Source organism: Microbacterium sp. SCPM-O-B-15248 (M128) (assembly GCF_058214835.1).
The window spans coordinates 113,621-169,437 of sequence record NZ_JBYQLI010000003.1 but is presented as its reverse complement, the minus strand read 5'-3'; the positions used below and the strand labels follow the sequence as shown (position 1 = coordinate 169,437).

The 55,817-nt window shown below is 70.2% G+C and carries 54 protein-coding genes and 2 tRNA genes (2 of these 56 running past the window's edge); 26 read left to right on the top strand and 30 right to left on the bottom strand.

Going from position 1 to position 55,817, the window contains the following annotated elements; translation table 11 throughout:
- Positions 1-219, top strand: partial view of an ABC transporter ATP-binding protein gene (locus AC3E6M_RS06130; RefSeq protein ID WP_490529364.1) — the final stretch only. It extends 579 nt beyond the left edge of the window; only the last 219 of its 798 coding nucleotides appear in the window; its start codon lies off the left edge, out of view; the stop codon is at positions 217-219.
- Positions 219-1,505, top strand: coding sequence for an ABC transporter permease (locus tag AC3E6M_RS06125; RefSeq protein WP_490529363.1), 1,287 nt, complete (start codon positions 219-221; stop codon positions 1,503-1,505). Before AC3E6M_RS06130 ends, AC3E6M_RS06125 begins: the two co-directional genes overlap by 1 nt.
- Before the next feature lie 109 nt (positions 1,506-1,614).
- Here AC3E6M_RS06125 and AC3E6M_RS06120 read toward each other — a convergent pair whose 3' ends face one another.
- On the bottom strand, positions 1,615-2,940 hold the full coding sequence (locus AC3E6M_RS06120; protein WP_138173677.1) for an ROK family protein: 1,326 nt from the start codon (positions 2,938-2,940) through the stop codon (positions 1,615-1,617).
- Between the two features lie 46 nt (positions 2,941-2,986).
- Positions 2,987-4,432: an MFS transporter gene (locus AC3E6M_RS06115; protein WP_138173679.1), complete on the bottom strand. Its 1,446-nt coding sequence runs from the start codon at positions 4,430-4,432 to the stop codon at positions 2,987-2,989.
- Positions 4,433-4,619: 187 nt separating this feature from the next.
- Here AC3E6M_RS06115 and AC3E6M_RS06110 point away from each other — a divergent pair, with 187 nt between their 5' ends.
- The 5 genes from AC3E6M_RS06110 to AC3E6M_RS06090 are packed head-to-tail and all read left to right on the top strand — an operon-like array spanning position 4,620 to position 9,834.
- Complete coding sequence (locus tag AC3E6M_RS06110; RefSeq protein ID WP_490529362.1) at positions 4,620-6,176, top strand: GMC oxidoreductase; 1,557 nt, start codon at positions 4,620-4,622, stop codon at positions 6,174-6,176.
- Positions 6,177-6,187: 11 nt separating this feature from the next.
- On the top strand, positions 6,188-6,589 hold the full coding sequence (locus AC3E6M_RS06105; RefSeq protein WP_230006865.1) for a C-glycoside deglycosidase beta subunit domain-containing protein: 402 nt from the start codon (positions 6,188-6,190) through the stop codon (positions 6,587-6,589).
- Positions 6,586-7,473 (top strand): sugar phosphate isomerase/epimerase family protein, encoded by an 888-nt coding sequence (locus tag AC3E6M_RS06100; RefSeq protein ID WP_490529361.1) that lies wholly within the window; start codon positions 6,586-6,588, stop codon positions 7,471-7,473. The genes AC3E6M_RS06105 and AC3E6M_RS06100 overlap by 4 nt, the downstream gene beginning before the upstream one ends.
- A complete protein-coding gene (locus AC3E6M_RS06095) occupies positions 7,466-8,569 on the top strand; it encodes a Gfo/Idh/MocA family protein (RefSeq protein ID WP_490529360.1) in 1,104 nt (367 codons plus the stop codon). The genes AC3E6M_RS06100 and AC3E6M_RS06095 overlap by 8 nt, the downstream gene beginning before the upstream one ends.
- A gap of 44 nt (positions 8,570-8,613) precedes the next feature.
- A complete protein-coding gene (locus AC3E6M_RS06090; protein WP_490529359.1) occupies positions 8,614-9,834 on the top strand; it encodes an FAD-dependent oxidoreductase in 1,221 nt (406 codons plus the stop codon).
- A gap of 78 nt (positions 9,835-9,912) precedes the next feature.
- Here the strand turns inward: AC3E6M_RS06090 and AC3E6M_RS06085 are convergent, their stop codons facing one another.
- Entirely contained in the window at positions 9,913-10,569 is a 657-nt protein-coding gene (locus AC3E6M_RS06085) for an FMN-dependent NADH-azoreductase (protein WP_138173686.1), read from the bottom strand.
- 78 nt (positions 10,570-10,647) lie between these two features.
- On the opposite strand from AC3E6M_RS06085, the gene AC3E6M_RS06080 reads away from it, so the two are divergent.
- From AC3E6M_RS06080 to AC3E6M_RS06070, 3 genes are all read left to right on the top strand, one after another.
- Positions 10,648-11,001 (top strand): winged helix-turn-helix transcriptional regulator, encoded by a 354-nt coding sequence (locus AC3E6M_RS06080; protein WP_138173688.1) that lies wholly within the window; start codon positions 10,648-10,650, stop codon positions 10,999-11,001.
- A 236-nt stretch (positions 11,002-11,237) separates the two neighbouring features.
- Positions 11,238-11,981 (top strand): ABC transporter ATP-binding protein, encoded by a 744-nt coding sequence (locus tag AC3E6M_RS06075; RefSeq protein ID WP_490529633.1) that lies wholly within the window; start codon positions 11,238-11,240, stop codon positions 11,979-11,981.
- On the top strand, positions 11,963-13,549 hold the full coding sequence (locus tag AC3E6M_RS06070) for a hypothetical protein (protein WP_490529358.1): 1,587 nt from the start codon (positions 11,963-11,965) through the stop codon (positions 13,547-13,549). The genes AC3E6M_RS06075 and AC3E6M_RS06070 overlap by 19 nt, the downstream gene beginning before the upstream one ends.
- 67 nt (positions 13,550-13,616) lie before the next feature.
- Here the strand turns inward: AC3E6M_RS06070 and AC3E6M_RS06065 are convergent.
- The 4 genes from AC3E6M_RS06065 to galU form a co-directional block, all read right to left on the bottom strand.
- A tRNA-Ala gene (locus AC3E6M_RS06065) sits at positions 13,617-13,692 on the bottom strand.
- A gap of 80 nt (positions 13,693-13,772) precedes the next feature.
- Positions 13,773-14,831, bottom strand: a complete 1,059-nt coding sequence (locus AC3E6M_RS06060; protein ID WP_138173692.1) for a large exoprotein — start codon at positions 14,829-14,831, stop codon at positions 13,773-13,775.
- Between the two features lie 189 nt (positions 14,832-15,020).
- Positions 15,021-15,644: a GNAT family N-acetyltransferase gene (locus AC3E6M_RS06055; protein WP_490529357.1), complete on the bottom strand. Its 624-nt coding sequence runs from the start codon at positions 15,642-15,644 to the stop codon at positions 15,021-15,023.
- 14 nt (positions 15,645-15,658) lie between these two features.
- On the bottom strand, positions 15,659-16,549 hold the full coding sequence (galU, locus tag AC3E6M_RS06050; protein WP_138173697.1) for a UTP--glucose-1-phosphate uridylyltransferase GalU: 891 nt from the start codon (positions 16,547-16,549) through the stop codon (positions 15,659-15,661).
- Between the two features lie 81 nt (positions 16,550-16,630).
- On the opposite strand from galU, the gene AC3E6M_RS06045 reads away from it, so the two are divergent.
- Genes AC3E6M_RS06045 through mscL form a run of 3 tightly spaced genes read left to right on the top strand, consistent with a single transcriptional unit; the run spans position 16,631 to position 17,975 of the window.
- Positions 16,631-17,227, top strand: coding sequence for a 5-formyltetrahydrofolate cyclo-ligase (locus AC3E6M_RS06045; protein ID WP_138173699.1), 597 nt, complete (start codon positions 16,631-16,633; stop codon positions 17,225-17,227).
- An 18-nt stretch (positions 17,228-17,245) separates the two neighbouring features.
- Positions 17,246-17,524: an FmdB family zinc ribbon protein gene (locus AC3E6M_RS06040; RefSeq protein ID WP_138173701.1), complete on the top strand. Its 279-nt coding sequence runs from the start codon at positions 17,246-17,248 to the stop codon at positions 17,522-17,524.
- A 34-nt stretch (positions 17,525-17,558) separates the two neighbouring features.
- A complete protein-coding gene (gene mscL, locus AC3E6M_RS06035; RefSeq protein ID WP_138173703.1) occupies positions 17,559-17,975 on the top strand; it encodes a large conductance mechanosensitive channel protein MscL in 417 nt (138 codons plus the stop codon).
- 141 nt (positions 17,976-18,116) lie between these two features.
- On the opposite strand, the gene AC3E6M_RS06030 is transcribed toward mscL, so the two are convergent.
- Both AC3E6M_RS06030 and AC3E6M_RS06025 read right to left on the bottom strand, forming a co-directional pair.
- On the bottom strand, positions 18,117-18,341 hold the full coding sequence (locus tag AC3E6M_RS06030; RefSeq protein ID WP_138173705.1) for a hypothetical protein: 225 nt from the start codon (positions 18,339-18,341) through the stop codon (positions 18,117-18,119).
- Complete coding sequence (locus AC3E6M_RS06025) at positions 18,338-22,105, bottom strand: AAA family ATPase (RefSeq protein WP_490529356.1); 3,768 nt, start codon at positions 22,103-22,105, stop codon at positions 18,338-18,340. Before AC3E6M_RS06025 ends, AC3E6M_RS06030 begins: the two co-directional genes overlap by 4 nt.
- Positions 22,106-22,245: 140 nt before the next feature.
- Here AC3E6M_RS06025 and AC3E6M_RS06020 point away from each other — a divergent pair, with 140 nt between their 5' ends.
- The gene (locus AC3E6M_RS06020; RefSeq protein ID WP_490529355.1) at positions 22,246-22,779 is read left to right on the top strand and encodes a methylated-DNA--[protein]-cysteine S-methyltransferase; all 534 of its coding nucleotides are present in this window, start codon (positions 22,246-22,248) and stop codon (positions 22,777-22,779) included.
- Between the two features lie 90 nt (positions 22,780-22,869).
- Here the strand turns inward: AC3E6M_RS06020 and AC3E6M_RS06015 are convergent, their stop codons facing one another.
- Together AC3E6M_RS06015 and AC3E6M_RS06010 are read right to left on the bottom strand one after the other, a co-directional pair.
- Positions 22,870-24,486, bottom strand: coding sequence for a solute symporter family protein (locus AC3E6M_RS06015; protein ID WP_171024225.1), 1,617 nt, complete (start codon positions 24,484-24,486; stop codon positions 22,870-22,872).
- Complete coding sequence (locus AC3E6M_RS06010) at positions 24,483-24,833, bottom strand: DUF485 domain-containing protein (RefSeq protein ID WP_490529354.1); 351 nt, start codon at positions 24,831-24,833, stop codon at positions 24,483-24,485. The genes AC3E6M_RS06015 and AC3E6M_RS06010 overlap by 4 nt, the downstream gene beginning before the upstream one ends.
- 138 nt (positions 24,834-24,971) lie before the next feature.
- Between AC3E6M_RS06010 and AC3E6M_RS06005 the strand changes: the two genes are divergently transcribed.
- Positions 24,972-25,823 (top strand): helix-turn-helix transcriptional regulator, encoded by an 852-nt coding sequence (locus AC3E6M_RS06005; RefSeq protein ID WP_490529353.1) that lies wholly within the window; start codon positions 24,972-24,974, stop codon positions 25,821-25,823.
- A gap of 123 nt (positions 25,824-25,946) precedes the next feature.
- Complete coding sequence (locus AC3E6M_RS06000) at positions 25,947-26,231, top strand: Fe-S cluster assembly protein HesB (protein WP_138173711.1); 285 nt, start codon at positions 25,947-25,949, stop codon at positions 26,229-26,231.
- Positions 26,232-26,296: 65 nt separating this feature from the next.
- On the opposite strand, the gene AC3E6M_RS05995 is transcribed toward AC3E6M_RS06000, so the two are convergent.
- The 3 genes from AC3E6M_RS05995 to AC3E6M_RS05985 form a co-directional block, all read right to left on the bottom strand.
- A complete protein-coding gene (locus tag AC3E6M_RS05995; RefSeq protein WP_490529351.1) occupies positions 26,297-27,163 on the bottom strand; it encodes a DUF8686 domain-containing protein in 867 nt (288 codons plus the stop codon).
- Positions 27,164-27,198: 35 nt separating this feature from the next.
- Positions 27,199-27,274 (bottom strand) — tRNA-Arg (locus AC3E6M_RS05990).
- A 16-nt stretch (positions 27,275-27,290) separates the two neighbouring features.
- Positions 27,291-28,025, bottom strand: a complete 735-nt coding sequence (locus AC3E6M_RS05985) for an NRDE family protein (RefSeq protein WP_490529347.1) — start codon at positions 28,023-28,025, stop codon at positions 27,291-27,293.
- A gap of 160 nt (positions 28,026-28,185) precedes the next feature.
- On the opposite strand from AC3E6M_RS05985, the gene coaBC reads away from it, so the two are divergent.
- On the top strand, positions 28,186-29,388 hold the full coding sequence (coaBC, locus tag AC3E6M_RS05980; protein WP_490529345.1) for a bifunctional phosphopantothenoylcysteine decarboxylase/phosphopantothenate--cysteine ligase CoaBC: 1,203 nt from the start codon (positions 28,186-28,188) through the stop codon (positions 29,386-29,388).
- Positions 29,389-29,403: 15 nt separating this feature from the next.
- Here the strand turns inward: coaBC and AC3E6M_RS05975 are convergent, their stop codons facing one another.
- The 8 genes from AC3E6M_RS05975 to AC3E6M_RS05940 form a co-directional block, all read right to left on the bottom strand.
- Complete coding sequence (locus tag AC3E6M_RS05975; RefSeq protein ID WP_490529344.1) at positions 29,404-30,351, bottom strand: DUF2510 domain-containing protein; 948 nt, start codon at positions 30,349-30,351, stop codon at positions 29,404-29,406.
- A gap of 67 nt (positions 30,352-30,418) precedes the next feature.
- Positions 30,419-33,853 carry an error-prone DNA polymerase gene (locus AC3E6M_RS05970; protein ID WP_490529343.1) on the bottom strand — a complete coding sequence of 1,145 codons (3,435 nt, stop codon included), beginning with the start codon at positions 33,851-33,853 and terminating at the stop codon, positions 30,419-30,421.
- A gap of 87 nt (positions 33,854-33,940) precedes the next feature.
- Positions 33,941-35,485, bottom strand: a complete 1,545-nt coding sequence (locus AC3E6M_RS05965) for a DNA polymerase Y family protein (RefSeq protein ID WP_490529340.1) — start codon at positions 35,483-35,485, stop codon at positions 33,941-33,943.
- Positions 35,485-36,201, bottom strand: a complete 717-nt coding sequence (gene imuA' / locus AC3E6M_RS05960; protein WP_490529632.1) for a DnaE2-dependent mutagenesis accessory factor ImuA' — start codon at positions 36,199-36,201, stop codon at positions 35,485-35,487. Before imuA' ends, AC3E6M_RS05965 begins: the two co-directional genes overlap by 1 nt.
- A 96-nt stretch (positions 36,202-36,297) precedes the next feature.
- A complete protein-coding gene (locus AC3E6M_RS05955; RefSeq protein WP_490529339.1) occupies positions 36,298-36,459 on the bottom strand; it encodes a hypothetical protein in 162 nt (53 codons plus the stop codon).
- Positions 36,460-36,566: 107 nt separating this feature from the next.
- Entirely contained in the window at positions 36,567-37,064 is a 498-nt protein-coding gene (locus AC3E6M_RS05950; protein WP_138172652.1) for an HNH endonuclease, read from the bottom strand.
- A 340-nt stretch (positions 37,065-37,404) separates the two neighbouring features.
- The gene (locus AC3E6M_RS05945; RefSeq protein ID WP_490529338.1) at positions 37,405-38,199 is read right to left on the bottom strand and encodes a M23 family metallopeptidase; all 795 of its coding nucleotides are present in this window, start codon (positions 38,197-38,199) and stop codon (positions 37,405-37,407) included.
- A gap of 378 nt (positions 38,200-38,577) precedes the next feature.
- Complete coding sequence (locus tag AC3E6M_RS05940) at positions 38,578-39,276, bottom strand: iron-dependent transcriptional repressor DtxR (protein ID WP_138172653.1); 699 nt, start codon at positions 39,274-39,276, stop codon at positions 38,578-38,580.
- Between the two features lie 94 nt (positions 39,277-39,370).
- On the opposite strand from AC3E6M_RS05940, the gene serC reads away from it, so the two are divergent.
- On the top strand, positions 39,371-40,492 hold the full coding sequence (gene serC, locus AC3E6M_RS05935) for a phosphoserine transaminase (protein ID WP_490529337.1): 1,122 nt from the start codon (positions 39,371-39,373) through the stop codon (positions 40,490-40,492).
- Between the two features lie 93 nt (positions 40,493-40,585).
- On the opposite strand, the gene AC3E6M_RS05930 is transcribed toward serC, so the two are convergent.
- A complete protein-coding gene (locus tag AC3E6M_RS05930; protein ID WP_490529336.1) occupies positions 40,586-41,194 on the bottom strand; it encodes a DUF3027 domain-containing protein in 609 nt (202 codons plus the stop codon).
- Positions 41,178-41,561 carry a cold-shock protein gene (locus AC3E6M_RS05925; protein WP_138172656.1) on the bottom strand — a complete coding sequence of 128 codons (384 nt, stop codon included), beginning with the start codon at positions 41,559-41,561 and terminating at the stop codon, positions 41,178-41,180. Before AC3E6M_RS05925 ends, AC3E6M_RS05930 begins: the two co-directional genes overlap by 17 nt.
- A 106-nt stretch (positions 41,562-41,667) precedes the next feature.
- Here AC3E6M_RS05925 and AC3E6M_RS05920 point away from each other — a divergent pair, with 106 nt between their 5' ends.
- From AC3E6M_RS05920 to AC3E6M_RS05900, 5 genes are all read left to right on the top strand, one after another.
- On the top strand, positions 41,668-41,934 hold the full coding sequence (locus AC3E6M_RS05920; protein ID WP_138172657.1) for a multidrug ABC transporter ATPase: 267 nt from the start codon (positions 41,668-41,670) through the stop codon (positions 41,932-41,934).
- A 1-nt stretch (position 41,935) separates the two neighbouring features.
- Entirely contained in the window at positions 41,936-43,660 is a 1,725-nt protein-coding gene (locus AC3E6M_RS05915; protein ID WP_490529335.1) for a helicase-associated domain-containing protein, read from the top strand.
- Between the two features lie 54 nt (positions 43,661-43,714).
- Positions 43,715-45,364: a DNA repair helicase XPB gene (locus AC3E6M_RS05910; RefSeq protein WP_138172659.1), complete on the top strand. Its 1,650-nt coding sequence runs from the start codon at positions 43,715-43,717 to the stop codon at positions 45,362-45,364.
- Between the two features lie 69 nt (positions 45,365-45,433).
- Positions 45,434-46,126, top strand: coding sequence for a response regulator transcription factor (locus AC3E6M_RS05905; RefSeq protein ID WP_138172660.1), 693 nt, complete (start codon positions 45,434-45,436; stop codon positions 46,124-46,126).
- Positions 46,127-46,259: 133 nt separating this feature from the next.
- Positions 46,260-47,936 carry a sensor histidine kinase gene (locus tag AC3E6M_RS05900; protein WP_490529631.1) on the top strand — a complete coding sequence of 559 codons (1,677 nt, stop codon included), beginning with the start codon at positions 46,260-46,262 and terminating at the stop codon, positions 47,934-47,936.
- 284 nt (positions 47,937-48,220) lie between these two features.
- Here AC3E6M_RS05900 and groL read toward each other — a convergent pair whose 3' ends face one another.
- The 5 genes from groL to AC3E6M_RS05875 all read right to left on the bottom strand — a co-directional run bounded on the left by groL (position 48,221) and on the right by AC3E6M_RS05875 (position 52,223).
- On the bottom strand, positions 48,221-49,840 hold the full coding sequence (gene groL, locus AC3E6M_RS05895) for a chaperonin GroEL (protein ID WP_490529334.1): 1,620 nt from the start codon (positions 49,838-49,840) through the stop codon (positions 48,221-48,223).
- Positions 49,841-50,011: 171 nt separating this feature from the next.
- Complete coding sequence (locus AC3E6M_RS05890; RefSeq protein WP_138172662.1) at positions 50,012-50,215, bottom strand: cold-shock protein; 204 nt, start codon at positions 50,213-50,215, stop codon at positions 50,012-50,014.
- 132 nt (positions 50,216-50,347) lie between these two features.
- Positions 50,348-50,932, bottom strand: coding sequence for a LytR C-terminal domain-containing protein (locus AC3E6M_RS05885; RefSeq protein WP_138172663.1), 585 nt, complete (start codon positions 50,930-50,932; stop codon positions 50,348-50,350).
- Between the two features lie 34 nt (positions 50,933-50,966).
- A complete protein-coding gene (locus tag AC3E6M_RS05880) occupies positions 50,967-51,221 on the bottom strand; it encodes a DUF3263 domain-containing protein (RefSeq protein WP_138172664.1) in 255 nt (84 codons plus the stop codon).
- Positions 51,222-51,230: 9 nt separating this feature from the next.
- Entirely contained in the window at positions 51,231-52,223 is a 993-nt protein-coding gene (locus AC3E6M_RS05875; RefSeq protein ID WP_490529332.1) for a DUF2332 family protein, read from the bottom strand.
- A 73-nt stretch (positions 52,224-52,296) separates the two neighbouring features.
- Here AC3E6M_RS05875 and msrB point away from each other — a divergent pair, with 73 nt between their 5' ends.
- Positions 52,297-52,704: a peptide-methionine (R)-S-oxide reductase MsrB gene (gene msrB, locus AC3E6M_RS05870; protein WP_138172667.1), complete on the top strand. Its 408-nt coding sequence runs from the start codon at positions 52,297-52,299 to the stop codon at positions 52,702-52,704.
- Positions 52,701-53,270: a nitroreductase family protein gene (locus AC3E6M_RS05865; protein ID WP_252370876.1), complete on the top strand. Its 570-nt coding sequence runs from the start codon at positions 52,701-52,703 to the stop codon at positions 53,268-53,270. Before msrB ends, AC3E6M_RS05865 begins: the two co-directional genes overlap by 4 nt.
- Positions 53,271-53,329: 59 nt before the next feature.
- Here the strand turns inward: AC3E6M_RS05865 and AC3E6M_RS05860 are convergent, their stop codons facing one another.
- Positions 53,330-54,274: a DMT family transporter gene (locus AC3E6M_RS05860; RefSeq protein ID WP_490529330.1), complete on the bottom strand. Its 945-nt coding sequence runs from the start codon at positions 54,272-54,274 to the stop codon at positions 53,330-53,332.
- 83 nt (positions 54,275-54,357) lie between these two features.
- Between AC3E6M_RS05860 and AC3E6M_RS05855 the strand changes: the two genes are divergently transcribed.
- Positions 54,358-55,817, top strand: the 5' portion of a protein-coding gene (locus tag AC3E6M_RS05855) for an amylosucrase (protein ID WP_490529329.1). 448 nt of this gene lie beyond the right edge of the window; the window shows 1,460 of its 1,908 coding nt (coding positions 1-1,460); it begins with the start codon at positions 54,358-54,360; its stop codon lies beyond the right edge, outside the window.

The following is a 55,817-nucleotide window of genomic DNA, read 5'->3' as shown; positions in this document are numbered from 1 at the left end:
CGCACCGGTGCCGCGCAGGTGATCATCACGCACGACCCGATGATCGCCCGCCGCGCCCGCCGGCATTTCCGTCTGGATCGCGGCATCCTGACCCCGGTCGACGATCCGACGTTCGAACCGCGCACTCGTCGCGAGGTGCGCGAGATGGCACCGGGCTCCGATGCGGACGGCGCGTGGGCTGCTCCCGATCCGGCCACCGCCGTCGAGGAGACGCGCTGATGCGCGCGCTGTCGAGCCTCGTGGGCTCGCTGGTCGAAGCGTGGCAAGAAGTGCGGGTCCACCGCACGCGGGTACTGCTGTCCCTCATCGGCGTGGCGGTCGCCGTCTGTTCGCTCACGACCGTCGTCGCCCTGGGTGCGATCGTGCAGCAGGCGAATCAAGAGATGAGCGAGCGCTCCAGCGGTCGTCCCGCGAGCCTCAGCGTCTCGGCGTTCGGCACCGACGGCGAGATCGACCCGGCACGGATGGATACCGCGTGGGCCGAGGTCGTGAAGCGCTACGGCATCTCGTACGCCACGCGTGCCCAGCAGACGACGCAGCTGGTGCCCTTCGCCAGTGGGACGGTCCAGGTCGGCACGCAGGCGGTGGACCAGCCGTACGGCGAGATGCACCGCGTGCGGATGCTCGAGGGCGAGTGGTTCACCGCGGCGGATGCCGAGCAGCTCGCGCCGCGGCTCATCGTCAACGAGGTGTTCTGGGACCGCATGGGGCGGCCGGCGCTGTCGACCCATCCGGTCGTGGCACTGGGCGGGCAGGCCGTGCCCGGTGCCGCCTCGGGGATCGCCCCCGGCGGCACCCGGGCGGTCGTCGTGGGCGTCACCCCGTCCTCGACGTGGGAGACCGAGCCGTCGATGTTCATGCTCGCCGCACAGGCTCAGGCCGTTCAGGATGCCGCGATCGGCCGGAGCGGCACCGCCGCCGCGGCCGACTCCCCCTACGGCGGTGCGCCGCAGTCCCAGTACGAGATGTGGGTTCCGCCCGAGCTGGCCGAGCAGCTGACGACCCTCGTCACGCGCGACCTCACCGCCGCGCTCGGCGACGGAGCGCAAGTGAACGTCAACCGGCAGGACTGGGCGGCGTGGGGCGACGATCCGTTCCTGGTGACGAAGATGGTGGTGATCGGGATCGCTGTGCTCGTGCTGATGCTCGGTGCCCTGGGCCTGGTCAACATCGCCCTGGTCACGGTGAAGCAGCGGGTCCGCGAGATCGGCATCCGACGCAGCTTCGGAGCGACGGCGAGCCGGGTGTTCTTCGCCGTGATGATGGAGAGCGTCGTCGCGACGGTCGTCGCGGGCGCCGCCGGGGTGATGGCATCCATCCTCATCGTCCAGTCGCCGTGGCTGCGCGAGCTCATCGGCCAGGGCATGGTGAGCGACTTCCCCCCGTTCCCCGTCGATGCCGCCCTCACCGGCCTTGCCGCGGCCACGGCCGTCGGCGCGCTCGCGGGACTCCTGCCGGCGCTGGTCGCGGTGCGGGTGAAGGTGATCGACGCGATCCGGTACTGAGGGCGGACCGTCCGGCCGGAACCGGAGGCCGGCGACGTGGGCGACCGCAGTCGGCACAGCGGCGTCGGCCGACGCGCGGATCGCGCCACCGCTCAGACGAAGGCGGTGCTCAGACGAAGGCGTCGGCGGCGCGCTGGATCTCCGTCGCCCGCCCGAAGGGCGTCCCGCCCTCGACCCAGCGCAACAGTGCAGAGGATGAGAAGAGGTTCTCGGCCGCCATCAGCGCGGCACCGATCACGCCCTCCTGATGATCCAGTGAGGCGGAGCGGATCTCGAGGCTCCGCAGGACCGGCTCGGTGCACCGTTCGGCCACGATCGCACGCACGCGATCCACGAGCACATCACCGGCCCGCAAGACCCCGCCGCCGAGCACGACGATGCCCGGGTTCGTGAAGTTGACGAGGTTGGCCACCACGTCCGCCACGTGGTCTGCGCTGCGTGTGGTCAGCGCGGTGGCCACCGGATCCCCGGCCGTGACGGCCTCGCCGATGTCACCGAGCACGAGGTGTCCCCGTCGCGCATAGCGCTCCGCGAGGAAGGGGCTCTCGGCCCGACGCTCAGCGGCATCCAGAAGGAGCGCCCACCCTCCCGCGACGGCCTCGAGGCATCCCGTCCTGCCGCATCGGCAGGCGCGGGAGCGATCGCTCACGTGGATGTGGCCGATGTCGCCCGCCGCGCCCGTCTGACCGTGGATCAGGCGGCCGTGCGCGATCTGCCCCGCGCCGATGCCGGTACCGACCTTGATGAACAGCAGGTCACGCCCGCGAACGTCGTCGCCGCGGGTCCACTCGCCCAATGCCATGAGGTTGACGTCGTTGTCGACCCAGACGGGGGCGTCGAAGTGTTCGCGGAGCCAGTGGCGCGGCGCGAATCCGTCCCACCCCGGCATGATCGGCGGCAACGTCACGGTTCCCGTGGCGAACTCGACCGGCCCGGGGAGCCCCAGCGCAATGCCCCACGGACGCGTCACGCGGTGGCGACGGAGGAGGGCGTCGATGTGCGCGCGAACGCGATCCAACGTGGCGTGCGGACCGGCGTCGATCGCCCAGTCCTCGTGGGAGCTGTCCAGCAACCGTCCGTTCAGATCAGCGAGACCGACGGTGAACTCGGACGCACCCAGCAGCGCCGCGGCCACGACACCGGACCGGGCGCGGAAACGCACGATCCGCGCCTGCCGTCCCCCTCCAGAGGGAGCGAGCTCCCCCTCTTCGAGAAGACCGAGGTCGATCGCCTGGTCGACGCGCTGGGTGACGATCTTGCGGCTGAGACCCGTGGCATCCAGGAGTTCGGGTCGCGTCCGCGCGGTGCCCTCACGGATCGCACTGACCACGCTCACCAGGGGCGCGACGGCGATCTCGGGGCCCCCTGGCGGGCGCTGGCGCGGCAGACCCGGGCCACCCGCCCCGGTCGCGGAGAACGGCACCGTGATGCTCACTCGCGCGCTCCCTCGACTCGGTGACGGGTGGCCATGATCTCACGACTCAGCGTGCGGAGGTCTCTTCCCGGCGGAGGCGGATGTCCTCCTTGATCTGGGGCAGTCGCTTCTCGAGGCCGTACGTCGCGATGGCGATGACCTGCAGGGCCGCGATGACGGCGGGCAGCAGCAAGTAGATCCACATGATGCCGTTGACGACCTCGGGGGTGGGGTTCGCCGGGTCGTACGCGATAGCGGCGAGACCCCACGCGAGGGCCGCACCGCCGAGCGCGGCGCCGATCTTGGTGCTCATGCTGTACCCGGCGAAGAGCAGGCCTTCGTCGCGACGGCCACTGCGCCACTCCTGCTGTTCCACCGTGTCGGCCGTCAACGCGGGCGCGGCGACGAAACCGAAGCCGCCGAAGACGTTCAGAACGAAGAACACGATCGAGAACACCCAGACGTTGTCCTGCACGAAGAACAGCACGGTCGTCATGGCGATCGCGATGAGCAGACCCACGAGGATGCCACGCCGCTGACCGAGCAGACGGAGGAAGGGTGCCGTCAGCAACGAGCCCACGACGGCCGACAGCGAGAAGGCGAGGAGGATGATGGGGATCGCCCCGGGGTTCCCCAACACGTAGATGGCGTAGTAGATCGTGCCGCCGGTGATGACACCCAGACGGGTGAACGCCAGGACCGAGAACACGAAGACCGAGATCCACGGGCCGTTGCCCGCGAGCGCCTTGAGGGAGCGGCCGAGGTTGCCTCGGGCCCGAAGAACGGGCGTGAGCGGTACCCGCTCTTTCACCGAGGCCACGACGACCCAGAACAGCAGCATTCCGACGATCGCGTAGAGACCCACCGTGATCCCGAAACCCACGGGCGATGTGGGCGAGCCGCCGAACGCGATGATCAGGGGCTGCGTGAAGCTGGACACGATGATGATCCCGATGCCCACGCCGAACGAACGCCATCCGGCGAGCTTCATGCGGGCGCCGGAGTCGCGTGTGGTCATGGCCATCAGCGCCCCGTAGGGCACATTCACCACCGAGTAGGCGAGTCCGACCAGCAGGAAGGTCACGGCAGCCCACGCGATGGTGGGCACATCGTCGCCCCCGCCCGGGGTGAGGAAGGTGAGGAATGTCAGCGCCGCCAGTGCCGGGGCGCCGAAGATCAGGTAGGGACGCGCCCGACCCCAGCGGGTCGTGGTGCGGTCGAGCAGGATGCCGACCATCGGATCGAAGAACGCGTCCAGCACTCGCGCGACCAAGAGGATGACACCGGCGATGCCGGCGCTGATCAGGGCGACGTCCGTGTAGAAGAAGAGCAGGTAGCTGGAGATCGTGGTCCAGGTGAGGTTGGACGCGATGTCGCCCAACGCGAACGCGGCCTTCTCACGCGTGCGCACGGCCCGCGGGTTGTCGGGATCGCTCCGGTCCGTCACGGATCGGGGAATGCTCGTGCGCACAGCGGCGGTCGAAGCCAGCGTGGGGCCTTGCCTATCACTCATCGTCGAGTCCTTCGGTCAAATGGTCATCGTAGACGTGAGCATCTTGTGATCCCTAAGAACACAAGTCAACGCTCTCTGGGCTGATGGAGCGCATTAGCGACGCCTATGCGGGAATTTCCACCCCGGGCGTTACTTTTGTACTTGCCGCGCTTAAGTGGCCGTCACGTCTCGAACCCATGGAGGTTTCATGTCGTCCCTCTCGGATGCCGCGCCCGAACGCCGTCTCCCCGACTCCGCGGATGTCGTCATCGTCGGCAGCGGTCCCGCGGGGGCCGCCTACGCGCGGATCCTCAGCGAGACCTCCCCGGCCGCCCGGATCGTCATGATCGAGGTCGGTCCGATCGTCAGCGACCCTCCCGGATCCCATGTGAAGAACATCGCCGACAACGCCGAACGGGCCCGCGCACAGCGGGCCTCGGAGGGCCCGCGACCCCAGGACGACGCCGCGTCCACGAACACGATGGACGGCTACGCCAGCGACGCGGCGCGGCTGTGGCGACCGGGCACGTACCTCCTGGCATCCGGATACCGACAGCCGGGCGAGGACGGTCTGCCCGCCGCGGCCTTCTCGAGCAACGTCGGTGGCATGGCGGCGCACTGGACCGGCGCGTGCCCGCGCCCCGGGCAGAGCGAGCGCATCGACTTCCTCCCCGATCTCGACGAGCTGCTGGACGAGGGCGAGCGGCTGCTCGGTGTCAGCGCGACCGCGCTCGCCGGCGCTCCGCTCGCCGACGAGGTGCAGGCGCGCCTCGCCCGCGGTTTCGACGCCGATCGTCCCGCCGACCGTCACGTGCAGCCGATGCCGCTGGCGGTCCACCGCGCCGCCGAGGGGAACCTGGTGTGGTCGGGCGCGGATGTCGTCTTCGGCGAAGAGACCCGGGCGAACCCCCTCTTCACTCTTGTTCCGGAGGCTCTCGGCCGACGGGTGATCGTCGAGGACGGCGTCGTCCGCGGTATCGACGTCGAGGACCGCCGCTCCGGCGAGATCCACCGCCTCTCCTCCCCCGTGGTCGTGGTCGCGGCCGACAGCCTGCGGACGCCTCAGCTCCTCTTCGCCTCGGGAGTCACTCCTCCCGCGCTGGGGCGGTATCTCAACGACCAGCCGCAGATCGTGCACGCCGTGCGCCTGCGGGATGTCGAGGACGCCCCCACCGGATCGGCCGGGGACAGCGCCATCACCGCTCAAAGCGGAGTGTCGTGGGTACCGTTCACCGACGACTACCCCTACCACGGTCAGGTGATGCAGCTGGACGCCTCACCCGTTCCACTGGAGGGCGATGTCATCCCCGGCTCGATCGTCGGATTGGGGTGGTTCTGCGCCAAGGACCTGCAAGAGAGCGATCGCGTCGAGTTCTCCCCCGACGATGTCGACGAGTACGGCATGCCCGCGATGCGCATCCACTACACGCTCACCGAGCGTGATCACCGCACTCTCGCCGACGCCGCCGAGGCGATCATCGCCGCGGGCGAGCTCTTGGGCGACCCCGTCGGAGGCGACCCGATCACGTTCCCCCCGGGCGCGTCACTGCACTACCAGGGCACGGTCCGGATGGGCGCGGTCGACGACGGGACGAGCGTGTGCGACCCCCACAGCGAAGTGTGGGGAACCCGGGGGCTCTTCGTCGCCGGCAACGGCGTCATCCCCACCGCGACCGCCTGCAACCCCACGCTCACCGGGGTCGCGCTGGCCGTCGCCGGCGCACGGCGCATCGCGTTCACCCTCGACGCGCTCACCTCGAAGTAAAGGACCCGACCATGCTCGAAAGAGATCTCATCCAATCCATCGGCGTGCGCAACGTCACCGAGAACGGCGTCACGACCGGCTTCCAGTTCCGGCTCCGGATGCCGAACTACCGCGGCGTCTGGGGCAGCCTCATCGACGGAGTCGACGTGAGCGTCGGCAGCCTGTCGTGGGACCGCGAGGTGCCGCGATGGACCCTGCAGGGCCGAGACTTCACCATCGCCGAGCTGCGGATGTCGACCGATGTCCGCTGGCAGCTCGACGAGGCGGCGATCATCACCGTCCCTCATTCCGGAGGTCTCGCCGTCGGCGTGCACACCCTCGCCGTGGACATCGCGCTCCACGCCCCCTACATCCCGGCAGAGTTCCAGCCCTCGCTCTTCCACGCAGAACGAAAGGTCACGGTCGTCTCATGAGCACGCTCGAGTACGGTGTCTCCCTCTACAGCTACACCGGCGACATGAACACGGTGCTGACCCTCGAGGACGCGTTCGCCGAGATCGCCGATCTCGGTGCGACAGGCATCGAGATCCTCGGTGAGGGGAACATCTCGCACTACCCGACGCCCGAGACCGCGTGGATAGACCGCTGGCACGCTCTGTGTGCGCAGTACGGCCTCGAGCCGACGAACTACGGCTCGTGGATCGACTCCCGGATGTGGCGCCACCGCGACCTCACCGTCGACGAGGGGACCGACATGCTCGCGCGCGATCTGCGCCTGGCATCCACGCTCGGGTTCACCTCGGTGCGCCCCAAGATCGGCGTCGTGGCGATGGATCTGACCCCGCACCCGATCTGGACCGGGGTCATCGAGCGCAATCTCGACCTCGCCGCAGAGCTCGACATCGTCATCTGCCCCGAGATCCACGCGCCGACCCCGATCCGCCACCCCGTCGTGGAGGAGTACGTGCGGTTCATCCAGCACACCGGGAGCGCGCACTTCCGCCTGCTGATCGACACGGGGATCTTCCAACGCGCCGTCTCGACCGCCCATCAGGACGGACTGAGCGACGAGGCGCAAGAAGAGGGATGGCGCAAACCCCTCGCCCTGCCGATGAGCGACCTCGTGGAGGTTCTGCCCTACACGCACTTCATCCAGACGAAGTTCTTCGACATCGACGATGCGCTCGTAGACCAGCAGATCCCGTGGGAGGAGATCCTCCGAACCCTCATCGAGAACGGCTGGAGCGGATACCTTTCCAGCGAGTACGAGGGCGAACGCAGCCCCTACCGGTCGATCGAGCAGGTGAGACGCCAGCACGCGCTCCTGCGCCGCGCCGAAGCTCGGATCCGTGGCTGAGGACAGAGCGGTGCGCGTCGGGATCATCGGCGGCGGCTTCATGGCCGCGGTGCACAGCCGTGCGGCACGGGCCGCCGGGGCCGATCTCGTAGCCGTGGCGTCCTCCTCCCCCGAACGCGGACGCGCCGCCGCGACAGCGCTGGGTGCCCGCCGGCCGGTCGACGACGCGGATGCGCTCATCGCCGATCCCGAAATCGACGTCGTCCACATCTGCACGCCGAACGACTCGCACGAGAGGCTCGCCCTCCGTGCTCTGGATGCCGGGAAGCACGTCGTGTGCGAGAAGCCCCTCGCGCTCTCCGGCCCCGCCGCCGCCGGCCTGGCGGCCCGCGCCGCATCTGCGGGCCGCGTGGCCACCGTGCCCTTCGTGTACCGCTTCCACCCGATGGTCCGCGAAGCGCGGGCGCTCACGGCATCCGGATCGATCGGACGCGTGCTGCACGTCGACGGTCGCTACCTCCAGGACTGGCTCCTGGGAGCCGACGACGTCGACTGGCGCGTCGACGCGAGTGCGGGTGGACGCTCGCGGGCCTTCGCCGACATCGGATCACACGTGGTCGATCTGCTCGAGTTCGTCACGGGCGACCGCATCGTGGCGCTGACCGCGATCACCTCGGTGGCCCACGCCGCCCGAGGTGGGCGCCCCGTCGCGACCGAGGACATGGTGCACGTGCTCGTGCGTCTGGCATCCGGATGCCACGGGTCGCTGACCGTATCGCAGGTCGCGGCGGGACGGAAGAACGCCCTGCGCCTGGAACTGTACGGCAGCGACGCGAGCATCGGCTTCGATCAGGAGCACCCCGACCGGCTCCTGCTCGGCCGACGCGCGCACACGGCCGTCGTCTCGCGCGACCCGGCTGCGCTGAGCGCGGATGCGGCCCGCCTCTCGATCGTGCCGGCCGGGCACCCCATGGGCTATCAAGATGCCTTCACGGCATTCGTCCGCGACACGTACGACGGAGTGATCACCGGCTCCCTGCGCCCCGAGGTGCCGACCTTCGCGGACGGAGCTCGCGCCGCGCTCCTGACCGACCTCGTGCTCGATTCCGCCGCCGCGGGCGAGTGGGTCGACGTCCCGTCCGCCGTGCCCGCCTGATCCCCTTTCTCTCTCGCCGTCAACGAAGACAGGAGAACACCGCAATGTCATCCACCTCCGAAGGCCGTTCGCCGGTCGTCGTCATCGGATCCGGGCCAGCCGGAATGGCGACGGCCCTCGCCCTGCACAAGGTCGGGCACACGCCCATCGTGCTGGAGCGGTATCGCGAGGCGCGCCCCGCGGGCAACATCTTGAACCTGTGGCCGCCGCCCATCAAGGCGCTGCGTGAGATGGGCGTCGACATCACCGACCTCGGGGCTCCCTGCCACACCACGTTCCGGGGTGTCCACGGCAACGTCCGGGCGGACGTCCGAATCCCCGACGATGTCGTGCGCGACTACGGCGGCGGCTTCATCGGCCTGCTGCGGCCCGAGCTCTACCGCCGCATGCTCGCGGCCATGCCCGCCGACGTGATCCGGTTCGGCACGACGGTCGTCTCGCTCGAAGACCGCGGGGACGACGTGCGCGTGACTCTCGGGGACGGCGAGGTCATCGATGCCGGCGTCGTCGTGGGTGCCGACGGCATCGACTCCATGGTGCGCACGCACCTGTGGGGCGCGAGCGACAAGCGCGAGCACCGGCTGCAGATCGTCGGCGGCTACACGTTCGCCGACGTGCCCGGCGCCGAGCGCAACGAGGTCGTGCTCCGCCACGACCGGACGGTCCAGGGAACCTATTCGTCGATCCGAGACGGCGGACGCGACGGGTTCCAGTGGTGGGTGCTGCAAGCGTGGGACCCGAAGGCCCCTGCGCCGGCCGACCTCCGCGCGCACGCGCTCGGACTCGCGCGGCGCTTCCCCGGACCGCTCGCCGGCCTCGTCGAGGCGACCGCCGACGACGCGTGCCAGCGGTGGATGATCCGCGATCGCAAGCCGATCCCCCGCTGGTCGCTCGGCCGCATCACTCTCGCGGGTGATGCCGCCCACGCGACGTCGCCCTACGCGGCATACGGCGCCGGGATGTCGATCGGCGACGGCTACACGATCGGTCAAGAACTCGCCGGCCTCGACCTCACCGACACCGCCGGCGTGCACGCGGCGCTTTCTCGCTACGACGACCGCCGTGTCGCGCACACCACCGCCCAGGTGCAGCAGGCGTACGTTCTCGGACAGGTGTTCCACCACGCCCCGGCACCGCTCCGCCCGCTTCGGGACTTCGTGCTCGACCACACGCCGCTGCTGCAGAAGCAGGTGGGCGAGCGCACTCCCGGCGAGATCGTCGCGCAGCTGGCCGAGATGGGCGACGGCCTGCGCGGCCGGGCGTGAGACCCGCCCGCGGCGCGGCGTCTTCGCTCGGGACCCGGCGCGGTGGTGTCCTCACGCGCGCCGGGTCCACGATCGGTTTCAGACCGCCGAGCTCCCCCGCATGGCCGCGACCTCGCGGCCGTAGATCACGGCCTCGCCTTCGGCCTTGAGCTTGAGCGCCGCAGCGGCATCCGAGAACGCATCCAGCGCCGGGTTCACACCGACGAGCGTGAACGGACGCTCGACGACGCGCAGGTCCAGCCCCCAGACGTCTTCGAGCACCCGACGGAGCCACCCGGTGGAGTGATCCCAGCCCTCCTTCGGCGTCCCGGGCGCGTAGTTGCCACCGAGCACCGTGACCAGCGTCGCGGGCTTTCCGCGCAGCGCCGTGCCCTGCGGGTCGATGCGAGGGTCGGTGTACGCCAGATCGAACCACGTCTTGAAGTGCTGAGAGACGCCGTAGTTGTACAGCGGAACCGCGAACAGCAGCGCGTCGGCGACGGTGAGTTCGTCGGCGAACGTCGTCGCGAGCGCCTGGGCCTCGCGCTGACGGTCGGTGCGCTCACCCTCCCCCACGAAGTTCGCCGTGACGGCATCCGCCCACGCGGTGGCGGGCACCGGCTCGACCGCGAGGTCGCGCCGAGTGACGGTGGAGTCGGGGTGGGCGGCGACCCACTCCTGCTCGACGAGGTCGGCGAGCGACCGGCTGGCGCTCGAGGCGGGGAGGATGCTGGCATCCAGGCGGAACAGGGACATGCGGCTCCAATCAGGAAACGAGAGTCGCTCTGTAAATAAGAGCGACTAGCGCGACTGTAGCACGCGTACCATGGAGTGATGCCCGAGACGAATCCGGATGCCGAGCATGGCGCCTGCGACGCCGCGGTGACGCTCGCCTTCTCGGTGCTCGGCAAACGCTGGAACGGCATGATCCTGTCGTCGCTCGGCGCCGGCGCCACGACCTTCGTCGGACTCCGGAGGGCGGTGACCGGCATCAGCGACGCCGTCCTCTCGGACCGCCTGGCCGAACTGGCCGGGGCGGGGCTCGCGGTCCGCACGGTGGACGCCGGGCCGCCCGTATCGGTGTCCTACGAACTCACGGATGCCGGGCACCGACTCTTGCCCCTCCTGGATCAGCTCGGAGCGTGGGCGAGCGAGAACCTCGTGCCACCGGTACCATCGCGCCCCTGAGTCCGCCCTACCGGACCGAATGCCGCGGTTCCCCTCCGTCTTTCGGGGTGCGCTGTCGGTGCGCTGACGAATCGGCCGGGTCCTGTCCCGAGAACGCAATATCCGATCCGGGGCTGGGATCACCCTCGATCGCTGGATAGGTTCGAAAAGTGACCGACAATTCGCGCGAGGTACCACCGACGTCCGTGTTGCCCGAAGCCGTCGCCCCACCGACAGCGGCCGATTCGCTGCCCGCGATGCAGCTGGACGGTCTCGTCAAACGCTTCGGCGAGAAGACGGCCGTGGCCGGCCTCGATCTGACCGTCCCTGCGGGATCGTTCTACGGTCTCGTCGGGCCGAACGGCGCGGGCAAGACGACGACCCTGTCGATGGCGACCGGGCTCCTGCGTCCGGATGCCGGCACGGCGCAGATCCACGGGGTCGACGTGTGGGCCCACCCGGTCGAGGCGAAGAAGCTCATCGGCAACCTCGCCGACGGGGTACGCCTGTTCGATCGGCTCACGGGCGAGCAGCTCGTCACGTACACCGGCATGATGTTCGGACTCCCGCGCGACGAGGTCGCCGCACGAACCGGAGATCTCCTGCGCATCATGGATCTCGGCGAGGCCGCAGGAACGCCCGTCGTCGACTACTCCGCGGGGATGACGAAGAAGGTCGCCCTCGCGTGCGCTCTCGTCCACGCGCCGCGCCTCCTCGTCCTCGACGAGCCGTTCGAGTCGGTCGACCCGGTCTCCGCCGCCAACATCGAGGACATCCTCCGCGGCTACACCGCCTCGGGCGGCACGGTCATCGTCTCGAGCCATTCGATGGACCTGGTCCAGCGCATGTGCGACCACGTCGCGATCATCGCGCAGGGCCGCCTTCTGGCATCCGGGACCGTCGACGAGGTGCGCGGCCCCCAGACGCTGCAGGACCGGTTCGTGGATCTCGTCGGCGGCCGGCACCACTCGGAGGGGCCGCAGTGGTTGCGACAGTCCTGAAGATCCGGTTCCGCGTCCTGGGCAACGCCCTCGCGCGGAGCCCGATGCAGCTCGTCGGCTTCATCTTCGGTCTCCTCGGTGCGGTGTGGATGCTGGTGCTGGCCGGGGTGGCGCTGTTCTTCGTCGGCGCGCTCGACTTCGACATCGCGCGCGCCGCCGTGACCGCGGCGGGCGCCGTCTTGACCCTCGGATGGGTCGTGGGGCCGGTGTTCGCCGCCGGCATCGACACGACCCTCGATCCGGCCAAGCTCGCGCCATTCCCGATGACGACGCGCCAGATGATGATCGCCATCACCGCCGGTGGACTCACGGGTGTCCCCGGTATCGCCACGACGCTCGGAGCGCTCGCGACGTTCCTCGTGTGGGCTCGCGAACCCGTCGCCGCGATCGCCGCGGTCGTGTGCGTGCCCCTCGGCGTGCTCATCTGCGTCGTCGCCTCGCGCGCCGTCGCAGCACTCGCCGGCGGATTCGGCGGCGGGCGACGCACACGCGAGGTCATCGGACTCGTCGGCTTCACGCTGCTGATCTTCGCCAGCCCGTTGTTCATCGGGATCACGAACGGCGTGATCGCCATGAGTGGCCAGGGCGCGCAGCTGCAGACCATCACCACCGCCATCTCGTGGACCCCGATCGGCGCAGTGTGGGCGGTGCCGGGCGACCTCGCCACCGGATCGTGGCTCCCCGCGCTCGCGAAGTTCGCCATCGCCGTCGCCACGTTCGCGGCGCTGTGGGTGCTGTGGCAGCGGAGCCTCGCGGCCTCGGTCGTCGCTCCCCCGGCCCGCTCCCGCGCTCGCCGCAGCGCCGGCTCGCTCGGCTGGTTCGGTCGGATGCCGTCCACCCCCGCCGGCGCAACGTGGGCGCGCTCGCTGACCTCGTGGACGCGTGACATGCGCTATCTGCGGCAGTTGATCCTGCTCCCGTTCGCCCCGGTGATCGTGCTCATCTACTCGGGCGGCGACACCACCGGGCCGTTCTTCGCGCTCTCGGGTCTGCTGGCGGCCTTCTTCGCCGGGACGCTCCCCTACACCGACGTCTCGTACGACGGCACCGCCTTCGCGACCGTGATGCAGACCGGCATCCGGGGGCGCGCCGATCGCCTGGGCAGGATGGTCGGCGCCGCGAGCATCGGCATCCCGCTGGTCGTGCTCGCCGACGCCGTGACGATCGCGATCGCCGGACGCTGGGATCTGTTCCCCGCCGTCCTCGGGGCCTCGCTGGGCGTCGTGCTGGTGGGCTACGGCGTGAGCGCGGTCAGCTCGGCCATCCTCGTCATCCCGACGCCCGCGCCGGGCGACTCACCGTTCAAGCGGGTTCCGGGGACGTCCTTCGTGATGACACTGTTGTTCTTCCTGTGCTGGATCCTCGCCGCGATCATCGCCGTGCCTGCCGTCATCCCGGCAGCCATGGCCGCGTTCGGCGGATCGAGCGTGGCCGGATGGCTTGCGCTGGCGATCGGCCCGCTGTGGGGCGTTCTCGTCTTCACGGCCGGGGTGCTCGTGGGTGGCCGGCGCTTCGACGCCGGCGCGCCCGCGCTACTGGCACAGCTGCGCTCGTTCAAGGGAGCGTGACCCGGGCGATCGGCGGCCGGGAACGACGAAGCGGCGCACCCCGTGTGGGTGCGCCGCTTCGTTGTAATGGTGGACCTGAGGGGATTCGAACCCCTGACCTCCTCGATGCGAACGAGGCGCGCTACCAACTGCGCCACAGGCCCGGAAACCTCGACAACACTATCACGCAACGTTCGCCGCTCCTGACCTGGGCGGACACCCGGGCGTGCCGTGCGGACGAGCGTTACTGCCCCGACGCGCGGCGCTCGAGCAGACGGCGCACGTGGTCTTCGATCTCGGTGTCGTCGACGTAGCCCATCGCGGCGTAGGGCGACGGTGCGGGACGGGATGCCGCCGGGCGCGCGGTCTCGATCGGCGTGGGAGCCTCGGTGGCTGCGATGTCGCGGGCGACCTGTTCGCGTGCCGCGGCGCGCAACGCCTCGCGGGCCAGCTGCTCGTCGACGACTGCGGCGGCGCGGGAACCGGCCGAGGCGACCAGCGGGCGCGGGAGCTCGCGCGGAGTCCAGGTCGGTCGAGGCGCGGGGGCCGCAGCCACGAAGTCCTGCACCTCGGCGGCCGGGCGGACGGCATCCGCCTCGATCGGACGCGCGACGGCGCGAGCCGCGACGCGCGACAGGCGCTGCAGCACGGTGAGAGAGAGAAGGACGGCCACGCCCCCGATCGCAAGCAGCACGGGCGCGGCACCGAAGAACACCTGGATGCCACCCGCTACGGCCGCCACCAGACCGAGGGCCGCGAACGACGTCGTCGCCAGACGGAACCGACGCCGCGCACGCGCACGGCGCAGTTCGGGCCGAGCCACGGCGACCGCACGTTCGGCGTGCGCGCGTTCGACAGCGGCGGCCCGTTCGGCGCGCGCCTTCTCCAGCGCCGCGGCCCTCTCGGCCTTGGCCACCTCGACGGCGGCAGCACGCTCTGCGCGAGCGAGCTCGAGGGCGGCGGCGCGCTGCTCCTTGACAAGGTCGCGGTCGCGGGCGGCTTCCAGGCGAGCCACGTCGAGACGGGCCTTGGCTTCGGCCAATTCGGTCTGGGCCTGGTGCGCCTGCACCTGACGCGCGATCTTCTGCTGCTGGTGCGCCGTACGCGCCGTGAGTTCCAGACGCACTTCGCGGGGGGTCTCGGCGGTCTCGGCCAGGACGCGCAGCGCCTGGTTGAGCCGCACGGCGTTGCGCTCGGCGGAGGTGAAGCGGTGACGGCTCTGCCACGAGGGCAGCAAGTACACCAACCACAGCGCGACCGCGACGAAGACGATCACCCCGCCGCCGAGAACCTGTCCACCCATGGCACCACGGTAGGTCACGCCGAGGTCACACCTCGGCATCCCCCCGCGTGTCGCGCCCTCTGATATGGAGGTCGCGAGACGTCATTCAGCCGACGATTCGCCCGCAGCCTGCAGCCGACACGTCAGCGGGATGCAGTCTCGGCGTAACCCTCGCCCGCAGAACACCCGCAACGCCGGGGCGCGCCCGCGCTACAACCGGTCGGCCGGCGGCACGCGCGCGGCATCCGGAGGGACCTGACCCCGCTCCCAGCGGTCGAGGACGCCGTACGGCACCTCTTCGCGCACGAGCGCGAACGCGTAGTGGTCACGCCAGTCGCCGTCGATGTGGATGTAGCGGCGACGCAGACCCTCGTAGCGGAAGCCCAGCTTCTCGACCACTCGCAGGCTGGCATGGTTCTCGGGCCTGATGCAGATCTCGACGCGGTGCAGGTTCAGCGCGGTGAAGCAGACGTCGGTGGCCATCGCGACGCCGATCGTCGTGATGTTCCGACCGGCGAAGCCCTCGGCGACCCAGTACCCGATCGTCGCGGACGCCAGCGACCCGCGCGAGACACCCCAGACGTTCAACTGCCCGGCGACCTCGTCGGCCCACTCCATGACGAAGGGGACGCCGACGCCGTCGCGGTACTGCTGGAGCAGACGCCGGATCCCCAGGCGCATGTCGAAGGACACGGGGCCGTCGGGGCTCGTCGCCTCCCACGGCCGCAACCATGACCGGTTGTCGATCAGCTGCTGCTGGAGAACGCGCGCGTCACGATTGCGGATGAGTCGGATCGACACCTCACCGTGCCGTCGTGGGACGGAGAGATCCATGGCATCCCGTCGGGTCACAGACCCGCCGCGAACTCCTTGAACCAGGGGCGGAGCGCGGGGCCGAGATCTTCGCGGTCGGACGCGAGCTGCACGATGGCCTTGATGTAGTCCACCCGGTCACCGGTGTCGTAGCGACGTCCGCGGAACACGACGCCGTACACACCGCCACCGTCGCCGCCGCCGTTCGCGAGCTCCTCGAGCGCGTCGGTCAGCTGGATCTCGCCGCCCTTGCCGGGTTCGGTGTGCTCCAGGATGCCGAACACGTCGGGACCCAGCACGTAGCGGCCGATGATGGCGAGGTTCGAGGGCGCGTCCTCGGCCTTGGGCTTCTCGACGAGCTTCGTGACCTTGACCACGCCCTCGTCTTCGGTCGGCTCGACCGCAGCGACACCGTAGAGGTGGATGTGCTCGGGGTCGACCTCCATGAGGGCGATGATCGTGGCGCTGCGCTTGTCGTACTCGTCCATCATCCGGGTGAGGAGCGGGTCGCGCTCGTCGATGAGGTCGTCGCCGAGGAGCACGGCGAAGGGGTGGTCGCCGACGTGGCTGCGCGCGCGGAGCACTGCGTGACCGAGACCCTTCGGCTCGCCCTGGCGGACCATGTGCACGTCGGCGAGGTCGGACGAGTGCTCGACCTTGGCGAGCTTGTCGTGGTCGCCCTTCTCACGCAGCTTCGTCTCGAGCTCGGGCATCGAGTCGAAATGGTTCGCGATGTTGTTCTTGTTGCGGCCGATGATGATCAGGACGTCCTGGATCCCGGCCGCGGTCGCCTCCTCGACGACGTACTGGATCGCGGGCTTGTCGACGACCGGCAGCATCTCTTTGGGCATGGCCTTGGTGGCCGGAAGGAAGCGAGTACCGAGTCCTGCGGCCGGAATGACGGCCTTGAAGGGCTTATGAGGCATGCGCATACCCTACTGGTGTCATGCAACCCCGCTGTTACCGATTGCGCACGTCGCGATCATTCGCCCACGTACACTGACTGCATGCCCGACAGCATCGAGCAGGCCAAACGCGCGCTACGCGCCGACCTGCGCGAACGACGCCAGAACGTCTCGGCGCCCGGGCGCGAGGTCGCCGAGGCCGGTGTGAAGGCCCAGCTCGACGCGCTCGTCGATCGCCTCGGTGCCCGAAGCATCTCCTGCTTCCTCTCCACGACCACCGAGCCCGGCACGCACACCTTCGTCGAAGACGCGGTGGCTCGCGGCATCCGGGTCCTCCTTCCCATCACGCGCGACGACGGCCTGCTGGACTGGACGGTCGCGACACCGGATGCCGAGATCGCTGAAGGCCTCTTCGGACTCCCCGAGCCCGTGGGCGACGTGCTCGGCCCGATCGCCGTCAACGACGTGGACCTGCTCGTCATCCCCGCGGCCGCCGTCGACCGCCGCGGGATGCGACTGGGCTGGGGCCGCGGCTACTTCGACAAGACCATCGGATCGATGGAGAAATGCCCGCCCGTCTACGCCGTCATCTTCGACTCCGAGTTCGTCGACGAGGTCCCGCGCGACGTGCACGACCAGCCCGTCTCGGGCATCGTGACCCCCACGCGCACCGTCGCCATCGACGGCTCAGCCGCCTGAACACCCGAAGGAACCCGAATGCCCACCTACGCCTACGCCTGCAAGCAGTGCGGTCACCGTTTCGACGCGGTGCAGTCCTTCTCGGACGCCGCCCTCACCGAGTGCCCCGAGTGCGGCGGCGAGCTCCGCAAGCAGTACGGCTCCATCGGTGTGACCTTCAACGGCTCGGGGTTCTACCGCACCGACTCTCGCGGATCGAATGGGGCGTCCTCCGGCGCGGCATCCGAGTCGACCGGCGGATCTTCGACATCATCGACTTCGGAATCGACGAAGACCGCGTCCGCCCCCGCATCCTGACTCTCGCGCGACGCGGCAGAACGGGAGCCACGTCATGATCCAAGGTTTCAAGGAGTTCATCCTCCGCGGCAATGTCATCGATCTCGCGGTCGCGGTGGTCATCGGAGCGGCCTTCACCGCGGTGGTCAACGCCATCGTCAGCGCGGTCATCAATCCGCTGATCGAAGTGTTCTATGTGGCCAACGAGAACGGCGAGTTCGGTCCGAGCATCACGGGGATCTACGGCCAGACGGTCACGTTCCCGCTCGGGACGCTCCTGAGCGCGGTCATCAGCTTCCTCGCGGTCGCCCTGGTGGTCTACTTCGTCTTCGTCTTCCCGATGAACCGGTGGAAGGCCCGCGCCGCGGCCCGCGCCGGCGTCGTCGAGCAGACCGAGGAGCCGAAGCTCCCCACCGAGCAGGAGCTGCTCGTGCAGATCCGCGATCTGCTGGAGCGTCAGCCCCGCGCCTGACCACGGCCTGCACGGGCCGCACGGCATCCATAAACGCGATCCGTGTCCAGAAACGCTCTCTCTTCGCGTTTCTCGACACGGATCGCGTTTCTCGTGGCGCCCGGAGCGACGGCGCCGCGGGCTCGAAAGCCAGACCCCGGCTCAGTAGTGCGGCGGGACGTCGCGCAGCAGTTGCGCGTCATTCGGCCCGGATGCCACGGGCCCGGCCGTTTCCCCCCGCGAGGGGTCGTCCGCCGGCGCGGGCTCCGCGCTGGTCCCGGGCGCCGCGAGCAAGCGTGCACGCCGGGCTCCCGGCATCCGGACGATGGGTTGCCGCACCTCGTCGGCGTGGGCTGACGCCTCGGCATCCTCCGCCACGCCGCTCACCCGGGGAGGTCGAGGGGCTCGGTGGTGGTGCCGGGGGTCGCCGCGTCGTCGGGCGCGACGCCGAGCAGCTCCGCGATCCGGGATGCCACGCCCGCGGGGTCGCTGTAGAGATCGAAGGCGTGCACGCGCACGTAGTGCCAGCCCAGGCGGCGCAGGATCTGCGGCCGAAGGCGCAGCGTCTCGCGCAACGACTCGCCGATCGTCTCGGGGTCGCTCTCGGCCACGACCGCCTTGCCGCCCGACCGGGCCACGAGCGGGAGGAGTCCGCGGTAGTCGAGGTCGACCTCGACTCCCAACCGGCGCAGCTCCCGCGCCAGAGCGCGGGTCAGCGGGTCGGCGAGTTCTTCGAGCCGCGAGTCGCGGCCCCGGCCGGCGAGGTTGCCGAGGATGCCCATGAGGGTCGCCGCGCCGTGTTCGAGACGGCCGTCGTCGAAGGCCGACGGGCGGATCGACGACACGATCACCATCGAACGTCGCGCGCGGGTCATGCCGACCGTGAGCAGACGCTCGCCGTCGGGGGTCGAAAGATCGCCGAAGTCGCTGAGCACGCGCCCGTGGCGGGTGAGCCCGAACCCGAGCGAGAAGACCACGCGGTCGCGGCTCTCGGCCACGGACTCCTCGAGGGTGAGGACGGCGAAGGGCTCCGCGGCATCCCGCGCGACGAACGCCGCCACGTCGGAGCGGCCCGCGAGTGCGGCCTCGACGGCGGCCCGCACGCGCTCGGCGTGCTTGCGGCTGGCCGTGACGACCATGAGCGACTCGGCGGCGCGGTTCACGGCGTGCTCGACGACGAGGGTGACCACGCGCGCCACCTCGGCATCCGGACTCTCGACGGCACCGCTGACCGGATCGGGGGCGCCGACGCCGTTCTCGACGTAATCGACACTCAGGCTGCCGCGGCCGAGGTACGACCCGGCCCAGGGCAGCGACACGATCTCGCCGCCGTAGAACGCGTCGTTCACGAGCTGCGCGAGGTCCTCGCCGCCGGCGCGGTAGCTGCGGGTGAGCGTCTCGACCGGGAGGAGTTCGGCGATGCGCTCGAACACCGACACCTCGTCGAAGGGGACGTCATCGGCTTCGTCGTCGGCGAGCGGCCTCAGGGTCGCGCTCACCCGGAACGGCGTCGGCTTCTGAACCACCGGGTCGCCGAACAGCACGACCTGGCGTGCTCGGCGGAGAGCAGGCGCCGCTTCGGCCAGGCACAGCGCTGCGGCGTCGGCGATGACGACGACATCGAACGCGAGATCGCTCGGGACGTCGGGCACTTCGTACGGCGAGGCCAGCCACACCGGCGCGAGGGTGCGCAACAGCGTGGGCGCGGCATCCGAGATCTCTTGCGCGGTGTGCAGGCCGTCCTTCAGCGCGGTCTTCAGCGCCGCAGCTTCGTCGGGGTGGTCCACGATGCCGATGCGCCACTGCGTGGCGAGCTGGGCCGCGAGCAGCGGACCCGCGGCGGCGGCGTGCGCCTCGTCGACGAGGCGGAAGTCCCGTTCGAGACGGTCCACGACGCTGGTGTTGGCTCCGAGGAGCGCCCGGTCGGTGCGCAGCAGATGCTCGAGGGCGGACTGCCACCAGGCGAACTCCAGCTCGTCGCCCACGCGGTCCTCGGGGACGTGCCGCACCGACAGCTCGACCAGGAGCTGTTCGAGCCCGAGGCGCGCGAGCTCGCCGCGCAACTGCGCGCGCTCGACGAGGTTGTCGAAGAACGTCGACTCGGCGGCCAGCCCCGCGAGAGTGCGCACGAGCACCTGGACCGGCAAGGTCGCCAACCGCTCCGAGCCCTGACGGCCGAGGATGTGGTCGAGCTCCCCCAGCAGAGCATCGGTCCGCTGCCAGGCGACGTGGACGTCGGCGAGCCCGAGCGGAACCTCGGGGGTGACGCCCGCCTCCACCACACGCTGCCATTCGGTGCGCTGCTGCTGGATGCGGACGAGCGCTTCGTACATGTCGGGGACGTGCACGCCGGGCCGTACGTATTCCTTCGACAGCCGACGCAGACGCCGACGGTTCGGACCGCTCATCGCCGACGAGTCCCGGCGCGGTGAATGCGCGTCGATGAGTTCGCCGAGCGGACGCTCGAACACCGTGGGGCTGAAGCGGTCGAGCGACTCGCGGATGCCCTGCAGGAGCTTCAGGTACGCGCCCAGCTCGGACACCGTCTGGAACGGGCGCATGCGCGTCTGGGCGATGAGCTCGTAGCCGCGCTCGAGCAGTCGCGGAACGTCCTGGGCATGGAGCTTCCCCGCCAGGTCGTGCGCCGCACGGGCGTCCTCGGTGCGGGTGAAGCTCACGCCGTACCAGGGCGAGTCGTCGGGACCGAAACGGAATTCGCCCAGACGCGCGGCTGTCGCCAGTGCCTTGGCCGCCGCGTCGCGACGCCCGGCGAGGCGCTCCAGCGTCGCGAGATCGAATCGCGCCGACGTCGAGGGCGCCGGGGAGACGGATGCCAGCGCCGTCAGTGCCCGCAGGACGTCGAGAGCCGAGACCCCCAGCGCGAGATGCGGCTCGGTGACGGCCGAACGGTAATCGCGCAGGACGGTCCGCAGCCGCACGAGCGCATCGTCGATCTCGGAGACCTTGGGCTGTTCGGTCTTCTCGTTCCGGCCGATCGCGCGGATGAGGTCGCGACGGACGTGAGTCGGTGAGACGGCGAGCCCGGTCAGACCGACGCCGGCCAGGCGATGACGGATGCCGTCGAGGGTGGACCGCCGCGCACTCACGACGAGGACGCGCTTGCCCGCATGGACGCTCTGCCCGATCGCGTTGATCACCGTCTGCGTGCCGCCCGTGCCGGGGAGGGTGTGCACGGCGAGGGAGTGCCCGGCGGAGATGCGGGCCAGGACGCGCTCCTGCTCGGCGTCGGCGTCCAGAAGCAGGGTGTCGGCGGCGGGCGCGCGCTCGTCCGGGCTCGAGACGACCGGGTCGGCGCGGCGGACGGTGATGCGGGCGCGGTCGTCGGGGTGCCCGGCGAGCGCGTTCAGCAGCGGATCGTCGAGGTGCTGCGTGTCGCGCGCCATGCCCGATCCGACGTCGGCGAACGACGAGATGATCAGGCGCGGGTGCACCACGAAGGTGGGCACGTGCGTGGTGAGTCGGCGCAGGTGGTCGATCACCGGCTGCGGCTTGAACACGCCCTGGTCGTACGCCAGGCCCGCGAGAGCGGTGCTGTCGATCGGGATGCCGAGGTGCGTTCGGAACGCGCGGGCCAGTTCGGGGTTCATGATGAACGCGCCGTGGAGCTTGAGTTCGAAGTCGCCGTTGTGGCGTCGGATGGCGAGCGGGCGCAGCAGCACCGGAGCCGACCACTCGACTCCCCCGATCTTCCACGCCGCCAGCCCGACCGCCAGGTGCACCGGCTCGAGCCCCCGCGCGGTGCGCAGTTCGACGTTCTTGGCGGTGATGCGCTCGGCCGCGATCCGTGCGGTGCGCAGTGCCACCTCGTCGCGGAAGAGGTTGGAGAGGAGAGTCGCCCGGCCGGTGATGAACTGCGGGAGCGAGCCCGGGTGGGCCTTGGTGATGTCGATGCCGGCGTCGAGGGCATCGTCGAAACGCAGGAGCGTCGAGCGCCCGCCGAGCGCCGCCGCCTCGGAACGGATGCGATCGCGTTCGGGGTCGGCGACGTGACGAACCACGATGCCGGGCTCCGACAGTCGCAGCTCGCCCGGATCGATCGACGTCGGAACGTCGCCTTCGGCGCCCGTCACGACGCCGTCCTCAGCTCGCCACACACCTGCCAGACTAAGCGGGGCACCCTGGGAAGGCATGCAGTGAGCCCGAGTTTCGCGGTATTGCACGACACGCCGCGCCGATCGGCTCTTCCTCCCGAGCGGGCGAATCTCGTCGGGCGTCCACAGATCGGCTCTGGCGCCGAGCGGGGCACAACGCGCGTGAAGAGGATGACGGGATGAGCACAGCGACCAGCACCGTGTACGACGGCCCCTTCGCCCCGATCCTGCTGACCTTCGTCGACGACGCCCTCGTGCACGTCGACGTGGCCCACGACGGGCTCGACATCGCACGCGCGACGATCGCGCAACGCCTGGGGGTGATGCCCGAGCCCGACACCGGCGCGCCCCACGGAGCGCTCGCACAATTGGACGAGTACTTCGCCGGGCACCGGCGGACCTTCGAGATCCCGTTGGACTGGCGATTCGTGGACGGTTTCCCGCGGGCGGCCCTCGAGGCCACGAGACGCATCCCCTACGGCGAAGTCGCCTCGTACGGAGAGGTGGCGATCATGGCCGGCTCCCCCGGTGCCGCCCGCGCGGTGGGGACGGCGTGCGCCCGGACGCCGTTCTCGATCGTCGTGCCGGTGCATCGGGTCGTGCGCGCCGACGGCTCGATCGGGGAGTACGGCGGCCATCCCGAGGTCAAGCACTTCCTGCTCGACCTCGAGAACGGCGTCGCCGGGGCGGATCGGCTGCGCGCCCCCGCGTGAGCCACGACCCGGCGCGCGCGTGGGCTCCGGGTCGGCAACGCGCCCGTCGCCCGGCCCGGGCGGAAGCCGGACCGGGCGACGCTGCGCGGATCAGTGACTCGAGGCCTTCTCGGCGCCGAACCCGGTGAGGGATCGCACGTCCATCTCGGCGGCCTTGCGCGGGTCCTCCTTGCGACTCGACGTGATCGACCCCAACCATCCGAGCAGGAAGCCCAGCGGGATCGACACGATGCCGGGGTTGTTCAACGGCCAGATCGCCACGCCCGTGTTCGCGAACACGCTCGTGGGTCCGCCCCAGAACACCGGGGAGAGCAGGATCAGGACGAGGGCCGACCCGAGTCCGCCGTACATGCTCCACACCGCACCGCGCGTGCTGAAGCGACGCCAGAAGAGCGAGTACAGAATCGTCGGCAGGTTCGCCGACGCGGCGACCGCGAACGCCAGCGCCACCAGGAACGCGACGTTCTGGCCCTGCACGCCGATGCCGCCCGCGATCGCGAGCACGCCGATGACGACGACCGTGCGCCGCGCGACCTTGACCTCGCCGTCGGGCGGCACATTGCCCTTCTTGACGACGTTGGCGTAGATGTCGTGAGCGAACGATGCGGCCGCGGTGATCGTGAGCCCCGCCACGACCGCGAGGATCGTCGCGAAGGCCACGGCCGAGATGAACCCGAGCAGGATCGGTCCGCCCAGGGCGAGGGCAAGCAGGGGTGCAGCGGCGTTGACGCCACCCGGGGCGGCCAGGATCGCTTCCGAGCCGACGAGTGCCGTGGCCCCGTACCCGAGGACGAGCGTCAGGATGTAGAACAGGCCGATGAGCCAGATCGCCCACACCACCGACCGTCGCGCCTCCTTGGCCGTGGGCACCGTGTAGAAGCGCATCAGGACGTGCGGCAGCCCCGCGGTTCCCAGGACCAGGGCCAGAGCCAGCGAGATGAAGTCCCACGGGTTGGCGCCGTACTGCAGTCCCGGTCCGAGGATCGCTTCCCCCTTCGGAGAGGCGGCCACGGCGCTCTCCAGGAGCGTGTTGAGGCTGAATCCGTTGATCGCGAGCACCCAGATCGTCATGACCACGGCACCGCCGATGAGCAGGAACGCCTTCACGATCTGCACCCACGTGGTGCCCTTCATGCCACCGATGAGCACATACACGATCATGAGCACGCCGACCACGGCCACCACGATCGACTGCCCGACGCGCTCGGTGATGCCCAGGAGCAGCGACACCAGACCGCCGGCTCCCGCCATCTGCGCCAAGAGATAGAAGAAGCACACCGCGAGCGTCGTGATCGCCGCGGCCATGCGGACCGGCCGCTCCTTCAGGCGGAACGAAAGGACGTCCGCCATCGTGAACTTGCCCGTATTGCGCATGAGCTCCGCGACGAGGAGCAGCGCCACGAGCCAGGCCACGAGGAATCCGATGGAATACAGGAATCCGTCGTACCCGTTGATGGCGATCGCACCGACGATGCCGAGGAACGACGCCGCCGAGAGGTAGTCACCGGCGATCGCGAAGCCGTTCTGCGGCCCGGTGAACGACCGTCCCGCGGCGTAGTAGTCAGCGGCGGTCTTGCTGTTGCGGCTGGCGCGGATGACGATGAACAGCGTCACCGCGACGAACGCCCCGAAGATCGAGATGTTCAGGACGGGGTTGTTCTCCACCGTCTGCACGGCCGCGTGCACGGTACCGAAGAGCTCGTTCACGCCTCACCCCGCTCAGCCCGTTCGAGTTCGACACGAAGACGTTCCGCACCCGGGTCGAGACGACGATTGGCGTACGCGACGTAGCCCATCGTGAGGGCGAACGTCGTGACGAACTGCCCGAGCCCGAAGACGAGCCCGACCGTGATGGCCCCGAACACCGGCTGCGCCATGAAGGCCGGAGCGAACGAGGACAGCAACACGTAGACGAAGTACCAGACGAGGAACGCCACGGCCATGGGGAACACGAAGCTGCGCTGGCGCCTCTTCAGTTCCCGGAACGGGGCGGACTCCTCGACCGCGATGTAGTCGACGCCGCTCGAGGCGCCGTCGATCCTGCTATCCGTCATGTGGCCTCCTTGCCTCATGAGACCGATGCCACGCAGCATCGGAAGGGGAAAAACACCGGATCGGCGAGCGATCCCGATGGTAGGGTCGACGCTACGAAAGGCGGCGACGAGGCCGTCACCCCCGGAAGTAGGTAGTTCGTGGGAGCACCGGCCGCACTCCGTGACGACGCGTCGCTCGTGTCGCACGCGGTGACCGAACTCGCCCGCCGCACGCACTTCCCCGTCGCCTTCGGCGGCCTCGAACGCGACGGCGCCGTACACGTCTCCACGATCGTGGGCGCGCGCACCCGCAGTATCGAGGGACTCGTCGTGCACGCCGAGCGCGGCCTCGGCGGGCGCGCTCTCGTGGAACGGCGCCCCCGCCTCGCGCTGGACTACCGCACGGCCCGCTCGATCACGCACGACTACGATCGCGCGATCCTGGGGGAAGGCATCGCCACGCTGTTCGCCGTGCCGGTCCTGGTCCGCGGCAGCGCCCGGGGCGTGCTCTACTGCGGCTCGTGGGGGCAGGCCACGCTCGGAGAGCGTGAGGCGCGCCCCGCGTTCGACATCGCCGGAGAGCTCGGCACCGAGCTGCGCGTGCGCGACGAGGTCGACCGGCGTCTGGCCGCGGCGACGTCAGGCGACGACGGCCTCAGCACCGGAGCGCGCGAAGAGATCCGGCAGAGCTATGCCCAGCTGCGCAGCATCGCCGCAACCGTCGGCGACGACGGGGTCCGTCGTCGCTTGGAAGATCTCGAGTCACGTCTGGCCGCACTCTCGGGCGACGCTCCGACCGAACCCGAGGGAGCCGGCATCCATCTGTCCCGTCGCGAACTGGACGTGCTCGCGTGCGCGGCCGTCGGCTCCACGAACGGCGAGATCGCGGAATCCCTGAACCTGCGCGAGACGACGGTGAAGTCCTACCTGGCGTCGGCGATGTCCAAGCTGGATGCCTCGACCCGGCACGCCGCGGTCGCTCGGGCGCGGCGGGTGGGACTGCTGCCCTGAACACGTCCCGGACGCGCTGAGCGCTCCGTGAGAATCCCCTGGCAATGGCGCCGTGAGGTTGAGACCGCCGTCGATTCTCGGAATCGTGGCTGGCCCCTGACGTCGACACAGAAGGAGAGCCACATGCTGACGCTCACTCACGAGGCCACCACCGCCGTCAAGACCATCACCGCCCAGCTGCCGGAAGCTGCCCAGGGGGGTGTGCGCATCGAAGGCGCCGGTTCCCCCGAGTCGCAGTTCCGCCTGTCGGTCGTCGACGGCCCCGAGCCCGAAGACGCCGTCGTGGAGGACTCCGGCGCCCGCGTCTTCCTCGACGCCGACGCCGCTCAGGTGCTCGACGACCGCGTACTGGACGCGCAGGTCGACGGGCAGGGATCGGTGCAGTTCGCCGTCACCACCCAGGCGTGACGCCATGCGACGATGCCCCGGCCGCGTGCCGGGGCATCGTCGTGTCCGGGCGCAGGTCCCGCGCCTCACGCGGGGCCGCGTCGCACCCACGCGACGACGAACAGCACGAGACCGGCGACGAGTGCGGCGAGCACCCACAGCACGATGAGGTAGTCGATCCACGACCCGATCGGGGGCGAGCCCGGCAAAAAGTTGCGTAGCGGAATCGTCGCGAACAGCATCGCGCCCATCCAGCCCAGCGCCGTCACCTCGACCTTGCGCTTGCCGCGCAGCACGATCACCGCCACCGTCACCACGAGGATCGGGATGATCACCATGAGCGTGAGCAGGACGATGCCGAAGGCGATCGTCGAACCCGATCGGGTGACCGTGATGTCGACGGCGAGGATGCCGCCCCCGAGAGGAGTCTCGGCGACGGCGATGTCCCAGCCCGGGATGCCGCGTTTGGCCGGCTGAACCGTGGTCGGGAGGGGCACGGACTCGCCGTCTGCTTCCTCCTCGATCGCCGTCATCACCGTCCGCACCGTGTAGCGGTCGAACGGCCAGTTCTCGATCTCGCCGTCCATGACCAGGGAGGTCTCGATCGGCGCGATGACGCCGCCGTCCTCGAAGGGGGTGGCTTTCGAGCCCGCGACCGCCGAGAGGAGCACCCCGAACGAGCGGAGCGCGACCAGACCGTTCGTCACGGTGCCGTCGTCTCCCTGCGTGGGCACGACCGACATCGAGAAGCGGTTGGTCGTGGCATCCATCTTCTCGGGAGTGAGCGCCAGCGCGACGGTATCTCCGGTGGTCTCGCCTTCGCCGCTGGCGACGACGTCGCCGCTGCCGGCATAGAGGCCGACGACGGTGGCGTAGAGCGCGGCGAAGATCACGACGGAGACGACGGACCACAGGACGCTGCGGCGACGGGACGGCGCGGGTCTGCTGCTCACGATGCCAGTGTGGCAGAGCGGGAACGACGGGATCGTGGTGCCCCCGACAGGATTCGAACCTGCGACGCCCGCGTTAGGAGTGCGGCGCTCTATCCCCTGAGCTACGGAGGCGGGGCTGCATTCCAGCCTACTGCGGCCGAACCGGGATGCCGGTGCGCAGGCGCTCGACGAGAGAGTCGTCCCACTCCCCCGGCTCGGCCAGGGCGGCCTCGCGGATATCGACACCGTCCGCGCCCACCGACGCCGCGCACACGAGCAGCGATTCGAGCACGAGACCGTCGTGCGCGTCACGACGCAGCACCGACGTGGCGGGGTCGGCCGTCGACGCCGCAACGACGGCAAGCCACGGCTCCCACCAGGCCTCGCCCTCTGCGACCCCCGCACGACGGAAATCCTCGAGCCACCGTCCGATCCGCGGCGTGGCCGGGTCGTCCGGGCTGTGGTGGGCGATCATGTGCGTTCCGGGCGCGAGGCGGGTGCGCTCCGCCGCGAGTCCATCCCATTGCACGACGGTGGCGCCGTCGGCATCCACCTCGACGAGGTTGAACCCGCGGGTCGCCGGCTCCGGCGGAAGCACCCCCGCGACGGACCGCAGAGGGATGCCGCCCCGGCTGACGACGTCGTCGTCCGAACGCTGCGACAGGTCCTCGCGGTTGAGCAGCACCGCAAGACGTCGTGCGCCGGTGTCGACGGCGAGCCAGGCACCGCCGGCGCGGTCATCGCGCACGCCGTCGACCCCGGGCTGATCGGGCCACCATCGCCCGAGTCCCCGCCACGGACGATTCCGGTCTTCGTCGCGGACGGCGAGCACGCGGACCGGCTGACCGCTCTCGCGCGGGACCTCGACGACGACGGTGCACATTGCTCCCACGGTACCCGCGCGCGCGGGTATGGCGGGGCGAGCCGCATCGCACGCGCGACCGGCGTCATCCCCTGTTCTCATCGCGGCTCGGGGCCCGCGGCATCCCCGTCTTTCGTCATCGCTTCGACCCCCGGCGGCATCTACCTGGGAGACTGGGGCCATGTTCGTCGTCGTGGGAGTGACCGGGGGCATTGCCGCCTACAAGACCGTCGGCCTGGTGCGGCTCCTCGTGAAGGAGGGCCACGACGTCCACGTCGTCCCCACCGAGGACGCGCTGCGCTTCGTGGGCCTGCCCACGTGGGAGGCCATCAGCCGTAATCCCGTCACCACCTCGGTGCACGACGACGTCGCGCGAGTGCGGCACGTGTCGCTCGGCCAGTCCGCCGATCTCGTGATCGTCGCACCGGCCACGGCCAACACGCTGGCATCGATGACGGCGGGTCTGGCCTCCGATCTGCTCGGCACCACGCTGTTGGCCACGACCGCGCCCGTGGTCGTGGCGCCCGCGATGCACACCGAGATGTGGCGGCATCCCGCCACCGTCCACAACATCGAGGTGCTCCGCGCGCGCGGCGTGCACGTCGTCGGGCCGGACGACGGGGCGCTCACCGGCGGCGACAGCGGCCCCGGTCGCATGTCGGAGCCCGAGGAGATCGTCTCCGCCGCGCTCGCCCTCGTCGCGCGCCCGAAAGACCTCGTGGGTCTGCGGGTGCTCGTCAGCGCCGGCGGCACCCGCGAGCCGATCGATCCGGTCCGCTTCCTGGGCAATCGCTCGAGCGGCCGCCAGGGCGTCGCGATCGCCCGCGCCGCCGCCGACCGCGGTGCGCAGGTCACGCTCGTCGCCGCGCACCTCGACGCCGATGTGCGGCCCGACCCGCGCGTCGAGGTGATCGCGGTGGGCACGGCCGATGAGCTGGGGCGGGCGATGGATGCCACCGCCCCGGACGCCGACGTCATCGTCATGGCCGCTGCGGTCGCCGACTACTCCGTCGCCGCGGTGTCGGAGCACAAGCTGCGCAAGCAGGACTCCCCCGGCGCGCTGACGCTGGAGCTGGTGGAGAACCGCGATGTCGTCGCGGGACTCGTCGCCGCACGTCGCCCGCACCAGACGATCGTCGCGTTCGCCGCCGAGACCGTCGACGGCGAGGAGGAGCTCGTCGAGCGGGCACGGGCCAAAGTCGCGCGTAAGGGCGTGGACCTCCTCGCCGCGAACGCCGTGGGGTGGACCCGCGGATTCGAGACGGCCGACAACGCCCTCACGATCGTCGGGCGCGACGGGGACGTCGTGGCCACGGCATCCGGTTCGAAGGACGAGACCGCGCACGCCCTGCTCGACGCGGTCCTGGTGGCCCGCTCGAGCTGACGTGTCGTCGCCGGCTCAGTAGCCGTAGTACTGCAGCTGCTCGATGATCGCGAACACCTGGCTGAAGATCACAAAGAACCAGATCGAGACCGCGACGATCGAGATCACCGTCACCGCGATCCAGCCCCACACCGGCGCGAGACCCTTGCCGGTCTGGCGACGCAGGATCACGGCACGTCCGATGATGTAGACGCCGCCGCTGGAGATCGCCAGGACGAAGAGGCTCCACGCCCAGTGGAACGGCTTCTGGATGCCGCGGGCGCGCAGCTGGCGCCAGTCGAGGAACGAGAACAGCACCGTGAGGCCGGCCAGGACGAAGCCGAACACCGAGGTTCCGGCCGTCACCAGCAACGACGACGACGCAGCGTAGGGAGCCTGCTCCGGGAAGGCCGAGGCGTAGATCGACTCCTGGATGAACGTCGACCAGTCGAACAGGAACAGCGTCAGCAGCGACACGAGCGGCAACGCGACGACGAGCCAGATCCACACGGTGTTCGTCGGGATGTCCCGACGCGCGGGGGCCGCGGCGGCGGGCGCAGCCTGCGGGGCGCCCGGGTAGGCGGGGGCACCGGAGTACGCGGGGGCTGCGGGGGCGGCGACCCCGGGGTACGCGGGGGCGGCGGGGTACGCGGGAGCACCGGCGGGTGCGACCGGCGAGGCCACGGGCTCCGCGGACGGCGCGGCCGGCGAGGCCACGGGCTCCGCGGCGGGCGCGACCACGGGCTCGGCCCCGGTCGTCGAGGGCGCTTCGGGAGCGGCCGACGACTCCGCGGCCGGGGACTCCGCGGCAGACGCCTCCGCAGCGGCCGGCGCCTCGGCAGCGGCCGGCGCCTCGGCAGCGGCCGGAGCGTCTGCAGGCGGGCGCACCTCGTCGGTCCACGCGCTGCCGTTCCAGCGGCGCAGCCCGCCGCCTCCGGCGGGGTCGGGGTACCAGCCGTCGGGCGTGAGAGGCGTGTCGGTCATGTCGTTCCCCCTGTGGTGGCGTCGGTGCGGCCTGCGCGTCCTCCGAGTCTAGTAACGCCTGCCGTGGTCATCGGAAGTCCCTCGAGGTGTGCAGAACCCCCACCCGCAGGTCGGTGAACCCATCGGCGACCACGTTGGTGACCCCTTCCACCGATCTCTCGAGCATTCCGCGCACGATGAGTGCCGGAGACTCCCGCGCGATCCGCCGGTAGCGGTTCCACACCCCGACCGAGCACACGATGTTCATGAGGCCGTGCTCGTCCTCGAGATTGAGGAACGTGATCCCGGATGCCGTCGCCGGGCGTTGCCGATGTGTGACCAGCCCCGCGACCTCGACGCGCCGATCGGTCTCGGCCGTGCGCAACTCGCGCGAAGTGAGCACGCCCCGCGCGTCGAGGGCGGACCGGAAGTGCGTGAGCGGGTGGTCGTCGGTGGAGAGTCCCGTCGCCCACAGGTCGGCAGCGAGCACCTCGTAGCTCGAGGGATCGGTGAACAGCGGGGGCTGCACGAAGGCCACCGAGTCGGGCAGGAACTCGGGCCGATCCAGCGCCGCCGGACCCGAGAGCCAGATCGCCTCGCGTCGCGAATGCCCGAGGCACTCGAATGCGCCGGCGGTGGCCAGGGCTTCGAGCTGCGCGGTCACGAGCCCGGTGCGGCGCACCAGGTCGCGCAGATCGCGGTAGGCGCCGCCGCTCTCGCGTTCGGCGACGATGCGTTCGGCGACTTTCGCCCCGATACCCGTCACGTTGGCGAGTCCCATCCGCACGGCGAACGCCCCGTCACGGCGGTGGGCCTCCGACTCGTCGGGGGCCGAACGGTCGAAATCACCCGTCGGCGGCTGATCGGCGTGCGCGCAAGCCTCTCTGCCCGTGGTGGGGCGGCGATGAGTGGCATCCGTTCCCCCCGTCGCGTCGTCGAGGGGCTCGAGTCCCGCTTCGACACCCGACCGCCGCAGGTCGGGCCGCCGCACCTGCACGCCGTGTCGGCGCGCGTCGGCGGTGAGCGTCGCGGGCGAATAGAACCCCATCGGCTGCGCGCGCAGGAGCCCCGCGAGGAACGCCGCCGGGTAGTGCAGCTTGATCCACGAACTGGCGTAGACGAGCAGCCCGAACGAAAGCGAGTGCGACTCGGCGAACCCGAAGTTCGCGAACGCCTGGATCTTGGCGTACAGCTGGTCGGCCACCTGCCCCACCAGACCGTTCTCGGCCATGCCTGCGTAGAGCTTCTCGCGCAACGAGTCGATGCGCTCGAGCCCGCGCTTGGAGCCCATCGCCCGTCGGAGCAGGTCGGCATCCTCGGCGGTGCAGTTGCCGATGGCGACGGCCATCTGCATGAGCTGCTCCTGGAAGACGGGCACCCCCATCGTGCGCTCGAGCACGGGGCGCAGCTTCTCGTGCACGTACGTGATCGGCTCCTGTCCGAGCTTTCGCCGCACGAAAGGATGCACGGCCCCACCCTGGATGGGCCCCGGCCGGATGAGCGCGATCTGCACCACCAGGTCGTAGAAACGCCGGGGTTGCAGACGCGGCAGCAACCCCATCTGGGCACGCGACTCCACCTGGAACACCCCGATCGAGTCGGCGCGGCACAGCATGTCGTACACGGCCTTCTCTTCCTTCGGCAGCGTCGACAGCTCCCACGCCTCGCCCGTGGCATCCCGGATCAGGTCGAAGCAGTACTGCAGCGCAGCGAGCATCCCCAGGCCCAGCAGGTCGAACTTCACCAGCCCCATCCAGGCGGCGTCGTCTTTGTCCCACTGGATCACCGTGCGGTTCTCCATGCGGGCGTGCTCGATCGGCACGACCTCACCGACGGGACGATCGGTGAGCACCATGCCCCCGGAGTGGATGCCGAGATGCCGGGGCGCCTTCAGAAGCTCGGACGCGAACTCGATGACCTCGTCGGGGATGTCGTGGTCGGCACCCGTCTCGAGCGTCGCGCCCCACCGCTCGACCTGCTTCGACCAGGCGTCCTGCTGCCCCGGCGAATGCCCCAGGGCGCGGGCCATGTCACGCACGGCGTTCTTGGGACGGTACTGGATGACGTTGGCCACCTGTGCCGCGCGGTCGCGCCCATAGGTCTCGTAGACCCACTGGATGATCTCTTCCCGGCGATCGGAGTCGAAGTCGACGTCGATGTCGGGCTCTTCATCGCGCAGGCTCGACAGGAACCGCTCGAACGGCAGGCGGTAGAAGATCGAGTCGACCGCGGTGATGTCGAGCAGGTAGCACACGGCGCTGTTGGCCGCCGATCCGCGCCCCTGGCACAGGATGCCGCGCCGTCGGGCTTCGGCGACGATGCCGTGGACGATGAGGAAGTAGCCCGGGAAGTCCTTCATCTCGATGACGGCGAGCTCCCGCTCGATGCGGTCGCGGTCCTCGCCGGAGAGGGTCGGGTACTTCCGGGGAACGGCATCCCACACCAGATGCCGCAACCATGACATCGGGGTGTGCCCCTCGGGAACGGCCTGCTTCGGGAGGGCCGGCTTGGCCCGACGCAGGGGGAAGGCCAGCTCGTCGGCGAGAGTGACCGTGCGCGCGACCGCCCCCGGGTAGCGGGCGAAACGTGCCGCCATCTCGACCCCCGAGCGCAGATGCGCACCGGCGTGCGCGGGCAACCACCCGTCGAGCTCGTCGAGACTGCGGTTGGCACGCACGGCGGCGACCGCCGCGGCCAGCAGCTCTTTCGACGGGGCGGAGTAGTGGACGTTGTTCGTGGCGAGAACGGGGAGTCCGCGGTCGGCCGCGAGCGCGGCCAGCAGGTCGTTGTGAGCCGAGTCGAGCGGACCGCCGTGGTCGATGAGTTCGACGTACACGGCCTGGGGCCCGAACAGCTCGACGAGGAGGTCGAGCGCACGAGCGGCTCCCGCCGGTCCCTCGGATGCCAGGGCCTGACGGACGCTCCCCTTGCGGCATCCGGTGAGCACCGCCCACTGCGGATCGTCCGGGCCGCCGGCGCGTTGAGCCAGGTCGGCGAGGTCATAGACGGGTCGCCCCTTCTCGCCGCCGGAGAGTTGGGCGTGGGTCAGTGCGCCGGCGAGTCGGTGGTACCCCTCTTCGCCCCGAGCGAGCACCAGCAGATGGGAACCGGCGGGATCGGCCCGACCGTTCTGCGGACCGTCGAGTCCGAGCGACAGTTCGGCGCCGAAGACGGTGCGCACCGTGCGGGCCTCCGCCGCTTCGGCGAAGCGCACGATGCCGTAGAAGCCGTCATGGTCGGTGAGCGCGAGCGCGTGGAGTCCGAGCCGCTCGGCCTCTTCTACGAGTTCTTCGGGCGAGGACGCCCCGTCAAGGAATGAGTACGACGAATGCGCGTGCAGTTCGGCGTACGGAACGGCGTCGTCGGGTCGCGCGATCGTGGGGGGAACGTACGGACCACGCTTGTGCGACCACGCGGGACTGTCACCGCCGTCGCCGTTCGGCGGGGTCGAAACGGGGCGTCGCGTGTCGCTCAGCGCGCGCTCCAGCTCGGACCACTTCACCGGGGGGTTGTGGAAGCCCATCAGGCGCGCCCCACCCGGGGTGTCGACCGCGGTGCCGTAGCGATCACCGGGCCGAGGAGCAGAACGGGCGCCGGCACACGCTGGCGCTCAGTCATAGCGCCCCTCCGCCCGCCATTCGCCTTCTTCGACGACGAGCAGCCACGCGCCCCCGTCGTCATCGACCACTTGGAAGCGGTGGGCCCGCCGTCGACGCAGCGGATCCCACCCGCGCTCGCTGATCGGCCAGGGGCCCGCCCACTCCCGGATGCGCATGCGTCGGCCGCCCGCGTCGAGGATCGCCGGCGGCGCGCTCAACGCATCGCGGTCCCCCACCGTCACCGACGCCCCCGCGACGTCGGTGACCTCCACGAGCCGGGGTTCGGGATATACCGTCGCCGGAAGGGGATCGGGAAGGCTCCCCGGCCAGGGCCGGGCGCGGTCCTTCGCCGTCACTGCGCGGTCGCCCCACGGCACCAAGACCTGACGCTCCGCCAACCACCGCCCCCCGCCGACGACCGGGGTGACGACGGCGCGGTGGCCGAGCATGGCCTGCACTCGGGAGAGCGCGTGATGCACCCTCTCGTCAGGCCCGGCTCCGAAGAGTCCCTTGACATGGTGGGATGCCTCGTCCACCGCCTCGGGCTCGATGGAGACCCCGGCGACACCGCTGCCGAAGATGCCGCGACCGTCCTCGGCGAGCTGCCATCGCACGCGATCGACCACGGCCCCGGCGTCGAAGGACCCGGGGTGCAGCCACACGCGTTCGCTGCGTTCGCCGCGCTCGCCCGAAAGCACGACGCGCACCTCGGTGCACACCAGGTTCTGCTCGCCCAGGCGCGCGATGAACTCCTCGGCCGCTACCCGCATACCGAATGCGATCTGGTCGGCGAGCTCGAGCGGTGGCTCGAAGGCGACCTCACGGCGGAGCTCGGGCGGTGGGGTGCGCGGCTGCACCGGCTGGGAGTCACGCCCCGAAGCGAGGGCGTGCAGTCGCGCTCCGCGCTCGGCGAACCGTTCCCGGACCCGCTCGACCGGCATGGCGGCGAACTCCCCCAGCGTATGGACCCCCAAGCGCGCCAGCAGGCTCGCCAGGTCGGGGTCTTCGAGCGCGGTCACCGGAAGCGGGGCGAGGAAAGCGGCCGCCTGCCCCCCGGGCACCACGCGCACGGGCTCGTCGGCGCGGGTGACGCGGGCGGCGTGCTCTGCGGTGAAGACACCGTCGGCGACGCTCGCGCGAGCGTCGGTGAACCCCTCGGCCACGAGCAGCCGCACGAGGGTGCGCGCGGCCTCGTCTTCTCCGCCGTAGTAGCGCGCCGGTCCGCGCGCGCGGAGGGCGCAGAGCCCCGGACGGACGATCTGGACCCCCGGGGCGCGCTCCTCGATCAATGCCACGACCGGGGCGAAGACACGCGCGTCGCGCACCGGATCGGCGGCGATGACGACGAGCGAGGGGCACAGCGCCTGGGCATCCCGACGACGTTGCCCCCGGCGTACCCCCTGGGCGCGCGCCGCGGCGGAGCAGGCCACGACCGTGTTGTTCTCGAACACCGCGACGGGGGTGTCGGCGCGCGGGGGCCGTGCGGCCTCGCGGCGGTACGCCAGCACCGGCCAGTCGGGGAGCCACATCACGAGGCTGCGCGTCGGTTCGCGCATCAGCCCGCCGCCCTCTGCCGGTAGCCCCCGTGCTCGCGCGCGACGAGCCTCTCGGTCGGTGCGCCGAGCATCTCGATCGATCCGTCGGCGGCGGGGAGGAGCATGCGGGCGCGACGGGCCGTGGGCGTGCGCTTGCTGCTGACCGACACCGTCAGCTCACGTCCGGCGAGATAGCCGTGCCCCTGCCCCACGCCCGCCCACCGGGGGTCGGCGACGTCGATCACGGCCTCCGCCTGCGGCCATGCGCCCTGCACCAGCAGGACCGTGCCGCGATCGCGCAACCGGGCCGTGAGTCTCGTTACCTCGGTGCCACCGCGCGCGGTGGTCGACCCCGCCGGGGGACGCACCGCCACGACGGGCAGGACCTCGGCGATCGTGGCCGTCACCGCCAGCCAGCGGGGTCCGGGGTCGGGGATGAAGACCAGTCGATCGAGATCGAGACCGTACTTCTCGGCGGCTTCGGCTCCCAGCTCTGGCATGCCGATGACCCCGCACCACGCCCCGTCCTGCGAGGGCCGCGCCATGAGCGCCAGCAGCAGTGACATCGAGCGGGCGATCGCGTACGCCGAGCCCGAACGAAGACCGCCGCCCGGCAGCAGCGAGGAGAAAGCGGGATGCGTCGGCAGAACCGGCGCGTCCATGCGGCGACCCTGCATGCGCTCGAGACGATCGCGGAGCGCGTGGATGTCGGGTACGGCCTGCACCTGGTCTCGCACGATCGCCCTCACTCCCACAGGTTAGAACATGTGTTCTACACTCTCAATCCCTGTGGTTCGAAGATACGATCACCCTCCGACATCGCCTCCGCGACCTCAGACCAGGTCGGCGGTCCGCGCGATGCGGGCGAATCCTCCCTGCTGCAGCACCAGGGCGGTCGCGGTCATCAGCTCGGCGGCCGAACGCTTGACGACCCCGAGCCCCACGACCTCCGCCGACAGGTCGAAGGTGCGCGTGGCATCCAGGACGACCGTCACGTCGCATCCTCGCGCTGGACGTCGATGACGAGCAGGGCACGAGTCATGCCTCCCTCACACCACCGCTCCGGATGCCACGGCCCGGAGGAGCCGATGATCGCGAGGTCTCACGCGGCCAGTGCCAGATACGGCTCCCAGCGCGGATCGGACTTGTCGACCCCGCGCACCGTCCACGACGATCCGCGTGGCGGACCGGGGATCAGGCGCAGTTCCCACATCATCTCCTGGGGCGTGCGATCACCCTTGACGTTGTTGCAGCGCAGGCAGCACGCCACGAGGTTCTCCCACGTGTCCTTGCCACCGCGCGAGCGGGGAAGCACATGATCGATCGTCGAGGCCGCCTTCCCGCAGTATCCACAGCGGTGCGCGTCACGGCGCAGGACCCCGCGACGGGTCACCGGCACGCGACGGGCCCCGGGCACGCGCACATAGCGCGTCAGGATGATCACCGCGGGACGGTCGTAGGTCCCCGCCGCCGCCCAGACCGGATCTTCGTCGACGCATTCGACGACGGTGGCCTTCTCGTTCATCACGAGCACGAGGGCCCGCTTGAACGACACGACGGCGAGCGGCTCGTAGCCCGCGTTCAGCACAAGTGTGCGCATTCCGTTTCCTCTCGAATGGCCGAGACGGCTTCTCGGATGTTCGACTCGCGGCGGCGGAAGAGGCGCAGGGGCACGAAAAAAGGCGCTGTCTATTCAGACAGCGCCTCGGAGGTCGCGGCGAGACCGCGGCATCCGCTCATGCGATGCCGAAGAACGAGCAGCCCGAGCGCATCCATGGTGCGGATGCGAGGCATGGCGTCCATCGGCTTTCCCTCCGGTTCTCCCGACGTCGCGAACAGGCTAACCCACGGCGACACGCCCGGGGTCGGCTGCACCGGGAAACGACAGACGGCGTGTCGGAGAACGATCGTCTCCGGCACGCCGTCTGTCGCTGTGAAAATCAGCCGGCGTTCTGCTGCAGCCAGGCGTACGGGTCGACCACGGAACCGTTGATGTGCACCTCGAAGTGCAGGTGGTTCGCGGTCGAGCTGCCGGTCGAGCCGACCAGGCCGATGAGCTGGCCGGCGGCGACGGTCTGCCCCGCCTGCACCTGGCGGCTGCCGTAGGTCATGTGGCCGTAGGTCGTGGAGACCTTCTGTCCGTTGATGACGTGCTCGATGACGATGCCGACGCCATAGCCGCCGAAGCTCTCGGACGACGTGCTCACGACACCGGCGGCCGCGGCGAAGATGGGCTGCCCGCCGGGGGCGAGCAGGTCGACACCCTGGTGGTAGCCGGAGTCCCAGAGACCGCGACCGAGCGTGTAACCGGTCAGCGGCCAGCGCACTTCACCCGAGCCGGGGGCGGTCATGTTGAGGTTGACCGACGAGACGGCGACGTTCGCGTTCGCGGCGAGCTGCCGTGCCCGTTCGGCGGCGGCCGCTGCGGCGGCCTCCTGATCCTTCTTCTTCTGGATCTCTTCGGCGGTGGTCGCCGAATAGCTGCTGCGGTCGAGCGTGCCGGCCGTCACGCCGGAAGCGACCACGAGCGACTGGTTGTCGGGGGCCGACATCTCTTGCAGCGTCATCGTCTCGGCGGCCGGGATCGTGGCCGCATACGCGGGGATGGCGACGGTCGCGACGAGTCCGGCGACCATCGACAGGATGACGGCACTGCGCAGCGGCTTCGTACCCCGCCGGAACGGCGAGGACGCGCGCGGCGCGGGAGCGGGACGAGCGACGGCAGCGGAGGTCACGACCGGCGTCCGCGAGGGACGACGAGAGGGTCGGGAGACCGCGGCGCGCGCGCTCTTACGAGTCTGACCCGTCGCAGGAACCTCGGGCAGGTCCGCAGCGGGATCGATGTGTTCAGCCAAATTTCCTCCGGCGCCTCTGCGTCCAGGACGCTGGCTCGTCAGCACTCGATGGGGCACGATGTGCGGGCTTCACCCTCTGCGGACGACGAGCCGGTGAGGCAAACCGCGAGGGGTCCGACGGCGGGCTTCTCGCCTGTGGACTTTCCGAGGCTACCCGAAGATAACGAAACTGTCACGCCTGAGGCAGAGGTGTATAGACGATGTCCGGGATGCGCACACCGCCCGACCGGCAGACGCAGGTCGGGCGGACAACGGGATTCAGGCCTCGTCGACGAGGAAGATGTGCGACGCGACCTCGACGGGCAACTCCAGCCCGTCATCGACGCCGTCCATCTCGACGAGCACGTAACCCTCGTTGAAGCGGTAGTTCCCGCGCTTGCCCGGCAGAACACCCGCCGCTTTGAGTTGCTGCAGCAACTCGGGATCGACCTGCGCCGGCTCGGCGAGACGCCGGACGGTTCCGGAGATCGGTGCACCGGCATCCGTCAGCTTGCGCACCAGACCCACCACACCCTCTTCGAATGTGGAACTGGCCGTGTCGCCCAACTGGTCGAGGCCGGGGATGGGGTTGCCGTACGGCGATTCGGTCGGGTGTCCGAGGAGTTCGACGAGGCGACGCTCGACCTGCTCGCTCATGACGTGCTCCCAGCGGCAGGCCTCATCGTGGACGTAGGCCCAGTCCAACCCGATGACGTCGCTGAGCAGACGCTCGGCGAGACGGTGCTTGCGCATGACGTCGACCGCCTTCTGCCGCCCGTCGTCGGTGAGCTCGAGGCGTCGGTCCTCGGAGACGACGACGAGGCCGTCGCGCTCCATACGCCCCACCGTCTGCGAGACGGTCGGACCGGAGTGCCCCAGCCGTTCGGAGATGCGGGCGCGCAGGGGAACGATGTTCTCTTCCTCCAGTTCGAGGATCGTACGCAGGTACATCTCGGTGGTATCGATGAGATCGGTCATTGAGGATTCCTCGGCTTCGCGGCGGTTCTCCCAGCCTACCGACCCCCTCCGACACACGCGCGGGCGGGTGCGAACCCCGCCCTAGAATCGACGCATGCCGCACGTGGACCTCCCCACCGAACTCCTGCCCGCCGACGGTCGCTTCGGGTGCGGCCCCTCCAAGGTGCGCGGTGCGCAGCTCGAGGCGCTCGTCACGCGCGGCGCCACGATCCTGGGCACCTCGCACCGCCAGGCGCCGGTGAAGAACCTCGTCGCCAGCACCCGCGAGCGGCTCGCGCAGCTGTTCCGTCTGCCCGACGGGTACGAGATCATCCTCGGCAACGGCGGGTCGACCGCCTTCTGGGATGCCGCCGCCTTCGGTCTCATCGAGAACCGCAGCCAGAACCTCGTCTTCGGTGAGTTCGGTGGCAAGTTCGCCGCGGCCGCCGCCGCCCCGTGGCTGCAGGCGCCCGACGTGCGCCGCGCGGAGCCCGGAACACGCACGGCGTTCGAGGCCGTCGAAGGGGTGGACGTCTACGCCTGGCCGCACAACGAGACGTCGACGGGCGTCTCGGCGCCGATCACCCGCGTCACGGCCGACGCGGGCGCCCTCACCGTCATCGATGCCACCAGCGCCGCCGGCGGCATCGACTTCGACGCGACCCAGGCCGACGTCTATTACTTCGCCCCGCAGAAGAACCTCGGCTCGGACGGCGGACTCTGGTACGCCGCCGTGTCGCCCGCCGCGATCGAGCGGATCGAGCGGATCGCGGCATCCGGGCGCTACATCCCCGAGTTCCTGAGCCTGAAGAACGCCGTCGACAACTCGCGGCTGCAGCAGACCCTCAACACCCCCGCCCTCGCGACCCTCCTTCTGCTCGACGAGCAGTTGGGCTGGATCCTCGACAACGGCGGTTTGTCCTGGGCCGGCGCCCGCACGGCGGAGTCCTCGTCCGCGCTGTACGAGTGGGCGGAGGCCAGCTCCGTCGCGACACCGTTCGTCGCCGACCCGGTCGACCGGTCGCCGGTCGTCGTCACGATCGACTTCGACGAGTCCGTCGACGCGTCCGCGGTGGCCAAGAGCCTGCGCGCGAACGGCATCGTCGACACCGAGCCCTATCGAAAGCTGGGGCGCAACCAGCTCCGTATCGCGACCTTCGTCTCGATCGACCCGGACGACGTGCGTCGGCTCATCGGGGCAATCGACTACACGATCGAGCACCTGCCCCGCGGCTGAGTCCCGTCGCGCACAGGAAGCCGTCTCGCCCCGCGAGGCGGCTTCCGTCGTCCGGGCCGGCGACACGTCCACCGCGCGCCGCCCCGACGCGCGTCAGTAGCTGCGTTCGCGCTCGTCGTCGTCCGAGCTGTCGGAGTCGTCGTCGTCGTCCGAGTCGTCGGGATCCGAGTCGTCGGAGTCGTCGGCGGTCTCGTCCAACTCGTCGATGTCGACACCGTCGAGGTCGCCCGCGTGCAACCGCGCCTGGGGCTCCTCGTCATCATCGTCATCGTCGTCGTCGTCGGAGTCGTCCGAATCGTCGTCGTCATCCGCGTCGTCGTCATCGGAGTCGTCGAGGTCGTCGTCATCCGCGTCGTCGTCCGCGACGGCCGCTGCCGCCTGCGCCGCCTGGTATTCGGCGAGACGGGTCGCCCACGGCACCCAGTCCGGAGCGAGCAGCGCGCCCTCACCGGGCAGGAGCTCGGCCTCGAGCACCGTCGGCTCGGAATCATCGACCACGGCGACGCTCACGGTCCAGTACCACCCCGGGTAGCCGGCGAGGCGCGTGTGGAATCGCAGGGAGACGGCCCCGCCCTCTTCGACGGTGTATCCGGCGGCCGGGCCGATGGTATCGGCCGGGGTGATCTCGCGGAGAGCCGCCAGTGCCAGATCGTGGGCGGCGAGCAGGCGCTCGTCGGCGGCGGGCTCAGGCTTCGAAGTCATCGGCGACCTTACGCAGGACCGCGGCGATCTTGTTCGCGTGAGCGCCACTCGGGTAACGGCCGCGACGCAGGTCGCCGCCGATGCCGTCGAGGAGCTTCACGAGGTCCTCGACGATGATCGCCATGTCGTCGGCGGGCTTGCGAGACCGCTTGGCCAAGCTCACGGGGGCATCGAGCACCCGCACCGAGAGGGCCTGGAGACCGCGCTTGCCGTCGGCCACACCGAACTCCAGACGGGTGCCGGCCTTGGGTCCGGGGGTCCCGGCGGGCAGGGCGGTGGCGTGCAGGAACACGTCCTGGCCGTCATCGGTGGTGATGAAGCCGAAGCCCTTCTCGTCGTCGTAGAACCTGACCTTGCCGGTGGGCATGGACACCTCGCTGAATGTGTGCGCGATCGCGCGGCGGAACACGGGACCCGATCGGATCCCGGCCCCTCAGCCTACGCCACGCCCGCCAGGCAGTAGGCTGACGACGATGAGCACACGCACCCCCGACGGCGATGTCCCGATCCGTCGCGTCGACCGAATCCTGGCATTCATGTCGCTGGGTCTGCTCGTCCTGTCGATCGCCTGCTTCTTCGCCGTGATCATCGGCTCCACCGCCGGGGCCGACATGAGTTCGGGGGTCTGGCCCACCGTCGGCGTCCTGATCTACGTCGCACCTCCCGTGGCCTTCGCGTGCCTCGTGGCGGTGCTCATCATGAGCTTCGTGCGAAGGGCACGCGCGAACAAGGGACGCTGACGTGCCCGAGACCTCCGACCAACGTGCACTGGCGGTCTCGTTGAGCGCCTTCGGCGACGAAGATCTCGCGCAGCTCCTCGCTGATCGCCATGTCGCGGCATCCGCGACGTGGCGCGACATGTTCGACGCCGCCGACGCGCTCCTGGATGCCGGCTCGGTGGCGCGCGCCCTGCCCACGCTGGACCGCGCGGAGGCGGAGGCGCTCGTCGCCGCCGTCATCGGCGGCACCCCGGCGCAGCATGACACCCGGCGGGCGCTGCAGCAGCGGGCGCTCGTCGACGATTCCGGCGTCCCCTACGCCGCGGTCGCCTCGGCTGTGCGCGAGGCCGCACCCGAAGGTCTCGCCGACGTCCCTCCCGGACCGTCGGCTCGTGCGGTCTCGAACGACGACGCCGCAGCCGAGTCCGCCTTCACCCACAGCGCCGCGCTGGCCGATGTCCTGATGCTGACGCTGGACGCTCCCCTGGGCCGGATCGGCTCGGGATCCCTCGGCGCGAGCGAACGCCGACGCCTCGTCGATGCCGGAGCCGCAGGCTCGGCCGAAGAGGCCGACCTCCTCGTCGGGACGGCAGCCCGCGTGGGCCTGCTGGGCTCGAACGGCCGCGCGTGGCTCGTCACCGCCGCGGGGCGGGCATGGCTGCGTCTGCCAACCCTGGAGCGCTGGGCGAGCACCGCCCGCGCGCTGCGCGACGCACTCCCCCGGGCATATCGAACGCCCACGGGCGGATGGAGGCCGCCGACCACCTGGGCGGGGGCGACGCCGTTCGATCCCGCCGGGCCCGAGCGGGCCGCACGGTGGACGCACCGGCTCCGCGCCTGGGGCCTGCTCGACGACGACGGCGCGGTCCCGCCGTGGGGACGAGGACTCGCCGACGGCGGCGATGTCGACGTCTCGGCCCTGCGGGACCTGCTTCCGCCCGAAGTGGATCGCGTGTACCTGCAGAACGACCTCACCGCGATCGCCCCGGGCCCCCTGGCCCCGCACCTCGACGTGCGGCTGCGCGGCATGGCGGCGCGCGAGTCGCGGGCGCAGGCGTCCAGCTACCGCTTCAGCGCGGCGACGATCGGTGCGGCCATCACGAGCGGCGAGACCGCCGAGAGTCTGCGGGAGTTCCTGACCGGAATCTCCCTGACCGGCCTGCCCCAACCGCTGGCGTATGTCATCGAACGCACCTCCGCTGAGCATGGACGCGTGCGTGTCGCCGCCGACACGGCATCCGGTCTCACCACCGTCCAGACCGACGACGAGACGTTCCTTCGTGCGATGGAGGTCGACACCGGGCTGCGCTCGGTCGCCCTCGCCCGCTCGGGCGACGAACTGATCACGCACGTCGCGGCCGATGTGGTCTTCTGGGCCCTGAGTGACGCCCGTTACCCGGCCGTGGCGGTGGACGACGAGGGGCGCCCGCGGGCGGTGGAGCGGGCGAAGATGGCCACGACCGCGACACCCGAAGACCCGGCTGACGTCTATGGCCCCCTGATCTCGCGTCTGCGGGCCGGCGGAGAGGATTCGGATGCCGCGTGGCTCGAGCGCGAACTCGACCAGGCGGTGCGCGCTCGCGCGATCGTCGACGTCACCGTGCGGCTCCCCGACGGATCGGCGCGGGTATTCCGGCTCGAGGCGACCGGTCTGGGCGGTGGACGGCTCCGGGGCCGCGATCGCGCCGCGGACGTCGAACGCACCCTGCCCCTGTCGCACATCGACGCAGTCAGCCCGGTCGTCTGAACGAGTCGCCCCACCGGCGACCTCGCACACAGGGCACGGGTAGAATCGAACGCTATGGCTGACGGTCCCCTCATCGTTCAGAGCGACCGCACGGTGCTCCTGGAAGTCGCGCATCCCGATGCGGAGACGGCGCGACACGAACTCGCGGTGTTCGCCGAGCTCGAGCGCGCCCCCGAGCACATCCACACGTATCGCATCACCCGGTTGGGCCTGTGGAACGCGCGGGCGGCCGGACACGACGCCGATGCGATGCTGCAGACGCTCGACCGCTGGACGCGCTTCCCGGTGCCGGCCTCGGTGAGCACCGACATCCGCGAGACCGTGGGCCGCTACGGGCGCCTCGTCATCGAGCGCGACGCCGACGGCGCTCTCGTGCTGCGTTCGACCGATCCCGCCGTGCTCGGCGAGGTCTCGCGCAACAAGCGCATCGCTCCGCTGCTCATCGGCCACCCCACCCCCGACAGCTTCACCGTCGACGCGTGGGCCCGTGGGCACATCAAGCAGGAGCTGCTGAAGATCGGCTGGCCCGCCGAAGACCTCGCCGGGTACACGCCCGGCACGCCGCATCCGATCGACCTCGACGAGGACGGCTGGAAGCTGCGGCCCTATCAGCGACAGGCCGTCGAGTCCTTCTCGGAGGGCGGCTCCGGGGTCGTGGTGCTGCCGTGCGGCGCGGGCAAGACGCTCGTCGGCGCCGGAGCGATGGCCGAGACCCGAACGACCACTCTCATCCTCGTCACCAACACCGTCAGCGCCCGGCAGTGGCGCGACGAGCTGCTGCGTCGGACGAGCCTGACCCCCGAGGAGATCGGCGAGTACTCCGGTCAGTCCAAAGAGATCAAGCCGGTCACGATCGCGACGTACCAGATCCTCACCGCCAAGCGCGGCGGCAAGTACGCCCACCTCGCTCTGCTCGACGCGCTGGACTGGGGCCTGGTCCTGTACGACGAGGTGCACCTGCTGCCGGCACCGGTCTTCAAGCTCACCGCCGACCTGCAGGCCCGGCGCCGTCTGGGCCTCACCGCGACCCTCGTACGCGAGGACGGCCGCGAGGGCGACGTGTTCAGCCTCATCGGCCCCAAGCGGTTCGACGCGCCGTGGAAGGAGATCGAGGCGCAGGGCTTCATCTCCCCCGCGGCCTGCTACGAGGTGCGCATCGACCTTCCGGCCGACGAGCGTCTGGAGTACGCCGCCGCCGCCGACGAGGACCGCTATCGCCTCGCGGCGACCGCGCCCGCCAAGATCGACGTCGTCAAGCGACTCATCGACCGTCACCCCGGCGAGCGGGTGCTCGTGATCGGCCAGTACCTCGACCAGATCGACGAGCTCGCCGACGCCCTGGACGCTCCCAAGATCACCGGCTCGACCCCGGTCTCCGAGCGAGAAGAGCTGTTCCAGGCCTTCCGCGAGGGAGAGATCTCGCTGCTGGTGGTGTCGAAGGTCGCGAACTTCTCGGTGGACCTGCCCGAGGCATCCGTGGCCGTGCAGGTCTCGGGGTCGTTCGGCTCCCGTCAGGAAGAGGCCCAGCGCCTCGGCCGCCTCCTGCGCCCCAAGCAGTCCGGGCACACGGCGAGCTTCTACACGCTCATCGCCCGCGACACCGTCGACCAGGATTTCGCCCAGAACCGCCAGCGATTCCTGGCCGAACAGGGCTACGCGTACACGATCCTGGATGCCGACGGAATCGACGCCGCGGCCGCGTGAGCCATATCAGCGCGCGGCGTTTCTCGCGATATCCAGCGCTTCCATGAGTGAAGTCACGATAATGGGCGCATGACAGCACCGCGCATCCTCGTCGTGGACGACGAACCGAACATCCGCGACCTGCTCATCACGAGCCTGCGTTTCGCCGGATTCCAGGTCCGGGCCGTCGCCAACGGCGCCCAGACCATCTCCGCGGTCCTCGAAGAGGAACCCGACCTCATCGTGCTCGACGTGATGCTGCCCGACATGAACGGGTTCAGCGTCACGAAGCGCCTCCGCGGCGCCGGCTACACCGCCCCGATCCTCTTCCTCACCGCGAAGGACGAGACCGAGGACAAGATCATGGGCCTGAACGCCGGCGGCGACGACTACGTCACGAAGCCGTTCAGCCTCGACGAGATCGTCGCCCGCATCCAGGCGATCCTCCGCCGCACGATGCAGGCCGATGAGGAATCCGTCATCCGCACGGGCGAGCTGACGATGGACCAGGACACCCACGATGTCAACGTCGGCGACGTCTCGATCGACCTCAGCCCGACCGAGTTCAAGCTGCTGCGCTACCTCATGCTCAACCCGAACCGGGTGCTCTCCAAGGCGCAGATCCTCGACCACGTGTGGGAGTACGACTTCAACGGCGACGCCGGCATCGTCGAGAGCTACATCTCCTACCTGCGCCGCAAGATCGATCCGCACTCCTCGGAGCCGCTCATCCAGACCAAGCGCGGCTTCGGCTACATGCTGAAGTCGGGCAAGACCGCCTGAGCGGGGCCCCATCCTGGAGAACTCCGACGACGCGCTGGCCCACTGGTGGCGCCGGCTGAGCCTTCGCACGAAGGTGACCGGCGTCACGGTCACTCTCTTGGCCGTGGGGCTGTTCGCCGCGGGCATCGGGACCATGGTGTTCCTGCGCACCACGCTGATCAACAACCTCGATGAGCAGCTGGCGCAGCAGGCGGCCGGAAACATCGCGAACAGCATCTTCGTGACCGACGAGGTCGACGGCCAGGTGCGGTTCACGGAGGTCGACAACGCGCCGCAGATCGGTTCGATGGTCGTGGTGTACAGCCCGGACGGCCAGCGCGTGGCGTTCTTCAACGGCACGGCGATGAAGACGGTGCCGGAACTGCCCGAGACCTTCACCGTCGAGCAGACCTACAGCCAGGTCGATCGCCGTATCGAACTCCAGGACCCGGTCTCGGGTCAGCACTTCCTCGCACGCGTGGGTCAGCTCGTCGTGCCCGGCTACAACGGCGTCTACACCCAGATGGTCATTCAACCGCTGGCCCCCACCGACCGCATCGTCGCCGCGTACCTCGGCATCTACGGTTTCGTCGCCCTGCTGATCCTCATCGCGAGCGCCCTGTTGACCCGCGCGCTGGTCACGCTGACCTTCCGCAGCCTCGGCCAGGTCGAGACGACGGCGATGGACATCGCGGCGGGCGATTTCAGTCAGCGTCTGACCGACATCGTGCCCGACACCGAGGTGGGCCGATTGAAGGCGGCGATCAACGCGATGCTCGGCCGCATCGACGGTGCCCTCAACCAGCGGGATGCCACGGTGCGACAGATGCGTCGATTCATCGGCGACGCGAGCCACGAGCTGCGCACGCCGCTGGTCACGATGCGCGGATATGCCGAGCTGTACCGGATGGGCGCGATCCGCTCCGACGAGGACGTCGCCCAGGCGATGGAGCGCATCGAGAAGGAAGCCATCCGCATGGGCGCGCTGGTCGAGGACCTCCTCGCCCTCGCGCGCCTGGACGAGCGACGGGACGTGGCGATCACGACGCTCGATCTGCGCCCGATCGCCCGCGATGCCGCCCTCGACCTGCGCGTCACGTCGCCGCAGCGCGAGGTCACAGTCGACGACACCACGAGCCGGGACGCGATCGTGCTGCCGGTGATGTCGCTCGAGCCGGCACAGGAAGCCGACAACGACGCGACGGGGTCTTCGGCCAAGCGTCGCACGGCCCCCACGACGTCCGCGATGGCGATCGCCGGGGCCACTCTCTCGCGCCTGCGGAGACGTTCCCGCGACGCCGCGGAGACCGCGCAGCCCGGCGAGCCGGCGTCGGCCTCTCGTGCCTCCGCCGTCACCACCGGAGCGCACACCGTGCCGCGGCTGGCCCCGATCGTCCTGGGCGACGAGAACCGCGTGCGCCAGGTCGTGGCGAACCTGCTCGGCAACGCCCGCCGCTTCGCTCCCGAAGACTCCCCGATCGGCCTGCGGGTGGGGGTGGATGCCGAGGCCGACATGGGCTGGATCGAAGTGATCGACCACGGCGAGGGCATCCCCGAACAGATCCGTGAGCAGATCTTCCAGCGCTTCTGGCGCGCCGACACGTCGCGCACCCGCGAGACCGGCGGCTCGGGGCTCGGACTGTCGATCGTGGCATCCATCGTGGATCTCCTGCACGGCACCGTCGAGGTCTTCGACACCCCCGGTGGCGGGGCGACATTCCGCGTCTCCCTTCCGCTCGCCGCACGTCGCGATGCGAGCGAGCACGCGCTCATCGAGACGCAACCGCTCGAGCGCCTCAGCGACGTCCCTCTCCCCGACGCCACCGCCTGACGCCGTCGGCTTCTCTGCCAGACGCTCGCTGCCCCTGCGCCCTCGCCGGCCCGCGCCCGCGCTCCTCGCGCTCCCGCGCTGGCCCCGAGCCCGCGCTGCGTCGGGTCCCAGGTTCCCCGCGCCCGCGAAGCGTCGGGTCCCAGGTTCCCCGCGCCCGCGAAGCGTGCCACGCGCTCCCGCACCTCGTCCAGGGACGTCGGGCGTGCGTCACCGACGCGCCGCACCGAGGAACGAGGAAGGCCCCCTCCCGGAGGAGGGGGCCTTCCTTACTGCCGAAGCGTGGATCAGAAGTCCATGCCACCCGTGGGGTCGCCGGCCGGAGCCGGGTTCTTCTCGGGCTTGTCGGCGACGACGGCCTCGGTCGTGAGGAACAGACCGGCGATCGACGCGGCGTTCTGCAGAGCCGAGCGGGTCACCTTGGCCGGGTCGATGATGCCCTGTGCGAACAGGTCACCGTACTCGCCGGTCGCGGCGTTCAGGCCGTGTCCGACGGGCAGCTCGGCGACCTTGTTGGCGACGACACCGGGCTCGAGACCGGCGTTCAGCGCGATCTGCTTGAGCGGGGCCTCGATGGCGACCTTGACGATGTTCGCCCCGGTGGCCTCGTCACCGGCGAGCTCGAGCGTCTCGAACGCGGTCTTGCCCGCCTGGATCAGGGCGACGCCACCACCGGCGACGACACCCTCTTCGACGGCAGCCTTGGCGTTGCGCACGGCGTCCTCGATGCGGTGCTTGCGCTCCTTCAGCTCGACCTCGGTGGCCGCGCCCGCCTTGATGACGGCGACGCCACCCGCGAGCTTGGCGAGGCGCTCCTGAAGCTTCTCGCGGTCGTAGTCGCTGTCGGTGTTCTCGATCTCGCGACGGATCTGGGTCACGCGACCCTCGATCAGCGCGGAGTCACCGGCACCCTCGACGATCGTGGTCTCGTCCTTGGTGATGATCACCTTGCGGGCGCGGCCGAGCAGGTCGACGGTGGCGTTCTCGAGCTTGAGGCCGACCTCTTCGGTGATGACCTGACCGCCGGTGAGGATCGCGATGTCCTGCAGCTGCGCCTTGCGACGGTCGCCGAAGCCGGGAGCCTTGACGGCGACCGACTTGAAGATGCCGCGGATCTTGTTGAGCACGAGCGTCGCGAGAGCCTCGCCCTCGACGTCCTCGGCGATGATGAGGAGCTCCTTGCCCTCCTGGATCACCTTGTCGACGATGGGCAGAAGGTCCTTGATGTTGGAGATCTTCTGGTTCGCGATCAGGATGTAGGGGTCTTCGAAGACCGCTTCCTGGCGCTCGGGGTCGGTGACGAAGTACGGGTTGATGTACCCCTTGTCGAAGCGCATGCCCTCGGTGAGCTCGAGCTCGGTGCCGAAGGTGTTGGACTCCTCGACGGTGACCACACCTTCCTTGCCGACCTTGTCGATCGCCTCGGCGATGAGCTCGCCGATCGCGGGGTCAGCGGCCGAGATGGACGCGGTCGCAGCGATCTGCTCCTTGGACTCGACCTCTTTGGCCGAGGCGAGCAGCTCGTCGGTGACGGCCTTGACGGCCTTCTCGATGCCCTTCTTGAGCGAGATGGGGTCGGCGCCGGCGGCGACGTTGCGCAGGCCCTCGCGAACGAGCGCCTGGGCGAGGACGGTCGCGGTGGTGGTTCCGTCACCGGCCACGTCGTCGGTCTTCTTGGCGACTTCCTTGACCAGCTCGGCGCCGATCTTCTCGAACGGGTCGTCGAGCTCGATCTCCTTGGCGATCGAGACACCGTCGTTCGTGATGGTGGGAGCGCCCCACTTCTTCTCGAGCACGACGTTGCGACCGCGCGGGCCCAGGGTCACCTTGACGGCGTCGGCAAGAGTGTTGAGGCCGCGCTCGAGACCGCGCCGGGCCTCTTCGTCGAAAGCGATGATCTTTGCCATAAGTGTGTCGTCCCTCCCGGACGGGTGACTTCCAAATTTGGCACTCGACGAAAGCGAGTGCTAACTCATTCTGGCACTCGCCCCTGGGGAGTGCAAGCCGCCCCGACCCCGCACGAACGACGCCGCCGTGGCATCCGGTGAGGGATGCCACGGCGGCGGGGAGCGAGGGGCTCAGGCCATGAGGCGAACGGACTCCGCCTGCGGACCCTTCTGCCCGGATCCGACCGTGAACTCCACGGCCTGACCCTCCTCGAGGACTCGGAATCCGGTCATCTCGATGTTCGAGTAGTGGACGAAGACGTCTTGGCCGTCCGTCACGGTGATGAAGCCGTAACCCTTCTCGGCGTTGAACCATTTGACGGTGCCCTGGGCCATGCGAACTCTCCTGTTGCTGAACGACGAGGTCATCGTAAGCACGCGGACCCTCGTCGTTCCGGCCCCGGAGACCATTGTTGACACAGCGGCATCCAACTTTTTACGCCGCGGAAACACGCGGCGCGGCGGGGCTCAGGGAGTGGGCTGGCCGGCGGCCCGATCGAGCCCGATGACCACGACCAGCCGCTTCTCGGCGCTCTCGTCGTCGGGGGTGTTCGGGTCGTCCGTGGGCTGCAGGAAGTCGCTCTGCGAGATCTCCGCGCCCCCGATCGCATCGGCCAGCCCGCGCGCGGCCTGTTCGTCGTCGGGACGCAGGTAATACACCGTCGTGGTGGCGAAGTCGGTCGTGTCGGAATCGCCGGTCTGCACGGCATCCCCCGGCCAGCCGAGCTCGACGATGCGATCGCGGAGGTTGCCGGACAGTCCCTCGTCGGCCGTGCCGTTGAGCACGACGACGGAGTAGGCGGTGTCGATCACCGCGGGGGTGGTCTCTTCCACCGTCGGCGTCGGCGCGGGATCGGAGCTCAGCGAGATGCGCCCCGAAGCCACGAGCACGCCGAAGATCCCGACGATGACGAGCACGAGGGTGGCCAGCGCGGCCCAGAGGAACACGACCCATCCGCGGGAACGGGGACGTTCGGCCCGATGGGCACCGACACGGCCCGCATCGGCCGGAAGGTCGTCGAAGCGATCCCGAGGGAAGGTCGATCTGGCCATTGGACGATGCTACCGGTCGGTATCCGAACGCCCGTCACCGGGCGGCGGCGCGGCCGAGCCGGGCGCGGTGCTGCTGCGCGGCGTCGTCACGGCGCCGACGGAGCCGCCGGACGAGCATCGGGTCGTGGGCCAGCGCCTCGGGGTCGTCGAGCAGACGCCCCAGCAACTGGTAGTACCGGGCGGGAGCGAGGTCGAACTCGGCCCGGATCGCCTCTTCCTTGGCCCCGCCGTGCCGGCGCCACTCGGCCTCGAAGGCGAGGAAGGCGCGGTCACGGTCCGAAAGAGGCACGTCGTCACGCTACTGCGCGCGTTGCGCCGATGCGGGATGCCACGCCACCCAGGCCCCGAGAGGATCGACGCTCGCGAGGACGTCGCCGTCGAGCGCGAGGGCGAAGCCGCCGGACCGCAGAACCGGAGGGCGGTTCCACGCGTCGTGGAGGCCCGCGGCATCCAAGGTCACCCACCGGCCGGCGGAGCGCGCGGCAGAGATCACCGCCCCGCGGTGGCGGCGGGGGACGTGGGCGAGGACGCCCGGGGTGGTCACCACGAGCGTGGCATCGCGCGGCGCCCGCGCGGCCAGCGCGGGCAGGGCCTCGGCTCCGTCGCCGGCGACGAGCACCGGAGGATCGGCGGCGGCGATGTCGAGGGCCGCCGAGATGCGCTCCAGACGCCCCTGCTCCCCCGGCCAGACCAGGCCGGTGAGCCACGCACGGTCCTCGGGGTCGCGGGCGTCGAGCGGTTGCAGGTCGATGCCGGCGCGCCACACGACCTCGGGCAGGCGCAGCGGCGGCTCCCCCTCGACGTCGCAGTCGAGCACCACGGCACGGCGTCCGTCCCCGGGGTCGAGGTGCGTCGCCGCGCCGTCGGCCGAGCGGAACCGGTACGAGTACCGGTCGGGGTAGAGGCACAACCCGGCGCTCGCGCCGATCTCGAGGAGGGCGATCGGCCCGTCGATGAGCGACAGCGCCGGGAGCAAGGCCGCGCAGCGCAGCGGCTCGTTGGTCTGAATGCTCCGCCGCCCGCACTCGGCGACGATCGCGTCCGCGTTCGCGACGACCCATCCCGCCCAAACGTCCCCCGTCTGCATCGGCGCTCCGAGCAGGCGGAGGACCGCGAACACCAGCGGCGGTTGGCGGTGCGTGTCCGGGATGCGCGCGAGGACGGATGCCACGGCCCCATCCGCGGCGACCCGCAGAGCCCACTCCTCGTAGACCCGCGAGCGACCGGGCGCCTCGTCGCGGGCGAAGCGGGTGTAGCGGTCGACGACGGCGGTCACGGCATCCTGGTCCACCCCGGTGATTATGCCGCGACGGGCATCGCCGAGCCTGGACGGGAGAGAATGGACGGGACGAAGGAGACCATCCATGACCTACGCCGTCGAAAAGTCCGACGACCAGTGGCGGGCCGAACTCAGCCCCGAGCAGTACGCCGTCCTGCGACAGGCCGGCACCGAGCGCGCCTGGACCGGTGAGCTGCTCGACGAAAGCCGCGCCGGCCTCTACACCTGCGCCGCCTGCGGCTCCGAGCTGTTCCAGAGCGGCACCAAGTTCGACTCGCACTGCGGGTGGCCGAGCTTCTACGAGTCGGTGCGCCCCGAGGCGGTCGAGCTGATCGAGGACAACAGCCACGGCATGCAGCGCACCGAGGTGCGGTGCGCCAACTGCGGCTCCCACCTCGGCCACGTGTTCCCCGACGGCTTCGGCACGCCCACCGGCGACCGGTACTGCATGAACTCGCTCTCGCTGAGCTTCACCCCCGTCGACGAGGCATGAGCGCGCTCGAAGCGATGCGCGACCGCCGGTCGTGGTCGAAAGTCACCGACGAGGCCCCCACGGGGCCCGAGCTCGAGGCCTTCGTCGCCGCGGCAGGACGCGTCGCCGACCACAAGTCGCTCCGGCCGTGGCGGATCATCGAGATCCGCGGTGCCGATCGCGACGTGCTCGCCCGCGCCCTGAACAAGGCGGACGGCAAGAAGGGCCTGTCGTCCAAGCCGCGTCGCGCGCCGCTCATCATCGCCGTCGTCGCCGATGTCTCGTCGAAGAAGATCCCCGCGTGGGAGCAGGAGGCGGTGGCCTCGGGCGTCGCTCATATGCTGAGCCTCGCGCTCGACGAGGCCGGGTTCGGCGTGTTCTGGCGCACCGACGACAACACGCGCAGCAAGGCCCTCGCCAAGGCGCACGGCCTGAGCAAGGGCGAGGTCCTGCTCGGCTGGCTGTACGTCGGGGGCAAGCCCGTGCGGTCCCGCCCCACCCGACGCAAGACCGTGGATGCCGCGAAGCACATCTCGCGGATGCCGGGAGGCAAGAAGCGTCGCAAGGCCGACGAAGCGCGCCTCTGATCCCGTCCGAAGCGCCGCCGCCGGTTCGCACCGCGGCGGCGCTTCGTCGTGTATGCGGTTCAGGCTCGGCGCGAACGGCGCCACGGGACCGCCGCAACGACGACACCCGCGATGGCGACCGAGGCGGCGAGGACGGCGACGCCGGTTGAGGGGGCCGCGGGCGCGGGCCACAGGGCGTCGAGGAGCACGGACGTGCTGAGCAGCCCGACCACCGACCCGAGTCCCAGTACGAGGACGCCCGTGCGCTGCACGATGACGGACGACAAGAAGATGTAGACGACACCCAGAGCGCCGCCGAGGTACAGCCACGGATCGGTCGGGGCCGCGCGCGGCGCGCCGACGAGGGCGATGTGCACGGCCACCGCGACGACGAGCACGGCCGTCCCTCCCGCGAAGTTCACAAGGGTCGCAGCCAGCGGGCTCTGCACCCGCACGCGCAAGCGGCCGTTGGTGCCCTGCTGCCACGCGACGCCCGCGCCGGCGATGACCGGGACGATGAGCATCCACAGAGGGATGCCGCCGACCCGCACCCCCGCCAGGCACACGGCCACACCGGCGAGCGCCAGAAGCGCCCCGACGACTCGACGGATGGTGACGGGCACCACTCCCCCGGGTCCGTAGCCGAACCTGTCGAGCAGCAGACCGCCCGTCGTCTGCCCGGCGACGAAACCCACGGTGAACAGGGCGACGCCGACCGTCGCGACGGCGAGACCCTGGCTGGCGACGGTGAACGCTCCGGCAGCGCCGCCGAGCACCATCCACACCGGGACCGTGCGGTCTCCCAGGCCGGCGATCAGGCGACGGAACCCGGCCCGCCCAGCCGGTAGCACCGCGGTGAGCACGATCATGATGACCAGGCCCGAGCCGAACGAGATCGCGCCGGCGAGAATACCGTCGCCGATCTCGGCACCGAGAGAACCGTTGATGCGGGCCTGCAACGCTGTCAGCGACCCGATCAGCACGGCTCCGACGACGGCGATCCCCGGTGATCGGCGCTGAGTCATGGTTCCTCTTCCTCGGCACCGCGGGGAGACGGGGCCGTCGTCGATCGTACGGCTCCGCGCGCCGTACGGACCGACTGAGCCCGATGCGCGAGGCTTTCCCCGTGCCTCACCTCAACGCCGGCTCCGACGACGTGACCGGAATCCTCGCCCAGCTCACCGCGTCGCACGCCGACCGCGAGTTCCTCGCCGGCGTCGAGGTGCACCTCCCCCGACTGCACGACCTCTTCCGCCGCCTCTACGGCGACCGGCCCGACGGCCTCGAGCGCTTGGCATCCGTCGTCGATCTCGCCCGTCGGTCGTGGACCGAACGCCCCGAGGAGCTCAAGGCGGTCGACCGTGAACGGGCGAGCGCACCCGACTGGTTCGAGGGCGAGGGGATGCTGGGCGGTGTCTGCTATGTCGATCGGTACGCCGGCGGGCTCAGCGGCATCCGGGACTCCATCCCGTACTTCCGCGAGCTCGGGCTGACGTACCTGCACCTCATGCCGCTCTTCGAGAGCCCCGAGGGCAACAGCGACGGCGGCTACGCGGTGTCGAGCTACCGCCGGGTGAACGCGGCTCTCGGCACGATGGAGGAGCTCGCCGAGCTGGCCGGAGAACTCCGTCACGCGGGGATCTCGCTCGTCGTCGACTTCATCTTCAACCACACCAGCAATGAGCACGAGTGGGCCCGCAAGGCCGTCGTCGGCGAGGCGGGGTACGAAGACTTCTACCTCATCTACCCCGACCGCGAAATGCCCGACGCGTACGAGCAGACCACCCGCGAGATCTTCCCCGACGACCACTCCGGCTCGTTCGTGCAGCTGCCCGACGGGCGCTGGATCTGGGCTACGTTCTACCACTTCCAGTGGGACCTCAACTACGCCAACCCCGCGGTGTTCGAGGCCATGGCCGGCGAGATGCTCTTCCTCGCCAATCAGGGCGTCGAGATCCTGCGCATGGATGCCGTGGCGTTCATCTGGAAGCGCCTGGGCACGGCGTGCGAGTCGCTGCCCGAGGCGCACCTCCTCCTGCAGGCGTTCAACGCGGTGCTGCGCATGGCGGCGCCGAGCCTGCTGTTCAAGTCGGAGGCGATCGTTCACCCCGACGAGGTGATCTCGTACATCTCACCCGAGGAATGCCAGCTGTCGTACAACCCGCTGCAGATGGCGCTGACGTGGGAAGCGCTCGCGACGCGCGACGGGCGACTCCTTCAGCAGGCGCTCGAACGGCGCCACGCGCTCCCCGAGGGGACGGCGTGGGTCACCTACGTCCGCAGTCACGACGACATCGGCTGGACGTTCGCCGACGAGGATGCCGCCGAGCTCGGCATCCAGGGGTACCCGCACCGGCGCTTCCTCAACGACTTCTACGTCGGTCGCGTCGAAGGGTCGTTCTCGCGCGGCGTGCCGTTCCAGGAGAACGCGCGCACCGGCGACGCCCGCATCACCGGAACCACGGCGTCCCTCGCGGGGATCGAGGCCGGAGATGCGGGTGGCGAGGACCGCATGATCCTCGCGCACGCCCTGGCCCTGTCCACCGGCGGCATCCCCCTGCTCTACCT

Bases quoted from the DNA above. Each gene is read 5' to 3' on its own strand.
- AC3E6M_RS06125 (WP_490529363.1), top strand. From the start codon at position 219: ATGCGCGCGCTGTCGAGCCTCGTGGGCTCGCTGGTCGAAGCGTGGCAA.
- AC3E6M_RS06115 (WP_138173679.1), bottom strand. From the start codon at position 4,432: ATGAGTGATAGGCAAGGCCCCACGCTGGCTTCGACCGCCGCTGTGCGC.
- AC3E6M_RS06110 (WP_490529362.1), top strand. From the start codon at position 4,620: ATGTCGTCCCTCTCGGATGCCGCGCCCGAACGCCGTCTCCCCGACTCC.
- AC3E6M_RS06105 (WP_230006865.1), top strand. From the start codon at position 6,188: ATGCTCGAAAGAGATCTCATCCAATCCATCGGCGTGCGCAACGTCACC.
- AC3E6M_RS06100 (WP_490529361.1), top strand. From the start codon at position 6,586: ATGAGCACGCTCGAGTACGGTGTCTCCCTCTACAGCTACACCGGCGAC.
- AC3E6M_RS06090 (WP_490529359.1), top strand. From the start codon at position 8,614: ATGTCATCCACCTCCGAAGGCCGTTCGCCGGTCGTCGTCATCGGATCC.
- AC3E6M_RS06085 (WP_138173686.1), bottom strand. From the start codon at position 10,569: ATGTCCCTGTTCCGCCTGGATGCCAGCATCCTCCCCGCCTCGAGCGCC.
- AC3E6M_RS06080 (WP_138173688.1), top strand. From the start codon at position 10,648: ATGCCCGAGACGAATCCGGATGCCGAGCATGGCGCCTGCGACGCCGCG.
- AC3E6M_RS06075 (WP_490529633.1), top strand. From the start codon at position 11,238: ATGCAGCTGGACGGTCTCGTCAAACGCTTCGGCGAGAAGACGGCCGTG.
- AC3E6M_RS06060 (WP_138173692.1), bottom strand. From the start codon at position 14,831: ATGGGTGGACAGGTTCTCGGCGGCGGGGTGATCGTCTTCGTCGCGGTC.
- AC3E6M_RS06055 (WP_490529357.1), bottom strand. From the start codon at position 15,644: ATGGATCTCTCCGTCCCACGACGGCACGGTGAGGTGTCGATCCGACTC.
- galU (WP_138173697.1), bottom strand. From the start codon at position 16,549: ATGCCTCATAAGCCCTTCAAGGCCGTCATTCCGGCCGCAGGACTCGGT.
- AC3E6M_RS06045 (WP_138173699.1), top strand. From the start codon at position 16,631: ATGCCCGACAGCATCGAGCAGGCCAAACGCGCGCTACGCGCCGACCTG.
- AC3E6M_RS06040 (WP_138173701.1), top strand. From the start codon at position 17,246: ATGCCCACCTACGCCTACGCCTGCAAGCAGTGCGGTCACCGTTTCGAC.
- mscL (WP_138173703.1), top strand. From the start codon at position 17,559: ATGATCCAAGGTTTCAAGGAGTTCATCCTCCGCGGCAATGTCATCGAT.
- AC3E6M_RS06025 (WP_490529356.1), bottom strand. From the start codon at position 22,105: ATGCCTTCCCAGGGTGCCCCGCTTAGTCTGGCAGGTGTGTGGCGAGCT.
- AC3E6M_RS06020 (WP_490529355.1), top strand. From the start codon at position 22,246: ATGAGCACAGCGACCAGCACCGTGTACGACGGCCCCTTCGCCCCGATC.
- AC3E6M_RS06010 (WP_490529354.1), bottom strand. From the start codon at position 24,833: ATGACGGATAGCAGGATCGACGGCGCCTCGAGCGGCGTCGACTACATC.
- AC3E6M_RS06000 (WP_138173711.1), top strand. From the start codon at position 25,947: ATGCTGACGCTCACTCACGAGGCCACCACCGCCGTCAAGACCATCACC.
- AC3E6M_RS05985 (WP_490529347.1), bottom strand. From the start codon at position 28,025: ATGTGCACCGTCGTCGTCGAGGTCCCGCGCGAGAGCGGTCAGCCGGTC.
- coaBC (WP_490529345.1), top strand. From the start codon at position 28,186: ATGTTCGTCGTCGTGGGAGTGACCGGGGGCATTGCCGCCTACAAGACC.
- AC3E6M_RS05975 (WP_490529344.1), bottom strand. From the start codon at position 30,351: ATGACCGACACGCCTCTCACGCCCGACGGCTGGTACCCCGACCCCGCC.
- AC3E6M_RS05970 (WP_490529343.1), bottom strand. From the start codon at position 33,853: ATGGGCTTCCACAACCCCCCGGTGAAGTGGTCCGAGCTGGAGCGCGCG.
- AC3E6M_RS05965 (WP_490529340.1), bottom strand. From the start codon at position 35,485: ATGCGCGAACCGACGCGCAGCCTCGTGATGTGGCTCCCCGACTGGCCG.
- AC3E6M_RS05950 (WP_138172652.1), bottom strand. From the start codon at position 37,064: ATGCGCACACTTGTGCTGAACGCGGGCTACGAGCCGCTCGCCGTCGTG.
- AC3E6M_RS05940 (WP_138172653.1), bottom strand. From the start codon at position 39,276: ATGACCGATCTCATCGATACCACCGAGATGTACCTGCGTACGATCCTC.
- serC (WP_490529337.1), top strand. From the start codon at position 39,371: ATGCCGCACGTGGACCTCCCCACCGAACTCCTGCCCGCCGACGGTCGC.
- AC3E6M_RS05930 (WP_490529336.1), bottom strand. From the start codon at position 41,194: ATGACTTCGAAGCCTGAGCCCGCCGCCGACGAGCGCCTGCTCGCCGCC.
- AC3E6M_RS05925 (WP_138172656.1), bottom strand. From the start codon at position 41,561: ATGCCCACCGGCAAGGTCAGGTTCTACGACGACGAGAAGGGCTTCGGC.
- AC3E6M_RS05920 (WP_138172657.1), top strand. From the start codon at position 41,668: ATGAGCACACGCACCCCCGACGGCGATGTCCCGATCCGTCGCGTCGAC.
- AC3E6M_RS05910 (WP_138172659.1), top strand. From the start codon at position 43,715: ATGGCTGACGGTCCCCTCATCGTTCAGAGCGACCGCACGGTGCTCCTG.
- AC3E6M_RS05905 (WP_138172660.1), top strand. From the start codon at position 45,434: ATGACAGCACCGCGCATCCTCGTCGTGGACGACGAACCGAACATCCGC.
- AC3E6M_RS05900 (WP_490529631.1), top strand. From the start codon at position 46,260: ATGGTGTTCCTGCGCACCACGCTGATCAACAACCTCGATGAGCAGCTG.
- groL (WP_490529334.1), bottom strand. From the start codon at position 49,840: ATGGCAAAGATCATCGCTTTCGACGAAGAGGCCCGGCGCGGTCTCGAG.
- AC3E6M_RS05890 (WP_138172662.1), bottom strand. From the start codon at position 50,215: ATGGCCCAGGGCACCGTCAAATGGTTCAACGCCGAGAAGGGTTACGGC.
- AC3E6M_RS05885 (WP_138172663.1), bottom strand. From the start codon at position 50,932: ATGGCCAGATCGACCTTCCCTCGGGATCGCTTCGACGACCTTCCGGCC.
- msrB (WP_138172667.1), top strand. From the start codon at position 52,297: ATGACCTACGCCGTCGAAAAGTCCGACGACCAGTGGCGGGCCGAACTC.
- AC3E6M_RS05865 (WP_252370876.1), top strand. From the start codon at position 52,701: ATGAGCGCGCTCGAAGCGATGCGCGACCGCCGGTCGTGGTCGAAAGTC.
- AC3E6M_RS05860 (WP_490529330.1), bottom strand. From the start codon at position 54,274: ATGACTCAGCGCCGATCACCGGGGATCGCCGTCGTCGGAGCCGTGCTG.